The sequence below is a fragment of the Amycolatopsis minnesotensis genome (assembly GCF_039529815.1).
GTDB classification, from domain to species: domain Bacteria; phylum Actinomycetota; class Actinomycetes; order Mycobacteriales; family Pseudonocardiaceae; genus Amycolatopsis; species Amycolatopsis minnesotensis.
Map to the genome: position 1 here is coordinate 113081 of NZ_BAAANN010000005.1, position 57671 is coordinate 170751.

46 protein-coding genes (2 of these 46 running past the window's edge) are annotated in these 57671 nt (G+C 70.4%); 16 read left to right on the forward strand and 30 right to left on the reverse strand.

What is annotated here, in order from left to right:
* A protein-coding gene (locus ABD256_RS07865) for a serine hydrolase domain-containing protein (protein ID WP_344415100.1) crosses the window boundary here: on the forward strand, nucleotides 1–364 show its 3' end. 737 nt of this gene lie to the left of the window's left edge; 364 of the gene's 1101 nt are visible here — the last part of the coding sequence; its start codon lies off the left edge, out of view; its stop codon occupies nucleotides 362–364.
* Nucleotides 365–406: 42 nt separating this feature from the next.
* Here ABD256_RS07865 and ABD256_RS07870 read toward each other — a convergent pair whose 3' ends face one another.
* The 3 genes from ABD256_RS07870 to ABD256_RS07880 are packed head-to-tail and all read right to left on the reverse strand — an operon-like array spanning nucleotide 407 to nucleotide 3991.
* Nucleotides 407–2578, reverse strand: a complete 2172-nt coding sequence (locus ABD256_RS07870) for a xanthine dehydrogenase family protein molybdopterin-binding subunit (protein ID WP_344415102.1) — start codon at nucleotides 2576–2578, stop codon at nucleotides 407–409.
* On the reverse strand, nucleotides 2578–3537 hold the full coding sequence (locus tag ABD256_RS07875) for an FAD binding domain-containing protein (protein ID WP_344415104.1): 960 nt from the start codon (nucleotides 3535–3537) through the stop codon (nucleotides 2578–2580). Before ABD256_RS07875 ends, ABD256_RS07870 begins: the two co-directional genes overlap by 1 nt.
* Nucleotides 3524–3991: a (2Fe-2S)-binding protein gene (locus tag ABD256_RS07880; protein ID WP_344415106.1), complete on the reverse strand. Its 468-nt coding sequence runs from the start codon at nucleotides 3989–3991 to the stop codon at nucleotides 3524–3526. The genes ABD256_RS07875 and ABD256_RS07880 overlap by 14 nt, the downstream gene beginning before the upstream one ends.
* Nucleotides 3992–4229: 238 nt before the next feature.
* Here ABD256_RS07880 and ABD256_RS07885 point away from each other — a divergent pair, with 238 nt between their 5' ends.
* Nucleotides 4230–4814 (forward strand): TetR/AcrR family transcriptional regulator, encoded by a 585-nt coding sequence (locus ABD256_RS07885; RefSeq protein WP_344415108.1) that lies wholly within the window; start codon nucleotides 4230–4232, stop codon nucleotides 4812–4814.
* 902 nt (nucleotides 4815–5716) lie between these two features.
* Here the strand turns inward: ABD256_RS07885 and ABD256_RS07890 are convergent.
* The 5 genes from ABD256_RS07890 to ABD256_RS07910 all read right to left on the reverse strand — a co-directional run bounded on the left by ABD256_RS07890 (nucleotide 5717) and on the right by ABD256_RS07910 (nucleotide 16209).
* Nucleotides 5717–6970: an HNH endonuclease signature motif containing protein gene (locus ABD256_RS07890; RefSeq protein WP_344415110.1), complete on the reverse strand. Its 1254-nt coding sequence runs from the start codon at nucleotides 6968–6970 to the stop codon at nucleotides 5717–5719.
* Nucleotides 6971–7419: 449 nt separating this feature from the next.
* Complete coding sequence (locus ABD256_RS07895; RefSeq protein ID WP_344415112.1) at nucleotides 7420–8292, reverse strand: 3-hydroxyacyl-CoA dehydrogenase family protein; 873 nt, start codon at nucleotides 8290–8292, stop codon at nucleotides 7420–7422.
* Nucleotides 8289–9122: a hypothetical protein gene (locus tag ABD256_RS07900; protein WP_344415115.1), complete on the reverse strand. Its 834-nt coding sequence runs from the start codon at nucleotides 9120–9122 to the stop codon at nucleotides 8289–8291. The genes ABD256_RS07895 and ABD256_RS07900 overlap by 4 nt, the downstream gene beginning before the upstream one ends.
* 322 nt (nucleotides 9123–9444) lie before the next feature.
* Nucleotides 9445–10641 (reverse strand): amidohydrolase family protein, encoded by a 1197-nt coding sequence (locus ABD256_RS07905; RefSeq protein WP_344415117.1) that lies wholly within the window; start codon nucleotides 10639–10641, stop codon nucleotides 9445–9447.
* Nucleotides 10642–10731: 90 nt separating this feature from the next.
* Complete coding sequence (locus tag ABD256_RS07910) at nucleotides 10732–16209, reverse strand: ATP-binding protein (protein ID WP_344415119.1); 5478 nt, start codon at nucleotides 16207–16209, stop codon at nucleotides 10732–10734.
* A gap of 369 nt (nucleotides 16210–16578) precedes the next feature.
* On the opposite strand from ABD256_RS07910, the gene ABD256_RS07915 reads away from it, so the two are divergent.
* Both ABD256_RS07915 and ABD256_RS07920 read left to right on the forward strand, forming a co-directional pair.
* Nucleotides 16579–17640, forward strand: coding sequence for an LLM class flavin-dependent oxidoreductase (locus tag ABD256_RS07915; RefSeq protein WP_344415121.1), 1062 nt, complete (start codon nucleotides 16579–16581; stop codon nucleotides 17638–17640).
* Between the two features lie 172 nt (nucleotides 17641–17812).
* Nucleotides 17813–18664: an SGNH/GDSL hydrolase family protein gene (locus tag ABD256_RS07920; RefSeq protein ID WP_344415123.1), complete on the forward strand. Its 852-nt coding sequence runs from the start codon at nucleotides 17813–17815 to the stop codon at nucleotides 18662–18664.
* 229 nt (nucleotides 18665–18893) lie between these two features.
* Here the strand turns inward: ABD256_RS07920 and ABD256_RS07925 are convergent, their stop codons facing one another.
* A complete protein-coding gene (locus ABD256_RS07925; RefSeq protein ID WP_344415125.1) occupies nucleotides 18894–19229 on the reverse strand; it encodes an ArsR/SmtB family transcription factor in 336 nt (111 codons plus the stop codon).
* Nucleotides 19230–19348: 119 nt separating this feature from the next.
* On the opposite strand from ABD256_RS07925, the gene ABD256_RS07930 reads away from it, so the two are divergent.
* On the forward strand, nucleotides 19349–20500 hold the full coding sequence (locus tag ABD256_RS07930; protein WP_344415127.1) for an FAD-dependent monooxygenase: 1152 nt from the start codon (nucleotides 19349–19351) through the stop codon (nucleotides 20498–20500).
* A gap of 125 nt (nucleotides 20501–20625) precedes the next feature.
* Here the strand turns inward: ABD256_RS07930 and ABD256_RS07935 are convergent, their stop codons facing one another.
* A complete protein-coding gene (locus ABD256_RS07935; RefSeq protein ID WP_344415129.1) occupies nucleotides 20626–21720 on the reverse strand; it encodes a hypothetical protein in 1095 nt (364 codons plus the stop codon).
* 223 nt (nucleotides 21721–21943) lie between these two features.
* Here ABD256_RS07935 and ABD256_RS07940 point away from each other — a divergent pair, with 223 nt between their 5' ends.
* On the forward strand, nucleotides 21944–22585 hold the full coding sequence (locus ABD256_RS07940) for a hypothetical protein (RefSeq protein WP_344415131.1): 642 nt from the start codon (nucleotides 21944–21946) through the stop codon (nucleotides 22583–22585).
* An 8-nt stretch (nucleotides 22586–22593) separates the two neighbouring features.
* Here ABD256_RS07940 and ABD256_RS07945 read toward each other — a convergent pair whose 3' ends face one another.
* Both ABD256_RS07945 and ABD256_RS07950 read right to left on the reverse strand, forming a co-directional pair.
* Entirely contained in the window at nucleotides 22594–22785 is a 192-nt protein-coding gene (locus ABD256_RS07945) for a hypothetical protein (RefSeq protein WP_344415133.1), read from the reverse strand.
* 27 nt (nucleotides 22786–22812) lie between these two features.
* A complete protein-coding gene (locus ABD256_RS07950; protein ID WP_344415135.1) occupies nucleotides 22813–24141 on the reverse strand; it encodes an MFS transporter in 1329 nt (442 codons plus the stop codon).
* A 203-nt stretch (nucleotides 24142–24344) separates the two neighbouring features.
* Between ABD256_RS07950 and ABD256_RS07955 the strand changes: the two genes are divergently transcribed.
* On the forward strand, nucleotides 24345–25037 hold the full coding sequence (locus ABD256_RS07955; RefSeq protein ID WP_344415137.1) for a GntR family transcriptional regulator: 693 nt from the start codon (nucleotides 24345–24347) through the stop codon (nucleotides 25035–25037).
* Here the strand turns inward: ABD256_RS07955 and ABD256_RS07960 are convergent.
* Together ABD256_RS07960 and ABD256_RS07965 are read right to left on the reverse strand one after the other, a co-directional pair.
* On the reverse strand, nucleotides 25013–26608 hold the full coding sequence (locus ABD256_RS07960; RefSeq protein WP_344415139.1) for an FAD-dependent monooxygenase: 1596 nt from the start codon (nucleotides 26606–26608) through the stop codon (nucleotides 25013–25015). The two genes, ABD256_RS07955 and ABD256_RS07960, sit on opposite strands and share 25 nt — an antisense overlap.
* Before the next feature lie 2 nt (nucleotides 26609–26610).
* A complete protein-coding gene (locus tag ABD256_RS07965) occupies nucleotides 26611–27573 on the reverse strand; it encodes an MBL fold metallo-hydrolase (protein WP_344415141.1) in 963 nt (320 codons plus the stop codon).
* A gap of 92 nt (nucleotides 27574–27665) precedes the next feature.
* Here ABD256_RS07965 and ABD256_RS07970 point away from each other — a divergent pair, with 92 nt between their 5' ends.
* Complete coding sequence (locus tag ABD256_RS07970) at nucleotides 27666–28205, forward strand: MarR family winged helix-turn-helix transcriptional regulator (protein WP_344415143.1); 540 nt, start codon at nucleotides 27666–27668, stop codon at nucleotides 28203–28205.
* 9 nt (nucleotides 28206–28214) lie between these two features.
* Here ABD256_RS07970 and ABD256_RS07975 read toward each other — a convergent pair whose 3' ends face one another.
* Both ABD256_RS07975 and ABD256_RS07980 read right to left on the reverse strand, forming a co-directional pair.
* Nucleotides 28215–29027, reverse strand: a complete 813-nt coding sequence (locus ABD256_RS07975; protein WP_344415145.1) for an LLM class flavin-dependent oxidoreductase — start codon at nucleotides 29025–29027, stop codon at nucleotides 28215–28217.
* Nucleotides 29024–29884, reverse strand: a complete 861-nt coding sequence (locus tag ABD256_RS07980) for an alpha/beta fold hydrolase (protein ID WP_344415147.1) — start codon at nucleotides 29882–29884, stop codon at nucleotides 29024–29026. The genes ABD256_RS07975 and ABD256_RS07980 overlap by 4 nt, the downstream gene beginning before the upstream one ends.
* 86 nt (nucleotides 29885–29970) lie before the next feature.
* Here ABD256_RS07980 and ABD256_RS07985 point away from each other — a divergent pair, with 86 nt between their 5' ends.
* Nucleotides 29971–30942, forward strand: a complete 972-nt coding sequence (locus tag ABD256_RS07985; RefSeq protein WP_344415150.1) for a LysR family transcriptional regulator — start codon at nucleotides 29971–29973, stop codon at nucleotides 30940–30942.
* Here ABD256_RS07985 and ABD256_RS07990 read toward each other — a convergent pair.
* Together ABD256_RS07990 and ABD256_RS07995 are read right to left on the reverse strand one after the other, a co-directional pair.
* On the reverse strand, nucleotides 30915–32039 hold the full coding sequence (locus ABD256_RS07990; RefSeq protein WP_344415152.1) for a S1 family peptidase: 1125 nt from the start codon (nucleotides 32037–32039) through the stop codon (nucleotides 30915–30917). The two genes, ABD256_RS07985 and ABD256_RS07990, sit on opposite strands and share 28 nt — an antisense overlap.
* A gap of 193 nt (nucleotides 32040–32232) precedes the next feature.
* Nucleotides 32233–33744: a peptide MFS transporter gene (locus ABD256_RS07995; protein ID WP_344415154.1), complete on the reverse strand. Its 1512-nt coding sequence runs from the start codon at nucleotides 33742–33744 to the stop codon at nucleotides 32233–32235.
* A gap of 629 nt (nucleotides 33745–34373) precedes the next feature.
* Here ABD256_RS07995 and ABD256_RS08000 point away from each other — a divergent pair.
* Nucleotides 34374–36686 (forward strand): penicillin acylase family protein, encoded by a 2313-nt coding sequence (locus ABD256_RS08000; RefSeq protein WP_344415156.1) that lies wholly within the window; start codon nucleotides 34374–34376, stop codon nucleotides 36684–36686.
* A gap of 108 nt (nucleotides 36687–36794) precedes the next feature.
* On the opposite strand, the gene ABD256_RS08005 is transcribed toward ABD256_RS08000, so the two are convergent.
* From ABD256_RS08005 to ABD256_RS08030, 6 genes are read right to left on the reverse strand one after another with little or no spacing between them, the layout of a single operon-like run.
* Nucleotides 36795–38135, reverse strand: coding sequence for an MFS transporter (locus tag ABD256_RS08005; RefSeq protein WP_344415158.1), 1341 nt, complete (start codon nucleotides 38133–38135; stop codon nucleotides 36795–36797).
* Between the two features lie 44 nt (nucleotides 38136–38179).
* Nucleotides 38180–38551, reverse strand: a complete 372-nt coding sequence (locus ABD256_RS08010) for a RidA family protein (RefSeq protein WP_344415160.1) — start codon at nucleotides 38549–38551, stop codon at nucleotides 38180–38182.
* A gap of 8 nt (nucleotides 38552–38559) precedes the next feature.
* On the reverse strand, nucleotides 38560–39192 hold the full coding sequence (locus tag ABD256_RS08015) for a hypothetical protein (RefSeq protein ID WP_344415162.1): 633 nt from the start codon (nucleotides 39190–39192) through the stop codon (nucleotides 38560–38562).
* Nucleotides 39189–40178 (reverse strand): membrane dipeptidase, encoded by a 990-nt coding sequence (locus ABD256_RS08020; protein ID WP_344415164.1) that lies wholly within the window; start codon nucleotides 40176–40178, stop codon nucleotides 39189–39191. Before ABD256_RS08020 ends, ABD256_RS08015 begins: the two co-directional genes overlap by 4 nt.
* Before the next feature lie 11 nt (nucleotides 40179–40189).
* Entirely contained in the window at nucleotides 40190–41890 is a 1701-nt protein-coding gene (locus ABD256_RS08025) for a hypothetical protein (RefSeq protein ID WP_344415166.1), read from the reverse strand.
* Nucleotides 41887–43380, reverse strand: coding sequence for an aldehyde dehydrogenase family protein (locus ABD256_RS08030; RefSeq protein WP_344415168.1), 1494 nt, complete (start codon nucleotides 43378–43380; stop codon nucleotides 41887–41889). The genes ABD256_RS08025 and ABD256_RS08030 overlap by 4 nt, the downstream gene beginning before the upstream one ends.
* Before the next feature lie 107 nt (nucleotides 43381–43487).
* On the opposite strand from ABD256_RS08030, the gene ABD256_RS08035 reads away from it, so the two are divergent.
* Nucleotides 43488–44399, forward strand: coding sequence for a LysR family transcriptional regulator (locus ABD256_RS08035; RefSeq protein WP_344415170.1), 912 nt, complete (start codon nucleotides 43488–43490; stop codon nucleotides 44397–44399).
* Nucleotides 44400–44408: 9 nt separating this feature from the next.
* Here the strand turns inward: ABD256_RS08035 and ABD256_RS08040 are convergent, their stop codons facing one another.
* Nucleotides 44409–44636 carry a hypothetical protein gene (locus tag ABD256_RS08040; protein WP_344415172.1) on the reverse strand — a complete coding sequence of 76 codons (228 nt, stop codon included), beginning with the start codon at nucleotides 44634–44636 and terminating at the stop codon, nucleotides 44409–44411.
* Between the two features lie 16 nt (nucleotides 44637–44652).
* Between ABD256_RS08040 and ABD256_RS08045 the strand changes: the two genes are divergently transcribed.
* The gene (locus ABD256_RS08045; protein ID WP_344415174.1) at nucleotides 44653–44916 is read left to right on the forward strand and encodes a hypothetical protein; all 264 of its coding nucleotides are present in this window, start codon (nucleotides 44653–44655) and stop codon (nucleotides 44914–44916) included.
* A gap of 49 nt (nucleotides 44917–44965) precedes the next feature.
* Here ABD256_RS08045 and ABD256_RS08050 read toward each other — a convergent pair whose 3' ends face one another.
* Together ABD256_RS08050 and ABD256_RS08055 are read right to left on the reverse strand one after the other, a co-directional pair.
* Nucleotides 44966–46087, reverse strand: a complete 1122-nt coding sequence (locus ABD256_RS08050; RefSeq protein WP_344415176.1) for an epoxide hydrolase family protein — start codon at nucleotides 46085–46087, stop codon at nucleotides 44966–44968.
* 76 nt (nucleotides 46088–46163) lie between these two features.
* Complete coding sequence (locus tag ABD256_RS08055) at nucleotides 46164–47564, reverse strand: MFS transporter (RefSeq protein WP_344415178.1); 1401 nt, start codon at nucleotides 47562–47564, stop codon at nucleotides 46164–46166.
* An 83-nt stretch (nucleotides 47565–47647) separates the two neighbouring features.
* Here ABD256_RS08055 and ABD256_RS08060 point away from each other — a divergent pair, with 83 nt between their 5' ends.
* Both ABD256_RS08060 and ABD256_RS08065 read left to right on the forward strand, forming a co-directional pair.
* Complete coding sequence (locus ABD256_RS08060) at nucleotides 47648–48232, forward strand: CGNR zinc finger domain-containing protein (RefSeq protein WP_344415180.1); 585 nt, start codon at nucleotides 47648–47650, stop codon at nucleotides 48230–48232.
* 227 nt (nucleotides 48233–48459) lie between these two features.
* Nucleotides 48460–48888 (forward strand): DUF6292 family protein, encoded by a 429-nt coding sequence (locus ABD256_RS08065; protein WP_344415182.1) that lies wholly within the window; start codon nucleotides 48460–48462, stop codon nucleotides 48886–48888.
* 32 nt (nucleotides 48889–48920) lie between these two features.
* Here ABD256_RS08065 and ABD256_RS08070 read toward each other — a convergent pair whose 3' ends face one another.
* The gene (locus ABD256_RS08070; protein WP_344415184.1) at nucleotides 48921–49310 is read right to left on the reverse strand and encodes an MmpS family transport accessory protein; all 390 of its coding nucleotides are present in this window, start codon (nucleotides 49308–49310) and stop codon (nucleotides 48921–48923) included.
* A gap of 80 nt (nucleotides 49311–49390) precedes the next feature.
* Here ABD256_RS08070 and ABD256_RS08075 point away from each other — a divergent pair, with 80 nt between their 5' ends.
* Nucleotides 49391–50056 (forward strand): TetR/AcrR family transcriptional regulator, encoded by a 666-nt coding sequence (locus ABD256_RS08075; protein ID WP_344415186.1) that lies wholly within the window; start codon nucleotides 49391–49393, stop codon nucleotides 50054–50056.
* A gap of 75 nt (nucleotides 50057–50131) precedes the next feature.
* Here the strand turns inward: ABD256_RS08075 and ABD256_RS08080 are convergent, their stop codons facing one another.
* Both ABD256_RS08080 and ABD256_RS08085 read right to left on the reverse strand, forming a co-directional pair.
* Nucleotides 50132–51517 (reverse strand): hypothetical protein, encoded by a 1386-nt coding sequence (locus ABD256_RS08080; RefSeq protein WP_344415188.1) that lies wholly within the window; start codon nucleotides 51515–51517, stop codon nucleotides 50132–50134.
* Between the two features lie 199 nt (nucleotides 51518–51716).
* A complete protein-coding gene (locus tag ABD256_RS08085) occupies nucleotides 51717–56288 on the reverse strand; it encodes a DUF7927 domain-containing protein (RefSeq protein ID WP_344415190.1) in 4572 nt (1523 codons plus the stop codon).
* A 381-nt stretch (nucleotides 56289–56669) separates the two neighbouring features.
* Here ABD256_RS08085 and ABD256_RS08090 point away from each other — a divergent pair, with 381 nt between their 5' ends.
* Nucleotides 56670–57671, forward strand: partial view of an FAD-dependent oxidoreductase gene (locus ABD256_RS08090; RefSeq protein WP_344415192.1) — the 5' portion only. Its footprint extends 102 nt past the window's final position; 1002 of the gene's 1104 nt are visible here — the first part of the coding sequence; its start codon is at nucleotides 56670–56672; its stop codon lies beyond the right edge, outside the window.

Genomic DNA, 57671 nt, shown 5'->3' on the forward strand with positions numbered 1-57671 from the left:
GGCGGACATCCCGTCGGTCGGCACCTTCACCGCGCGGGGAATCGCCGCCGTGCAGGCCGCGGTCCTCGACGGCCGTCTCCTCGATCAACACCAGCTCGCCGAGGTGACGGCGGTGGCTTTCGAGGGCACCGACCAGGTCTTCGGCAACCCCGCGCGGCTGGCCCTCGGCTATCCGCTCGGCCGCATCGGCACTCGGCCGGACGAGGCATCCGCCACCTTCGGCTGGGTCGGTGGCGGCGGCAGCTACGTCTGCGCCGACGCCGCCACCGGCACTTCCTTCGCCATGACCAAGACCCGCCTCACCCCGCACTTCGCCACCGCCCAACGACTCGCCGACCTGGCCGCGGCCGAAACCAGGGAGTAGCAAGGGAAATAGCGCCCCGAAGGCGACCTTCGGGGCGCTTCGTCAGTCCAGCAGGGCCTCGATCGTGATCGGGATGTCCCGCACCCGGATGCCGGTGGCGTTGTAGACGGCGTTGGCCACGGCCGCCGCCATGCCGACGGTGCCGATCTCGCCGAGCCCCTTGGCGCCGACGGCGTTGTGCAGGGTGTCCGGGTACTGGACGAAGTGGACGTCGACCTCGGGGATGTCCGCGTTCACCGGGAGCAGGTAGCCCGCGAAGTCGCCGTTGGCGAGCCTGCCGTTCGCCTCGATCTCCAGTCCCTCGTGCAGGGCCGCCGAAACGCCCCAGATCATGCCGCCCATGAGCTGGCTGCGGGCGGCCTTCTCGTTGATGACCCGGCCGGCGTCGAACACGCCGAGCATGCGGGAGACGCGGGCTTCGCGCGTCCACCTGTGCACGCGGACCTCGCAGAACTGGGCCCCGAACGAGCTGAACGAATGCTTGGTCAGCTCCTCGCCCGGCGCGGACGAGCCGTTCGCGGAAATCGACGGACGGCCCAGTGCCCGCAGCACCTCGCCGTAGGTCATCGATTCGCGGTCGCCGTGCACGCGGCCGTCGGCGTAGGTGACTTCCTCGCCGTCGAACGGCGCGCCGGGCGCGGACGCCGCGGCCAGCAGGTCGTCGATCACCTTGGCGGCGGCGATCATGATCGCGGTGCCCGCGCTCGCGGTGGCGGTCGAACCGCCCGACATGCCACCTGGCGGGAGCGCCGAGTCACCGAGCTTCGGGGTGATCCGCTCCGGCGAGATGTCCAGCGATTCACCGCCCACCAGCGAAAGCACGGTCAGCAGGCCGGTTCCGGGGTCCGCTCCGCTCGTCGCGACCTCGGCCGTTTCGTCCGCCAGCAGGGTGACGCCAACGGTGGCCGGGAAGCGCAGTGCGGGGAACATCGCGGTGGCCGTGCCGAGACCCACGAGCCAGTCGCCGTCGGTGTGCCCGTCCGGCGAGCGGTGCGCCCAGCCGAACCGTTCCGCGCCGACGCGGAAGCACTCGTCGAGGTGCTTGCTCGACCACTGCAGGTCCTTGCCGGGCGGTGCGGTCGAGTTGTTCCGCAGGCGCAGGTCGATCGGGTCCATGCCCAGCGCCACCGCCAGCTCGTCCATCGCGCTCTCCAGCGCGAACGACCCCGGCGCCTCGCCCGGCGCGCGCATGAACGTGGTCGGCGGGATGTTCAGCGGCACCATCTTCTGGCTGAGCGCCAGGTTCCGGGTGGCGTACCACTCGCGCGAGGTGCCGTGCGAGGTCGGTTCGACGAACGACCGCTCCGTGTCGGTGCTGCACCAGGAATCATGGCGCAGCGCGACGAGCGTGCCGTCCGGTTCGGCCCCGAGCGTCATCTTCTGGACCGTCGCGGCACGCCCCGCGGTCGCGGTGAACACCTGCTCCCTGGTGAGCGCGGCCTTCACCGGCCTGCCGAGCGCCCTCGACGCGGCCGCCGCCAGGAACGCGGGCGCGGAGGTCCTGCCCTTGCCGCCGAACGCGCCGCCGACGAACGGGTTCACCGCGTGCACGGCCTCCGGGGCCAGCTCCAGCGCACCTGCCAGCTCGGCCGCCTGGAGGTTCGCCCCCTGGTTTCCACTGTAGACGGTCATGGTGCCGTCTTCCCACACGGCGACCGCGGAATGCGGCTCCATCGCGGCGTGGTTCTGGGTGGCCGTGGTGTAGGTCGCCTCGACGACGACCGGGCTCGCGGCCAACGCGTCCTCAAAGGACTCGACGTCGTCGGCGAGGATTTCGAGGGTCGACGGTGAGCCGTCCCTCGCCGACGGCGCGTCTTCGGCCGAGGCGAGCCCCTCCTCCAGCGAGGTGAGCGCCGGTAGCTCGCGGTAGGAGACCTCGACGAGCATCGCCGCGTCGCGGGCCTGCTCGAAGGTCTCCGCCACCACGAAGCCGATCGGCTGGCCGTAGTAGGTGACTTCCTTGTCCTGCAAGGGAACCCAGGTCTCACCGAATATCGGCAAGCTCGGCGTGCGCAGTTCCAGCGGGTCGAACGGCGAGTACACGCCGAGCACGCCGGGTGCGCTCGTCGCCGCCCTGGTGTCGACGGCCTCGATCTCGCCGTGGGCGATCGTGCTGAGCACGACGTAGCCGTAGGCCATGCCGGGGAAGTGGTGATCCGCCCCGTACGCGGCCTGGCCGGTGACCTTCTGCGGCGCGTCCAGCCGGGTGATCATCAGCGGCTCCCCTCGGTCAGTTCGAGCAGTGCGCGGACGATGGTCCGCTTGAGCAGTGCGGTCTTGAAACCGTTACCGGACAACGGCTTCGCTCCTTCGACGGCCAGCGCCGCGGCAGACTCGAACGAATCGAGCGTCGCGGGCGCGCCGCGCAGGGCCGTTTCGACCACGGGGAGCCGCCACGGCACGGTGGCCACCCCGCCCACCGCGACCCGCGCGTCGACGACCCGCGAGTCCTGGATGTCGAGCGCGACCGCGGCCGAGCACAGCGCGAACTCGTAGGACTGCCTGTCCCGCACCTTGACGTAGGTCGAGCGCGCCGCGAAGTCCAGCCTCGGGACCACGACCTCGGTGATCAGCTCGCCGGGGCGCAGGTCGTTCTCCACCTCGGGGGTGTCCCCCGGCAGGCGGTAGAAGTCGGCCAGCTTCACGACGCGGCTCCCGTCGTCACCGACCAGCCGGACCTCGGCGTCGAGCGCGACCAGCGCGACGGCGACGTCACTGGCGTGGGTCGCCACGCACGAGCCGCTCGTGCCGAGCACGGCGTGCATCCGGTTGGCGCCCGAAATGGCGGGGCAGCCGCTCCCCGGCTCCCGCTTGTTGCAGGGTGTTGCGACGTCCCGGAAGTAGGTGCACCTGTTGCGCTGCAACAGGTTTCCACCGATGCTGGCCATGTTCCGCAACTGCTGGGACGCGCTCAGGAGCAGGGCGCGGGAGATCGCAGGGTAGACGCCGGGGTGCGCCGCGATGTCGCTCATCCGCTCCAGCGCGCCGAAGCGCAGCCCGTCGGCGGTGTCGATACCGTGCAGCGGCAGCCCGTTGATGTCCTGCACCTGCGACGGCGTAAGCACGTCGAGCTTCATCAGGTCGACGAGGGTGGTCCCGCCGGCCAGGAAGGTGCCGGGCGCGGCGACCGCGGCTTCGACGGTCGTGGGCGCGGTCAGCTCAAAGGGACGCATCGACCCTCCCCGCCTTCTCGGTGGCGGCCTGTTCGATCGCCGCGACGATGTTCGGGTAGGCGGCGCACCGGCAGAGGTTGCCGGACATGAACTCGCGGACGTCCTCGACGCCCTGCTCGACCGCCGCGACGGCGGACATCACCTGGCCCGAGGTGCAGAACCCGCACTGCAGGGCGTCGCAGTCGACGAACGCCTGCTGGACGGGGTGCAGCTCGTCCTCAGTGGACAGTCCTTCGACCGTGGTCACCTCCTGCTTGACGGTCGCGGCGAGCGTGAGGCAGGACAGCACCGGCCTGCCACCGACGTGCACGGTGCAGGCGCCGCACTGGCCACGGTCGCAGCCCTTCTTCGGACCGGTGATGGCGAGGCGCTCTCGCAGCGCGTCGAGCAGCGTCACGCCGGGGTCGACGCTCAGGCGCGCGGGCCTGCCATTGATTTCGAGCGAGATGTCCAACGGGATCTCTTTCCCAGATCGCCCACGAAGGGAGCGTGACGGCATGGCGGTGGTGGTGGCAGTGCGTCGGGGATCGTCACGGCGAGCAACCGGATATTCATCCGCTTCACCGTGTGTCCGAGGCTAGCGGATTACAATCCGGTTCGCAATGAAAGTTCTCACCCCGGAGTTACTCCAGGTTCTGCGGGGTCTTGCACTACATTCCACGATGGACGGGACGCAGGCGTGAGGAGGGACGATGACGACGGGATCGGTCAACCCCCGGCGCGCGGACACGCGGCGTAACCACGAGCGCATCCTCACCGCGGCCGCGGATTCGCTCGCCGAGACGGGCGAAGTCTCGTTCAACGCCGTCGCGAAGACCGCCGAAGTCGGGGTCGGCACGGTGTACCGGCACTTCCCCACCCCGGAAGCGCTCATCCTGGCCGTCTACGACCGCGAGGTGCGGCACCTGGTCGAGGTCGTGCCGCACCTGCTGGAGCGCTACGCCCCGGACCGCGCCTTCCTGGTGTGGACGACCGATCACCTCGCGCACTACATGATGACCAAGCGGGGCCTCGCCAACGCGCTGCGCGTCGCGACGGTGGCGCAGGGCAAGCTACCCGCCGACGCCTACGAATCCATGGTCGGCGCCGTCGCCACCCTGTTGGCAGCCAACGTCGAAGCCGGGACCGTCCGCGCGGGCCTCGCCCCGGAAACCGTCCTGCGCGCCCTGGGCGGCCTGCTGTACCTCGACCCGACCGGCGACTGGCGAAGCGAAACCGAGAAGCTCGCCGACCTGCTGTGGCACGGAATGTGCGCGGGCGGCCGGGAAGCCCGCTGAGCAGGTGCGGGGTTGCCGGATCCGAAAACGGTGGTGCGGACGGTCTCGGTTGACCGATTCGGCCCCTTGGCGCGACGAACGCCGGTATCGCCGGGTTCGTGGTGCTCGCGTGTTCGGTGTGTTTGGTGGGCACGGTGAAGGTTTCAGGCACGCCTTCGGCGCGCCGGGTGAAACTGCCGCTCCTCGGTGCAGGTCGCGTCGTTGGTCACCAGCGACAGTTCCCCACGGAACGGACAAGGTGGTCACCTTCGCTGCCGTACCCGACTGGCGCTGCGACCGGCACGTGATCGGCCGGTCGTGCGGTGGTTCGCGGCTGGCGCAGAGCGGTTCGGCACCGCCGAGTTCGGATGGCGGGCGTGTTCGTGCCGCTCTTCGCCGGGGGAATAGCCAAAGAACCAGGGTCTGTTCAGCGAATCCATCTTGGACACGGACCACCGAGCCGCTAAAGAGCGACGGGATGGTCAGGCAGCCCGGGGTTAAGCGGTGTGGCGGGTGGTTCTGGGGCTCTGCCAGGGATCAGGGTAGTCACCCTCGCTGCCGCACCCGACTGGCTCTGCGGACCGCGCACGACCGACCAGTCTCCACCCTGGACACGGACCACTAAAGAGCGGCGGGATGTCAGGCAACTCGGGATTGAGCGGCGGGATGTGGCAGTTGGTTCTGGGGCTCCGCCACGGATCAAGGTAGTCACCCTCGCTGCCGCACCCGGCTAGTCCTGCGGTCCGCGACCGGCCGGTCGCGTGATGGTTCGCGGCTGGTGGCGGTGCCGCTGGACAATTCGGCATCCGTGGTTCGGATGGTGGGCGTGTTTGTGTTGTCCTTCGCCGGGGGTGGCTGAAGGACCGGGGTTTTGTCGCTCGGTCCGCGGTGGACGTAGTGGCCGCCGGTGGCGGCATCGGCCCTCAGGCGGCGCGGGGTTGAGCGGTGGGACGGTTCGTCCGGGGTCTTCGCCACGGATCGACGAACGCCGGTGGAGTGAACTCGGGTTGACCGTTGACCATGCGGAGTGTCCAGTCACTGGTGTGCAGCAGGCGATGATGCCGGGAACACAGCAGCGTGAGATTACCCAGGTCAGTGGCGCCTCCGGCGTACCAGGGCAGCACGTGATGCGCCTCGCAATGACGCGGCCTGCGCGAACACCCGGGAAAGCAGCACCCGCGATCACGGATGGCAAGCATGAGCCGCATCGCCTCGGTCACCAGGCGCCTCGCCCGCCCCATCTCCAACGGCTGCCCCGCACCATCAAGGATGGCCGGAATGACCTTGCAGTCACACGCCAGGATGCGGGCCTCGCTGGCGGTGATGTCGGTGACCATATCCAGACACGCCGCGCCCAGCTCCCTCTTCAAGTCAGCCAAGGGGATCGTCACGATCAGATCCGCACGCCCACCACTGCGGTTCGGAGACTCCGGGTGACTCGCGGCGAGATTGACCATCTCCATGAACGCGTCCCCATACCGCTCCACCCGCCCCCGCAGCAGCGGATTGTCGGAAGGGTCATCCGGCTGGGTCTGGGCGAGCGGGTCGAGCAGGGCGAGGGTTTTGGCGGCGGAGATCGGGTCGAGGTAGCCGTCGAACTTCGCCGAACCATCCTTGCGCTGATGAATATTCAGGGCACGCTTCGCCTCGGGACTATCACGAGGTTCGGTGCCGTCGGGGTCGAGACGGCCGAGGATTTCCTTGCCCAGTGTGCCGATCTCCCCGATACCCGCATGACGCGCCAACTCCACCAGGGACCGCTCAGCGAACTCCCGATCCTCCACCGAAACCGTGGCCGGGATCTTCTCCAGCACCCGCACGATCCCGTCCACATGCTCCGGCGAGATCTCCCCCTCCCGCACCGCCTCCCCCACCACCGGCGCCGCGGCCGGAATCTCCACACCACCCACACCATGACTCGGATTCGTGACCAGGGCTCGCTTGACCAACTTCTTCACCCCAGGACCGGAACTGCGCGCGATATCGGCCACCAACCCGGTCACACCCGTGTACCCGAGTTCGCGGGCGCCACCGTTGTCCAGGTGCGCGATGATGCGGCAGAGCTGCGACTCCAACCGCCACAAGGCCACGAACTTCTCCTGCAACAGCCCAGCGGCCTCACGCGCGCTGCACTGCCACAGCTCCCGCTGCGCCACAAGAGAAGAAGTCTCCGACACCCCACCATTCTACCGCGACCACACCCCGGAATCGAACACACGATCGAGTGAACCGAACCCATCAAGTCCACAATGGACAGACAAGAAGCGTCGCTATACCAACAAAATAGGCTCCGTTGGTCGTGGCTTGGCGGGGTTGGCATGGGCGGTTGTGGGAAAGATTGAGTACGACGAGGCAGTGGCGGGCGCTGGGCGCGGGAACGGTCCGGGCTCTCGTGGAGGCTGGCGTGCCACGGGTGCGATGCGGCGATCATGGTGCCGTGGTCACCGATCCACCCTGCCAGACCGATAACCACCCACGGACACAGCACAAAAGCCACGAAATCAGCACCCGCGATAGAACCGGACCACAACCCAACCGCCACCCAGCAACGAAAGCCCACACCTCTCTCCCGTCCAAAGCCATCGGTAGACCGCAGCCCAACACGAGAACCAACCACAACAGACCACTAGTAGCGATAGAACCCTTCACCAGTCTTGACACCAAGCTTGCCCGCATCGACGTATTCGTGGAGCAGTTCGCGCGGCCCAGCGGGCAGTGCGGGGTTTTCTTCGGCGTAGTGGTTCTCGATGTCGAGTACGACGTCGAGCCCGACCTGGTCCATCATCCGGAACGGCCCGACCGGCATCTTCCAGTTGATCTTGAACATGCCGTCCACGTCCTCCGGCCGCGCCACGCCTTCGGCGACCACGGCGAGCGATTCCCGTTTGATGGCGGCCCAAACGCGGTTGAAGATGAACCCGACGCTTTCCTTGCGCGCTTCGAACGGGTGAACGTCGAACTCGGGGAGCACGGCCAGCAGGGTGTCGAGCACCTCCCTGCTGGTGGCGCCGTCGGACATCAGGTCGACCGCGTTCGAGCCCGGCGGCATGTAGAAGTGCATGTTGCACAGGCGCGCGGGATCCCGCACGTGCTCGGCCATCACCCGCGACGGGTAGGAGGAGGAATTGGTGGTGAAGAGGGTGTCGGCCGGGGCGGCCCGGTCGATCTCACCCCACAGCGGGATCTTGATGTCCAGCCGCTCCGGCACCGCTTCGACGGCGAGCCAAGCGGATTCGAGGGCCTCGGCGACCGACTCCGCGCCCACCGCATTGCCCGCACCGCCCTCGCCTGCCACCTCCGGAAGCGTCCGCGTCACGTACTCGGTGGCGGCGGCGACCTGCTCGGCGCTCGGGTCGTAGATCCGCACGGTCCCGCCGCGGCTGGCGAACATCAGCGCGATGCGGCGGCCGAGCGTGCCGGCCCCGAACACCGCGACCGGCCGGTCCCGGATGCCCTCGAACGTGTGCGCGTACATCCCGTCTCCGTCCACTGTGGTCATCCTCGGATTCCGGCGATACCCGAAACCGGTTCGTGCAGGTCGGCGAACATCCGGGGTTCGCCGCCGTCGAGGGGCACCGCGCGGATCCGGCCGCCGAGGTCGGACACGTAGACGACGTCGTCGTCCACGGCGAGCCCGATGGCCTCGCGGAAACCGCCCGCGAGGATCTGCGGTGCGGCGCCCTTCTCCCCCGGCGCCGGAACCGGAGCGCGGTTGAGCGTGTTCCCGTCCGGTTCGGCGCCGCGGTCGGTCCAGTACAGCCAGCCGTCGCGGATTTCGAGGTCGATCGGCTCCGGCAAACCGTCCCACAGCAGTTCGACGTCCGAGCGGCGTTCGGCACTCTCCCCTGCGGGAATCTCCAGCCCGGCGCGGAAGATCCGGCCACGCCCGCCCTTCGCGGGTCCCTTCTGCGTCCAGTACAAGTACCCGGCATCAACGGCGACTCCGACGCACTCCCGCAGCCACGATGAGTCGCGGGTGTTCACCACGAGATCGGTCAACCCGCTCCCGTCGACGTGGACGCGGCTCACCCGGCAGCCTTCGCGGTCGCTCCAGTACAGGGTCCCGGAGCCGTCGGAGGCGAGTTGCTTCCCGGTCGTGATCGAACCGGAGGGCACCACGTCGCGCGCGTCCGCGCCATCGAGGCCCACCGCGTGCAACCCGCCGTTGGGGCGCGAGTAGTCCAAACCGGACTCGCCCGTCGTCGCGGCCGCTCTCGTCGGCACGCCCATCGTCGTCCAGCAGACGACGCCGTCGAGCAGGACCACGCCGTCGGGAAAGGCGCCCGCACGGTCGAAAACGGTCGTGATCCGTCCATCTGGGACGCTCACGCGGCGGATCGACCCCGACGTGATGCCCAGCGCTATCACCGCGGTGAACAAACGGCGGCCCTCCTGTCCTGGTTGCGTCGCGCCCAGGAAAGCACAGGAGTGCCACCGCCGCTCGCCGATGATCCCGGAGGGGTTATCGCATCGCGCAACGTGCGGCCCGCACGAACGCCGACCACGCGGCGGGCACCACGATCAGCGCCGACAGCAATGGAAATTCTTCGCTTTTATCCCATAATTGCAGCCCCTCATTTTTGCACAATGAGGATAATGCGATCGATGCACTAGGAGTGCCTTCCTGGGCGAGACGACGGTGCCCGGCGATTCAGATCGCGGTGGGCATCGGCGCCGGTGTCCCGCCCCGCCATACGCGCTGGACGGAGAGTGTGTCACCGATGGCGGTGGTCGGATCACCGGCGATCAGCACGAGATCGGCCCGGAGCCCCGGCTTGATACGGCCGCGGTCATCGAGGCCGAACCTCCGTGCCGGTACGGAGGTCGCTGCGCGCAAGGCCTCCGTCGGCGTGAGGCCGGCCAGCACCAGGAGGCGCAGTTCGTCGTGTAGGCTGGCGCCGTGGGCCGTTCCCGGTGCGCCGAGATGCGCGGCATCCGTGCCCGCGAGAACGTCGACGCCCGCGCGGTGCAGTGCCGCGAGCGCTTCGAGTGCGTGGTCGAAGTTTTCGCGTGGACTCGTCGCCATCGCGCCGGACAGGTTCTCCAGCCAGGCCGGTGCCAGCTTCGAGTGGACGCGCGGATCCTCGGCGAGTTCGGCGCCGGCACCCGCACCGGTGATCGACGCGATCACCGTCAGCGTGGGAATCACGAAGGTACCGGCGGCGATCTTCTCGATCAGCTCGCCGGTGTGCGGCCGGTCGAAGAAGAGATGCGTGAGCCCGTCGACGCCCGCGTCGACGACCTGGTTCGCCGTCTCGACGGTCATCGCGTGCGCCAGCACCATTTTGCCGCGGGCGTGGCCCTCGCGGACGGTCGCGGCGACCAACTCGGGAGCGAGGCTGGGCAAGGACGAGCCGAACAGGTGGCCGTCCTCGACCAGCACCTTGAGGTAGTCGGCGCCCTCGACGATCCTCGCCTCGACGAACGCCGGGATCTCCTCCACCCGCGTGGCCGTCGGCCAGGCGGGGTCCCCCTCCCCCTTCCGGAGCTGGTGCGGGTGCCCGTCCGCGGGAGTGAGCCCGATCGACGGCGAGCGCACGTCCGCGAGGTCGCTCGACTCGGCGGCCGTACGGCGCAGCGGGATCATCCGCTCCGGGATCGAGAGCATGTCGAACTCGGTGGTGATCCCGAACCGCAGCGCATGGCGGAGCGACTCCGCGTCGGTGTGCGTGTGCGCGTCGATCAGGCCGGGCACCAGCGTGGCACCGGTGCCATCGACCAGTTCGACCCCTTCGGGACGGCGGCCCGCGACGCTCGCGATCCGTTCGCCCGCGACCTCGACGTCGACAACCCCGAGCAGGTCCTCACCGTCGAAGACGCGGGCGCCGGTGATGACGAAACGATTCATGGCTGAACCGTAAGCAGCCTTGATCGATCCGCCAAGAAGGCACTTTTTCGACACGTGGTGAGGTCGAGGTGACCACGTCGCGTTGCGGGATCAGTGCTTCATGCCGTGCTCGATCGCCTCGATGATCCGCGGCCGCAGCTCCGCCGCGGAAATGATCGCGTCGACCGAACCGACCTCGACCGCGCGCTGGATGCTGTGCACCTTGTCGAACTCCGCGGCGACCTCGCCGAGCTTCTCCGCGCGGACGCTCGCCTGCGTTTCGGCGAGCTGGGCGTGCAAAGCGGCCCGCTCGGCGCCGCTCGCGGCCGAAGCCAGCGTTTCGAGCTCGGTCACCCTCGGGTCGGTCGCGGTGCGGTTGTTCACGTCACCCGCGAACACCACGGCCGCCGCCGGCGCGCCGCCGAGCACCGAGGCGAACGAGCCTTCGAGCGCCAGCACGGTCATGTTCGGGTTGAGCGCCTTGGAGAACACCACGAACGCGCCGCCGTGGTACCGGGAGATCACGCAGAACACGATGGGGCCGTCGAAGTTGACGATCGCCCTGCCGATTTCGGCGCCGTACTCGAGCTGGAGCTTGCGCAGCGACTCCGGCGAGCCGTCGAACCCGGACAGGTTCGCCAGCACCACCAACGGCCGGTTTCCCGACGCCGAGCTGATCGCCCGCGCGGTCTTCTTGGACGAGCGCGGGAACAGGGTGCCCGCGGTGTAGGTGTCCGGCCCGTCGGTGGGCGGGAAGCCGCGCCGCGGCACCGAACGCGACTCGATCCCGACGAGGCAGACCGGCCACCCTCCGATGTGGACGTCCTGCACCGCCGAAGTGTCCGCGTCGGCCATGCCCGCCCAGCGCTCCAGCACCGGGTAGTCCTGATCGGACAGTGCGCGCATCACCGTGCGGATGTCGAACGGCTTCTTGCGGTCCGGGTTGTGCTCGGCGGAGAAGATCTCGCCGACGGTCGAGAAGTCGCTGCCGACGACGGCGTGCGGGAACGGCGAGACGTCGCGGTCCACCGGGTCGTTCGTGCCGGCCTTCCGCGGCGCCGACTCGCCGGGCACGACGTAGGTGTGGTCGTAGTGCGCCATCAGCACGTCACGGGCGGCGGGCAGGTTCGGCGCCCAGTACTGCGCCTGGCCGTTCGGGCCCATCACGCGGTCGTAGCCGCCGATGCCGAAGTTGTCCTCCGCCGACACACCGCCGGAGAAGTCCAGCGCCTGCTTGCCGGTCAGCACCATCGTCGAATCCGGGGTCATCACCAGGATTCCCTTGGTGTGCATGAGCATTGTGGCCTCGGCGTTCCAGTACGGCTGCGCGCCGACGTTGATGCCGGCGACCACGATGTTGATCTCGCCGCCGTCCTGGGTGAACGTGACGATCCGCTTCAGCGCGGCGGCCACCCAGTCCATGTTCTCGGTGCCGGACGACATCGAGATCCGCGCGCCGGAGGACAGCGCGAACCACTCCAGCGGGACCCGCATCCGCTCGGCCAGGTCGAGCGCGGCGATCACCCGCGAGCATTCCGGCTCCGAGAGCGCGCCGAGCGACTTCGTCGGGTCGCCGAGCAGCACCACGCGCGTGACGCCTTCGGGGTGCCGTTCGGTCGGGGTCGTGACGACCCCGGCCACGATCGCCGCGGAGTTCTTCCCCTTCGGCCGGTCGACCGGCACGAGCACGCCTTGCTCGTCGAGGTCGTGCTCGGCGAAGTCACCGAGCAGGCCGGTCAGCTCGTAGGGGTAGACTGTGTTGCGGCTGCTGGCGCGCAGCACCTTCTGCCGGTAGTCGTCGATCGGCTCGACCGGCTCCGCCGTCGGCTCACCGACCGTCAGCTCCGTGCCGCCGGTGGCGTCGAAGGAGACGCGCACGGCGATCTTGGTCAGCTCACCGGTCTCGGAGTTCCGCTGCCGCGCGATGAACCGGATCTCCTCCAGCCCGGCGCCCGCGGTCGTCGGCAGCACGCGCCCGGCGATCATCTCCAGCTCCTCGCGGGTGATGTCGCTCGGCGGCCAGACGTAGACCACGATCCGGTTGGTGCTGAAGCGCTTCTTCGACGGCCGCCGCGACTGCTCGCGGCGGATCGAGTCGAGGCAGGCGGCGATGGTGTCCTCGGCCGTCGGCAGCGCGACCAGCCTGCCGTCGTGCTCGCGCAGCTCGGTCAGGTCGCGCACCTGCGCGAACGCGACGAGCCGGTCGTCGGCCTGGTTTTCCCTTGCCACGCAGCGGAAGAGGTAGACCTCCTCGTCCGAGGACGGCAGCCGGGTCAGGTCGAACTTGCGCAGCCGTTCGAGCTGCATCCGCTGCGCGATGTAGGGGTGGAGGCCGCGGATCAGCCGGTCCTCTGCCATCTTCGACGTCTCGTCGGGGCGGAACGTGAAGTGGTGGTGCATGACCGCGCCGCCGCGGCCCGCGACGGTGGCTGTCAGCCGCCGGACCTGGCTCGGCAGCGCCCGGGTGCCGATGACCTCGTGGAGCGCGGCGGCCATCGCGGCCGAGTCCTCCGGCTGCTTCTCCCAGGCGAGGTAGATGTCGGCGTCGATGGTGTCGATGCCGTCCTGCCCGCTCAGCTCGGCGAGCCCGTTCAGCGCGCTGCCCAGCGCGTCGAAGCTGACGGCGGCGGAAACCAGGCACGAGCCGCCGCGCTCGGCGACCACGAACCGGCAGCCCGCGACGTCGGCGGTGCGGACGTCGGTGAGCCCCTTGTTCCCGTAGTACCGCCGGGTCAGCACCTCCAGCATGATCGTGTTGTCCAGGTCGGCGCGGACGAGCCGCTGGCCGAGCAGCCGCACCAGCGGTTCGGTGCTGCGCACCATCTCGGCGACGCGCTCGGCGCGGTCCGGCGCCTCCGGGTTCGCGTCGAGGTGGCGGAGGTGCTTGCGGATGTCGGCGTAGACACGGGCGCGGTTGCGGCGCAGCAGCGGCTGGCCGAACCACGCGAACACCACGCCGCGCGCGAGATCGGATACGGCGGGGAAACGCACCTGCGTCGCCGCGACCAGGTGCTCCAGCGTGAGCCCCGCGCGCTCCCGCAGCGACTCCAGCGGCGGCATGCTCGCCAGCCACTCCCGCAGCAGCTCCGAGACCACCGCGACGTCGGCCGACATCCGCTGGTGGGCGAGGAAGATCCGGAAGACCGCGGCCTCCAGCTCCGGCGTGCGGTCGAGATCGGTGACGCCGTAGTGCGCGAGCACCTGCTTCAGCCTGGCCTGGAACCCTTCGGTGACACCGGCGCGCTCGACGTCGAGGCTCTGCAGGTAGCTGTGGAAGTACTCGCGCGGGCTGTGCACCGCGCTGCCCGGCTCGCCCTCGAGCTCGCCGGCCGGCTTGTTGCGGCTCAGCTCCGACAGGTCGGCGAACACCGTCAGCAGGTCCAGCTCGCCCGGCAGCGGCCTGCCGCCCAGTTCGGCGCGCGCGGCGAGGTACCCGGACAGCACGCGCTTGCGGTCCTCCGGGGCGACGTCGAAGCCCAGCAGCAGGCTGCGCAGATCCTGCAGGCACCGCTCGACCCGCTCGGCCGCGGACGCTTCGGACCGTTCGGCGGGCACGGGGAGGTCGATCTCGACGGTCTCCGCGCCAGTCGCGTTCTCGGCCTCGGCGTCCTCGTCGTCGGCGAGGGGCTCCAGGCGCATCAGCGGCGCGGCGGTCTCGACCTGGCTGCCCACCGACACCGGGCACTCGCGCACCTTGGCTCGGAACGGCGCGCGCAGCACCGTTTCCATCTTCATGCTCTCCAGCACCAGGATCGGCGCGCCCGATTCGACCTCGTCACCGACGGCCAGCGGCGTCGCGACCACCAGCGCGGGCGCGGGCGAGCGGACGACGCCGCCTTCGTCGCGGCTGATCCGGTGCGTGACGCCGTCGACCTCGACCAGGTGAGTCGGGCCGTGCGTGGCGGAGATCAGCCGGAAGCGGTGCCCGTTGACCACGATCTGACCGCTGTGCGCGTCGAACCGCTCGACCTCGACCTCGGCGTGGTGCGTGTCCGAGCCGTGCGAAACGCCTACGCGGAACAGCTTCTGCCCGGCGCGCGCCACGCTCACGCGGTAACCGACGCCGCGGAGCTTGAGGTCGAGCGGGCGGCCGCTTTCGTGCTGCACCTGCGGGCGCCCGCCGTGCGCGGTGGCGAGCAGGCGCTGGCGGCTGGCCTCTTCCTCGTCCTGGTAGGCCTCGATCGCGGCCGCGGCCAGCGCGATCGCGGAATGCCGGTGGCTGACCAGGCGGCCCTCGGCGCGCACGCGGTCGATCCAGCCGGTGTCGGCGCTGGCGTCGATCACCTCGGGCTGGTCGAGCAGGTCGAGCACGAAGCTCTTGTTGGTCGCGCCGCCCTCGATGATGACGGTGGTTTCGGCCATCGCGCGGCGCAGCCTGGCCAGCGCCTCGTCGCGGTCGCGGCCGTAGGCGATGATCTTCGCGATCATCGAGTCGAAGTCGGCCGGGATGCGGTCGCCCTCGCTGACGCCGGTGTCGACGCGGATGCCGGGCCCCGCGGGCAGGACGAGCCGCGCGATGCGGCCGGGTGCGGGGGCGAAGTCGCGGTCCGGGTCTTCGGCGTTGAGCCGCGCTTCGACGGCGTGACCGCTCTCGGCCGGTTGCGCGCCTTCGAGCTTGCCGCCCTCTGCCACGTGCAGCTGCAGCTTGACCAGGTCGGTGCCGGTGGTGATCTCGGTGATCGGGTGCTCGACCTGCAGCCGGGTGTTGACTTCGAGGAAGGCGAACAGCTTCTCACCCGGGTGGTACAGGAACTCGACGGTGCAGGCACCGCGGTAGCCGACCGCCACCGCGAGCCGCTCGGCGGATGTCTTCAGCTCGGCGGTCTGCTCGGGGCCGAGCACCGGGGAGGCGGATTCTTCGATGATCTTCTGGTTGCGCCGCTGCACCGAGCAGTCGCGCACACCCAGCGCCCACGCCGTCTCGCCGTCGGAGATCACCTGGACCTCGACGTGCCGGGCGCCGGTGACAAGGCGCTCCAGGAAAACCACGCCGGAGCCGAAGGCGCGCAACGCTTCCTGGCTGGTGCGCTCGTATGCCTCGGTCAGGTCGTCGGCCGAGGCGACCATCCGGATGCCGCGCCCGCCACCGCCCGCGGTCGCCTTGAGCATCAGCGGGTAGCCGATCCGGTCGCCCGCGCTCAACGCGTCTTCGAGCGTGCCGACCTCGCCGCGGCTCCACGGCGCGACCGGCACCCCGACCTCTTCGGCGATCAGCTTCGCGCCGATCTTGTCGCCGAGCTTGCGCATCGCCTCGGCACTCGGCCCGACGAAGGTGACGCCGGTCTTCTCGCACAGCTCGGCGAACGCCGGGTCTTCCGCGACGAAGCCCCAGCCGACCCACGCGGCGTCGGCGCCGGTCTCCACCAGCGCCCGCTCCAGCACGGCGAGGTCGAGGTACGGGCGGGCCGAGGCCGGGCCGAGCAGGTACGCGATGTCCGCTTCACGGACGAAGGTCGCGTCACGGTCCGCGTCGGTGTAGAGGGCGACCGTCTCGATCCGCGTCCCGGTTTCCGCCGAAAGATCCCGGACAGCGTGGATGAGCCGCATCGCGGCCTCTCCGCGGTTCACGATGGCGACACGACTGAACACCGGCTGAGCCTCCCAAATCCCTACGCACAACAGGCGACGTCCGGGTCCCGGAACGTCGCCTGCACCTGACTACACCTTGCTCGATTACCGCTCGGTACACCAATGTCCCGGCCCGCGCATGCCGGGACCGTTGAGTTGTGGAGACCCCACAAAAGGCGACCAGGGCCACGTGTCCTTCAACACGACCCTGCCGCCGCCTGACGCGAGGTCCGCCACAAAGCACGCGAGGAACACTACGGCTTCGACCACTAGGCAAACGCCAAAGCGCGGAAACCCGTCCGAAACGTCGGCTGAACGTCCGGTTCGCCCCGGCGGAATACCCCCGCCGTGACAGGTGTTTGAGCGTTCAACTACCTTGAGGGAGTGGACATGGGCTACGAGATCCTGGGCACGCGGCAGGAGCCGACGTTCGGCCTGGACACCTTCGGCGACGTGGAAAACGGCCCGAACGGGCAACCGGTGAGCCAGGCCGAGGCGATCCGGCAGGTCGTCGCGGAGGGAGTGCTGGCCGACCGGGCCGGCGTGGGCTACTTCGGTGTCGGCGAGCACCACCGCGCGGAGATGGCGGTGTCCTCGCCCGACGTCGTGCTGGCGTCGATCGCGGGGCAGACCGAGCGGATCCGCCTCGGCACCGCGGTGACGGTGCTCAGCTCGGACGACCCGGTGCGGGTGTACGAGCGGTTCGCCACGCTGGACGCCCTGTCCGGCGGCCGCGCGGAGGTCACCCTCGGCCGCGGTTCCTTCACCGAATCGTTCCCGCTGTTCGGCCATTCGCTGGCCGACTACGAAGTGCTGTTCGCCGAGAAGCTGGACCTGTTCACGCACCTGCAGCACGAGAAGCCGGTGAGCTGGAACGGCACCGTGCGCCCCGCGCTCGACGGCGCGCAGGCCTTCCCGCTCACCGAGTCGGGCAGGCTGCCCGCGTGGGTCGGCGTCGGCGGCACACCGCAGTCGGTGGTCAGGGCGGCCGCGTACGGCCTGCCGCTGGTGATGGCCGTGATCGGCGGGTCGCCGGAGCGGTTCGCGCCGCTGGCCGAACTGTACCGGCGCGCGCTGGCGGAATCGGGCCACGAGGAACTGCCGATCTCCATGCACAGCCCCGGGCACATCGCCGCGACCGACGAACTCGCGGTGGCACAGCATTTTCCGCACCACCAGGCGGCGTTCGCGAAGATCGGCGCCGAGCGCGGCTGGGGCCCGATGTCCCGTGCCGACTACGACGCGATGGCGGGGCCGCGCGGCGCGTTGTTCGTCGGCTCGCCGGAAACCGTCGCGCGGAAGATCGCGTGGGCGGTGCGCACGCTCGGCCTGTCCCGGTTCCAGCTCAAGTACGGCGCGGGCGCGCTCCCGCACGAGCAGCGCATGGAGTCGATCCGGCTGTACGGGGAGCAGGTCATCCCGCGGGTCAGGGAACTGCTCGCCGAGTCGTGACTCCGTCCGAAGAGGACGGAGGCGTGCGTTGTTTGGAGTTCGTCACAACGTCCTTGGTGAGATTTCGGTACGGCTTTCCTCTAGCGGTCCGTGTCCGCAGTGCGACAGGATGTGACCACCCTACCGACCGGTAGGTATGGGGCATCGCCGAACACAGCGCCGTGGAGGACACATGCACCGATCAGCACGCCTCGCCTGCATCGCCGGGGTCGCCGCGCTTGCCTGCGCGGCGACCCCGGCCACCGCGGACACCGGGCTCAGCTACGTCAACATGGGCGACAGCTACAGCGCGGGGAGCGGAATCCTGCCGCTGGCGCCCGGCATCAGCCCGCTGTGCGCGCAGTCCAGCAGGAACTGGGGGCACGACCTGGCGGCGAGCGAGGGGTACACCCTCACCGACGTGTCCTGCGGCGGCGCGACCACCAGCCACTTCGAAAACGCGCAGTACCCGTGGACCCCGCCGCAGCTGAACGCGCTGTCCGAGAAAACGGACCTGGTCACCCTGACCATCGGCGGCAACGACGAAAACACCTTCGCCGGCGCCGCCGCGGCCTGCGCGCTGACCGCGATCCCCACCCTCGGCCAGGGCAGCCCCTGCAAGACCCTCTTCGGCGACAATTTCGCCAACACCATCAGGACCAAGGTCTACCCGAACATCACACGCGCGCTGAAGGCGGTGAAAGCCAAGGCTCCCAACGCCCGCGTAGCGATTTCGGGGTACCTGCAAATCCTGCCGCCCACGGGCGGATGCTTCCCCCTGCTCCCGATCGCCACCGGTGACGTGCCCTATCTGCACGGCATCCAGCAGCTGCTCAACGACAGCGTGCAACAGGCGGCCTCGCAGACCGGCGCGCTCTACGTCGACGTCAGCAAGGTGTCCACCGGGCACGACGCGTGCCAGAAGGGCGACACCCGCTGGGTAGAGCCCCTCTTCGGCGCCAACGGCCTCAGCCTGATCCACCCCAACGCCACCGGGGAAGAGGCCATGGCCGACGAAGCCGCGAAAGCGCTTGCCCGGTCCTGAGCCCCGCCCGCGGGTGGCCGATCGGGCCAGCCACCCGCGGGCCTTTGTCCACAACGGACTTTCCGGGTGCTTCGGCTTGGCTTGCTCTGGGATCACTGGGCGTTGTCCCCGAAGGCGCCCTTCGGGGACCAAGCCTCCGGGGCGGCCCCGGCAGCTCGCGAACCACCTGGCGCATCATTCCGCGCGCCGCCATCACCGACGGCACCGGCCGCGAGACGAGGAGCCCTGTTCAGCGAGGAGCGGTACCGTCCTGGTGTTCGGCTTCCAGGAGTGCGAGCAGTCCGGGAAACCTGCTCTCGACGTCCGCGCGTCGTAGGCGGATGCCCTTGCGGTTGCCGTAGTCGATCTCGTCGATGAGGCCCGCTTCGCGCAGGACCCGGAAGTGGTGGGTCTGGGTCTGCTTCGAGATCGGGAGAGCGAACGAGTTACAGCCTCGCTCGCTGTCGGTGCGGTCGGCGGCCAGCTCCGTCATCACCGAACGACGGTGCTCGTCAGCGAGAGCGCGAAGCACCACGCCCAGTTCGAGCGCATCGACCGCTGGACCGACCAGGTTCGTTCCGGCCACGGGCACCTCCTTCAGGTACGTCTTGCATCGTACCTTAGTGGCGTGTTGTACTCAGGTACGAAATCAGTCGTACCTTGACGGCCGGGGGCGTGGCCGTCGATGTTTTGAAAGGTCTGGTCATGAAGAAGCCCGAGGTGCTGATAGTCGGTGCCGGAATCGCCGGGCCCGCGCTCGCGTACTGGCTCGCCCGGAATGGATACCGGCCGACCGTCGTCGAGCATGCCCGGCAGCTACGCTCCGGCGGCAGCGCGATCGTCGTGAAGGGGCCCGCGATACCGGTCGCCGAGCGGATGGGCATCCTTCCGCCGCTGCGCGAGCTCGCCACTCGCAATCGATCGCTGACCCTGCTCGACCCGGCCGGCAAACGAGTCCTGCGGCTCCCCTCCTCCTCGGGAGGGGCGCCGACGGTCGAGGTGACCCGGGCCGACCTGTCCGAGGTACTCCACCGGTCGGCGCGGGACGATGCCGAGTTCGTGTTCGACGACACGGTCACCGCACTCGATCAGGACGAAGGCGGGGTCGACGTCACCTTTCGACGGTCCGCGCCACGGCGTTTCGACCTGGTGGCCGGGACCGATGGGATGCACTCCACCCTGCGGCGTCTGGTGTTCGGGCCCGAGCGGCAGTTCGTGAGCGACCTGGGTCTCTACGGCGCGACCGTCCCGCTGGAACCCGACGCCGTCGGCGACCCGAGCGAGCTGACGATGCTGACCGTGCCGAACCGGATGCTGGTCGTCCACCCCTCGCGTACCACGCCGCTCGCGATCTTCACCTTCCGGGCCGCACGGCCCGCGCTCCACGACCGCGGAAACATCGCTCTCCACAAGCAAACCGTGGCCGACGCGTACGCCGGCGTGCGGTGGCGGGCGCCGGAACTCGTGGCGGCGTACCTCGACCACCCGGCCCCGTTCTTCGACCCGCTGACGACGGTCCGGATGCCCTCGTGGTCCCGCGGACGGGTCGTACTGCTCGGGGACGCGGCGGCGGCCACAGCCCTGCTGGGTGACGGGTCCAGCATGGCGATGGCGGGAGCGCATGCCCTCGCCGAAGAACTCGCCTCCCACCACGGTGATCACGCCCGCGCCTTCGCCACCTACGAGTCGCGGCTCCGCCGCGAAGTGCGACCGCGGCAGCGACGCGTCGGCCCGCTCTCCAGACTCATGGTGCCCAGCACCCGAACCGGCCTCGTGGTGCGCAACGCGGTGGGCCGCGCGGTCGGTCGCGCGAACCGGATCACCTCTCGCGAAACCGCAACCGGGACGACCGTGTAGCGGCTGGAACGCGTGACGGATGACGGCGGTGCATCGCAAGTGGTCAAGCGGCGAGTACCTGGTGAATCCACGGCTCATCGCCCTACTCGTCGAAAGTCGTCACCTCGCAGGCCGGGACCTGATCATTACCGGGCCGGGGTGAACCGGCAGGCGACGTCCTTCGTCCCGTCCTGCGCGCCGGGGATGCCGATGCCGGTGACTTCGAGCGTCCGGTATCCGGTGCCGTCTTCGACGAAGCGCGCTTCGATCGGGGGCACCACGGCGCCGGGGCATCCCGCGGCGCGGGTCAGCATCCGCAGGAGTGCGGCGAGGTCGTCGGGGTGGCACATGTCCTGCAGCCGCCGGTCCGACGGGATGTGGATGCCGAGCCCGTCGAGCTGGCGGTTCGCTTGCCAGATATGGAAGAAGTCGGTGTTCACGACGGCGAGCGCGTCGCGGCTCAGCGAGAACAGGGCCGCCGCGGTCGGTTCCGCGCCGTGCTGGTTGTAGGCGTGCTCGGTGGTGTTGACCTCCATGGTGCAGCCGCGCGCGACGGCGACCGTGGCACCGGCGTAGGGGTCGGCGAGCAGGCGGCGGGCGACCATCCGCATGTTCTTGTCCACGCCGCTCGCGCGGTCGCGGATCCGGTAGTCGCGGAAGAACAGCTTGTCGGTGGTCGCGCTGACGCCTTCGCTGATCGCCTGGTGCACCGTGCTCGACCACGCGTCGTCGACGAGTTCGTGGAAGAAGTACGAACCGGGCAGGCGGTTGCCGTCGGGGTACTCCGCGGCGGCCGCCGGCGGCCGGTCGAGGCCGAACAGGTCGAACACCTCCGGCGACCAGATCGCGGTGACCGACCGGCGGTCGGTGAGATCGACCCGCCACTGCCACGCGCCGACACCAGGGCGCGGCGGCATCGGCTCACCCGATGGCACGTAGCACGCGTGGACCGCGGTCACCGTGCCGTCGGCCGGATCGAGCAGCGGGAGCGCTTCGACGTCGAAGCGGCCGTTCTTGCCGAGGTCGGTCACCAGCTCCTGACCGGCCCTGGTCCGGGCGGCCGTCATGATCTGCGGCAGCAGCACCGTCCGGTCGACCGAGGTCAGCAGGCCCTTCGGCGACTGGCCGGTGTAGAGCAGGTCGCCGATCGAGAGCACCTGCAGGCGGACGTCCATCAGGACCCACTTGCCGGCGACGGTGCCCCGCCGCCGTGCCACCTGACCGCCATCGGCACAACCCATGGCGCCCACCTTAGAACCCGTCGGTAACGCCGTCACGGTTGATCTTGACCCCGGGCCGGGTAGGGCCGAACGGGTCGAAGGTCTCGCAGTTCAGGCCGAAGAGCGGCAACCTCGGACGCGGCCACGACGTATCTCGATAGCCTGGTAGGTCCGCGACGAACGCGGGTACCCCCACCCGTCCGGCGAAGATCACCACCGGGTGCGCCCGGGAAAGGACAACGCGATGCACGGCACAAACGGCTTCGGCCACGCACTCCTCGGTGACGTCGGCGAAGACCCGTTGGTGTGGCTCAGCGGCGAGTTCCCCGAACTTCGCGCGGCCGCGCACTACCTCACCCCGGAAGCGCTCGTCGTCAAGGCGGCGCAGGCCGTCAAGATGCGCGAAGCCCTCACCCCGGAGACCGCGCACGACGGCGTCCGGCCGGTGTGCGCGGTGCTCGACATCCGATCGATCGCGGCCGTGGCGGCCAGGGTGACGGCGTGGGAGCTGTTCGAAACCGTGGTCGCCAAGGGGCCGGCGGTCAACGTGCACCTCGTACTGGCGCGGCCCGGTGCGCTGGAGGAGCGCATCAGCGGGGAACGGCTCGCCATCCTGGTCCGGATCGTCAAGGACCTGCAGCGGGACGTCGACCTGGCAGGGGGCGCCACGGACAAGGCCTTCCCCGCCGACGTCGCCGCCGTCCGGCCGCTGGCCGTGCGCCGCTCCGGCTCACCGTCGGCCGGCCGGAGCCGGACCCGCCCGCGCACGGTGCGCACGGACACCGGGCCGAAGCTCGCGACGGTGCTGTGCGAGGTGGTGTCCGCGGCCGAGGGCCGCTGGCCGAAGAAGGTGCTCGCCCGCGCGCAGGCGCTCGTCGACCCGTAGCGCCGTCGTCACCGTCTCCTTGCCGTGCGGGGCGGCTGCGACGGCGGAACCTGCCGCCGCGTCATCTCGCCCGCGTACCGCTCCGCGGTTCTGACCAGGTCGGCGTAGGCCTCGGCGTGCAGCCTGCCGATCGTGGCGTGCGCTTCGCGGGCGGCCGCCTCCAGCCAGGTCTCGCCGGGGCGTCTGGCGGGTGTGGTCATCGCGGTACCTCCGATCCGTTGCCGTGCTCAGACCGTGCGTGCGTCGTCGGCGCGGACGTCGCTCGTGGCGCTGAGCGGCTGGCCGGGACGGTCTTCGACGAAGTAGCTGGCGACCAGGCCGATCACGGTGACCACCGCGAGGTAGGCGCCGACGGCGTAGACGGTTCCGGTGCTCGTCTGCAGCGCTTCGGCGATGGTCGGGGCGAACGCGCCGCCGAGCACCGCCCCGATCGCGTAGGAGATCGCCGCGCCGCTGTAGCGCACGCTCGTCGGGTACATCTCCGCGTAGAGCGCCGCCTGCGGGCCGTAGGTGAACCCGAGCCCGACGGCGAACAGGATCAGCGCGAGGTGCAGCAGCGCGATGTTCCCGGTGTCGACGAGCGCGAAGAAGGGGAACATCCACAGGAGCTGGACGACGAAGCCGATCCGGTAGACGCGGAGGCGCCCGATCCGGTCGGCGAGCCAGCCGCCCGCCAGGGTGCTGACCAGCCACGCCACCGCGGAGACCATCACCGCGATCAGCACCGTCGAACGGTCCAGGTGCAACGACTTGACCGCGTACGACTGCACGTAGCCGCCGGTGGTCATGTACCCGACGGCGTTGTTCGCCGCGAACACGAGCGCGCCGACGACGACCAGCCGCCAGTGGTGCCGGAACAGCGGGACGAGCGGGATGCTCGACCTCGCCCTGGTACGGCGGACCTCCTCGAACACCGGGCTTTCCGCGACCCTGGTGCGGATCATGAACCCCGCCACGATCAGCACGACGCTGAGCAGGAACGGGATGCGCCACCCCCAGGCGAGGAACTGCTCCGGGGTGGTCAGCGCGGTCACCAGTGCCAGCACGCCGTTGGCCAGCAGCAGTCCGATCGGGACACCGATCTGCGGGAACGCGCCGTAGAGACCACGACGGTCCGCCGGCGCGTGCTCGACGGCGAGCAGCGCCGCGCCACCCCATTCCCCGCCTGCCGAAAGGCCTTGCAGGATGCGGAGCACGACCAGGATGATCGGCGCGGCGATACCGATCGAGCCGGTCGTGGGCACCAGGCCGATCAGCACCGTCGAGATCCCCATCAGCAGCAGGGTGAGGATCAGCATCGCGCGCCTGCCGAGCCGGTCGCCGAGGTGCCCGGCGACGATGGCGCCGATCGGGCGGAAGAAGAAGCTGATCCCGATCGTCGCGAACGAAAGGATCAACGCGTCCTTCCCCAGCGCGGTGAAGAACTGCGTCGCGAAGACCAGCCCGGCGCAGATCGCGTAGATGAAGAAGTCGTACCACTCGATGGTCGTGCCGACCATCGCGGCCAGCACCACCCGGCGATGCTCCCTGTCGATGCTCCCGGTCCACCGCGTCATCGCGACTCCCAAGTCGTGCCATCCGGCCAAGCGAATGAGGATCGTATATAATCAGTGTGCACGCGGCAAGGCCCTGCCATTCATGATCTTGCGGAAATACCTTGCGGCGGCGAATTTCTTGATCGTTTTGCACCACCCGCGAACGGAACCAGTCGACGATACCGTTGATCGTATATGGTTAACCATCCGAACGGAGGCTGACGATGTCCACTGTGGAGGGTGCGGGCGCCGAGGGCCAGAACAAGGTCCAGCGCACCTACGAGGCGATCCGGTCGCGCATCGCCGACGGCACCTACGCCGCGGGACACCGGCTGGTGCTCGGCTCGCTCGCCAAGGAGTTCAAGGTCAGCCCGGTACCGGTCCGCGAAGCCATCCGGCTGCTGCAGGCCGAAGGGTACGTGCACTTCCAGCGGAACGTCGGCGCCACGGTGGCGGCGATCGACCCGGTGGAGTACCAGCAGACGATGCAGATGCTGGCGATCGTCGAAGGCGCCGCCACCGCGCTCGCGGCGCCGTACCTGACCAAGGCCGACCTGGTGGCAGCGGCGAAGCTCAACGACCGGATGCGCGCTTCGCTCGACAAGCTCGATCCACCCGCCTTCACCCTGCTCAACCACGAGTTCCACGAGGTGCTCTACGCCCGGTGCCCGAACCCGCGGCTGGTCGAGGTGGTCCGGCGCGGCTGGTCCTCGCTGGCGGTGATCCGGGACTCGACCTTCTCCTTCGTGCCGGGGCGCGCCAGCTCCTCGGTCGCCGAACACGACCAGCTCCTCGACCTGATCCGGACCGGTGCCGGCGCGGAGTGGATCGAGCACCGCGCCCGTTCGCACCGCACCGCCACCGTCGACGCGTTCCTGGACTGGGAGGCCGATCAAGACAAGGCTCCCGAGGCGTAAGCCCCGCCGAGCGCCCGCCGCAGCGCGCCGGCCAGATCGGCGTGGCAGGGCGCCCGCAGCACGGCGGCGGCGTAGGCGTCGGGGCGGATCACCCACAGCTCCCCCGGTTTCGCCCCCAGTGCCTCCGCGAGCACCCCTGTATCGTCCACTTCGGACAGTTCGAGCGACCGGACCGGCGCCGCGACAGCCTTCGCCGCCGACCTGACGACCTCGAGGTCCGCACCGGGCGCGGCGAGCACCAGCAGGCCCTCGCGGGCGACCTCGCGGAACCGGCCGCACGACACCGGCGCGTCGGGCACCAGGATGCCGGGCCCGGCAACGGGAACCGCGCCGCGCGGTGGGCGCCCGGCGAACGGCCGCTCGGCGTCGGGGGTGGTCAGCGACGAGCCGTCGTACCAGAACGGCTCCGCGAGCCGTCCCGAGTCCACCCGCGCCCGCGCCGCGGGATCGGCCGCCGCGGCGGACAGCACCGAAAGGCGCCGGAGCCGGTGCTCCTCCCGTTGGGGCACCAGGAAGTTCATCGTCTCGGTGGTGACGTCCAGGTTTTCCACGGCGGCCGCGTGCCGCTCTTCGTGGTAGCTCTCCAGCAGGTTCTCCCCCGCCCAGCCTGCCATGACGAAGGCGAGCTTCCACGCCGCGTTCTCCGCGTCGCCGACCCCGGAGTTCAACCCCCGCGCGCCGAACGGCGCCACCAGGTGCGCGCAGTCCCCGGCGAGCAGCACGCGGCCGACCCGCATCCGGTCCGCGATCCGAGCCTGGAACCGGTACACCGATTTCCACACGATCTCGTACGGCCGGTCGCCGATGATCGCGCGGACACGGGCGTCGAGCGCCCCACCCGACTCCTCGGCGGCGAGGTCGTAGTCACCGGGGACCTGCCAGTCGATGCGGAAGGTCGAACCGGGGCACGGGTGGATGAGCACCTGGCGGCCGGGGTTCCACGGCGGGTCGAAGTAGAACCGCCGCTCGTTCGCCCAGCCCGCCAGATCGGCACGGATGTCGCAGATCAGGAACCGGTCGTCGAACGAGTGCCCGCCGAAATCCACCCCGAGCATCCGGCGCACGTCGCCGCCGCGGGCGCCGGTGCACGCGACGGCGTAGCCCGCGCGCACCTCTGGCCTGCCGTCGAACCGCACCGCGACACCACCGGCGTCCTGCTCGATCCCGGTGACGCGGTGGCCCCACCGCACGTCGATCAGCGGTTCGGCGGCGATCCGCTCGTCGAGGATCTCCTCCGTCCTCGCCTGGGAAAGGTTGACGAACGGCGGGAACGCCGAGCGCCCCGGATCGGCGATGCGCTGGGCGAACAGCTCCTCGGCGCGGTGGAACGTGCGGGAGGTGGTCCAGGTGACCCCTTCCTCCGCGATGCGCCTGCCCGCGCCGACGGCCTCCCACACGTCGAGGACGTCGCGCTGCTGGCAGATCGCCTTCGACCCGACGAGATCGCGTCCGGCGCGCTCGTCCACCAGCACCACCGGGACGCCCCGCTTCGCCAGCAGCAGCGCGGTGGTCTGGCCGACCGGCCCGTTGCCCAGCACGGCCACCCCGTGGCCGGATGCGGTCGCGGACATCGTCAGTCCTGCAGCTGGTTCCAGACCTCCCGGTCCCGCTCGGCCGTCCAGATCACCGGCCGCTCGATCCCGGACAGCTCGTCCCACAGCCGGGAAACGTCGAAGGGCAGGCAGTGCTCGAAGATCGGCCAGGAGCCGTACTGGCCGACCAGCGCGGCACGGGTGCGCTCGAACGCGTCCTTGAGCGTGCCACCGGCCTGCCGCGCGGCACCCACCTCGCGGATCATCACCTCGAGGAAGTGGCGGGTCTGCGCGATCGCCGCGTCCACGGCGTCACGGCCCTTGCTCACCGCGCCGCGGCCACCGATCAGCGCCTCCGCGCCGAACTCCCGCACGCGGTCCAAAGTGGACGAAGACCAGTCGCGGTGGAACGCGTCCCCGGTGTAGAGCGCCGCCTCGGCTTCCACCAGGTCGCCCGCGAAGAGGACCTTCTGGCGGGGCAGCCAGGCCACGATGTCGCCTTCGGTGTGCCCCCGGCCGCAGTACCGGAGCACGAGGTCGCCGCGGTCGCCACCGAGGTCGATGGTGAGCCGGTCGGAGAAGGTGAGCGTCGGCCAGGTCAGCCCCGGTACCGAGGCCGCGTTCTTGGCCAGCCGCGGCATCCGGCCGAACTCGCTCTCCCAGTCCTCCTTGCCGCGCTCGGCGACGAGTGCGCGCGTGTTCTCGTGGGCCACGATCACCTCGGCGTCGAACGCGGAGGCTCCCAGCACGCGCACCGCGTGGTAGTGGGACAGCACCAGGTACCGCACCGGCTTGTCGGTGTGCTCCCGCAGCCTCGCCAGCCACTCCCGCGCGGCCACCGGGGTGGCCAGCGCCTCGAAGCAGACCAGGAAGTCCTCGCCCTCGATGGCCCCGACGTTCGGATCGCCTTCCGCGGTGAGCGCGTACACCCCGTCCGCGAGCACTTCGAGGGTCTGTTCCTTCTGACCGAGATCGGCGGAGGACGCGAAGGCCTTCTGTGCCACGATGCACACCCCTTTTGATCAAAGCTTTGATTATCCGGGCACCGCTGAGCGTAACCCGGCTCCCCGCCGGAACGGAAGCTAGTCTTTCGGCCATGAGCGCCGAGCCTGCCGAGTCGAGGGACCTCGAGTACCTGACCTTCGTGGACTACGCGGTCGCCAAGACGACGGCGGAGTTGCCGGAGGTCGACCCGGTCTCGATGCGGCTCGGCCTGACCCTGCACCGGCTGTCGAGCGCACTGGTCTACGACTGGGAGTCCACCGTGCACCGGCCGCGCGGCTGGAGCTGGGGCGGTTTCCGCGTGCTGTTCGTGCTGTGGCTCGCCGGGCCGCTGGAAGCCAAGCGGGTCGCCCAGCTTTCCGGGATGAGCAGGGCGGCCGTGTCGGCCCTGGTCCGCACGCTCGAACGGGACGGCCTGACCTCGCGGCAGCAGGCAGAGCACGACGGCAGGGCGGTGGTTCTCGACCTCACCGAAGCGGGCCACCGGGCGATCGCCGACGCTTACGCCGCGCACAACGCGCGCGAACGGGCGTGGACCAGTGCGTTGACCGAGCGCGAGCAGACCGTCCTCATCGGACTGCTGGAGAAGCTCACCACCAGCCCGGCCGCCACCGAGGCCAAACGCCGGTTCTAGTGCGGTGGCTCAGGAAACCGGGCCGTCGCGGAGCACGCCGCGCACTTCGTCCACAGTGGATTCCGGCGGGAGTTCCGCCAGCCACCAGGTGGCGCCTGCCTCGGCATAGGGCGCCAGGTCGGTGCCGGGCGGGAGTGCGACGGCGATGTCGTACGGCGCCGTGGCATCCCGGCGGAGTTCGGTGACGGTGGCGACGATTTCGGCGAGCTGGTCCGGGTGTCCGAGGTTGACGGGGAAGAAACCGTCGTACCGGGCGGCCCGGCGCAGCGGTTCGAGCTTGCCGGGGAATCCCGCGGCCCACACCGGGACGCCTGGCCGCTGAACCGGCCGGGGAAGGAACTGGACGCCGTCGACGCTGTAGTGCTCGCCCCGGTGGTGCACGGGCTCGCCGGACCAGGCGGCGGTGAGGATCTCCAGCGACTCGTCGAGCATCCGGCCGCGCAGCCGGTCGTCGAGCTGCTCGCCGGTCCTGGACAGCTCGTGGCCGAACCGGTCGCTGCCGAGACCGGCGCCGAGGGTGAGCCTGCCGCCGCTGAGCCGGTCGAGGGTGGCGGTTTCCCTGGCGACCTTGACCGGACGGCGCCGGGCGAGCGGGGTGACCATCGGGCCGAGCCGCAGCCGTTCGGTCGCGGTGGCCATCGCGGCCAGGGTGATCCACGGGTCGGCCACCTGCCGCACCGGTGCCCGCCAGCACACGTGGTCCCAGACGAACACCCCGTCCCAGCCGGCCTCCTCCGCCTCGGCGGCCAGCCGCGCGACCACCGCGGGATCGGCGAGGTGGTCGAAGGGCGGCAGCCAGAGCGCTGAACGCGGTCCGGTCATCGCCGGTCGCCCGCGGTGTGCCCGGCCAGCGCCGGCACGAACACGTCCCACACCGGTTCCGGCAGCACGGCGTGCCCGACCCCGGGCAGGACCAGCAGCTCGGCACCGGGGATCTCGGCGCTGAGAGCCTCGCCGTGGGAGAGCGGGACGAGCGGGTCGCGATCGCCGTGCACCACCAGGGTGGGCACGCCGATGTCGCGGTAGCCGCCGCGGACCGGGCTGGTGAATTCCATGGCGAAGTGGTTGACGAGCGTCGACGCGAAGTTCCTCGCCCGCTCCACGTCCTGCTTGATCAGCGCGCGGATGGCGGCTTCGTCGAAATGGGGCGAGCCGCCCGATTCGGCCTTCGCCGCCGCGACGCTGTAGTCCACGAGCGCGGCCAGCTCGGTGAGATCGGGTCCGGCGGGCGTCTCCCCGACCGGTTCCTCCGACGGCGGGAGAGCACCGATCCCGGCGGAGGCGCTGACGAACGTCAGAGACGCGACCCGGTCCGGATGATCGACGCCGACGATGACCGCCATCCCACCGCCCATCGACCGGCCGACGACATGGGCCCGCTCGATGCCCAAGGCGTCCAGGACGCCGACCGCGTCCTCGGCGAGATCGGTCATCGAGTAGCCGGGGTGCCCCGGCGGGTAGCTGGTGGACCGGCCGGTGTCCCGGTTGTCGTACCGGATCACGAACCGGCCCGCGGCCGCGATCCGCGCGCACAGCCCGGCTTCCCACCACAGCATCGAAGCGGCCGCGCCGTCGATGAGCAGGATCGCCGGGTGGGCGGGGTTTCCGAAGGTTTCCACACCGAGTTCGACGCCGTTGATCCGCGAGAGTCGCTCGCCGTTGCTCAGGTTGTTGGTCATGGCAACAACGCTAGAACCGCAGTGAAATCGCGAAAAGCGATAAATTGTGCTCAAGTCGATCGTGGATGACGATGTACGCTGACGTGGTGGCAGACCTGGAACTACGGCATCTCACCGCCATGGCCGCCGTCGCCGACGAGGGGTCGTTCGGCCGCGCCGCGGCCCGGCTCGGGTACACCCAGTCGACCGTGAGCCAGCAGATCGCGGCGCTGGAGAGAGCGGTCGGCGGCGCGGTCTTCGATCGGCCGGGCGGGCCGAAGCCGGTGCGGATCACCCCGCTCGGCGCGGTGGTGCTGGCGCACGGGCGTCAGTTGCTGGCGAAGGCGGAGGCGGCAGCGGCGGCCGTCGAACGGTTCAAGGCAGGTGACGGGCGGGTCGACATCGGCACCTTCCAGAGCGTGTCCAACGTGATCCTGCCGCGGGTCGTGCGGCAGCTTCGGGACGAGCACCCCGGCTGCGACATCAGGCTGTTCGAGGAAGAGACCGACCAGCCGCAGGTGCGCGATCTCGACCTGATGTTCTTCGACGGCCCCGGCGACGACGACGTGGCGCACCACAAGCTGATCGACGATCCCTACCTGCTGGTGTCCGGACGCGACGCCTTCCCGGACGGCCCGGTGCGGCTGGACCTGCTCGACGGCGCGCCCATGGTGGCGCACCCGCGGATCTGCGATCAGGTCCGGGTGGAGCAGGCGTTCGCCGACGCCGGGGTCCGGCCGCGGATCGTGTTCCGCACGGTGGGCAACGAAGCCGTGCTGTCGATGGTGCGGGCCGGGCTGGGGTCGGCGGTACTGCCCCGGCTCGCGCTCCACGGCGTCACCGATGACGCACTCCGCCTCCACGAACTGCGCCCCGCACTGCCACCACGCGAGATTTTCCTTTTGTGGCAAGCAGGGCGCACGCACTCCCCGCTCGCGACGCGCGCCATCGAGATCGCCGTGGACGTCGCGGAGGAGCTCACCAAGCACTGGTTTTCCCGGCCCGGCGGGAACCCCGGAGCGGATCGCCGGTCCGGGGTCCGCGCCAGGCCTCATGCGGTCACGAGCGACACCCCGTAGACCCCGAGGATCTCGTTGACCGGCTGGAACCAGGTTTCACCGCCGGAGCCGCAGTTGCCCCAGCCACCCGAGGTGACTCCCTGCGCCTGGTCGCCGGTGATGAAGGAGCCACCGGAGTCACCGGGTTCCGCGCACACGTTCGTGCGGGTCGCCTCGTACACCGCGCCCTGCTCGTAGTTGATGGTTTCGTTCAGCCCCAGCACCGTTCCGCAGTGCCAGTGCGTGGTGGAGCCGGATCGGCACACCGAGGTGCCCGCCGGCGCGACCCACGAACCGCGGACGAGCGCGTCGCTGACCGTGCCCCAGCCGAGCACCACCGGCGCCGTCCACCAGCCGTTCTCGATGCGGATGAACGAATAGTCGTTGCCGGGGAAGGAAGATCCGGCGAAGTGGCCCATCGCCGAGCCGTCCCAGCCGACGACGGAGCTGCCCGCGCCCCCGCAGTGCCCGGCGCTGACGAAGCCGCCCTGCACCGAGAACCCGATGGAGCAGCGCGTGTTTCCGTTGATGTAGTAGGGATCCCCGCCGACCGTGCCGGCCGAAACCGTGCGCGGGCGAGGCGCCTCGGCCAGTGTCACCGGGCCCGCACGCCTTGCGGTATCGAGAAAGGCGTCGACGTCGTCGCCGTGCGCTCCCGGCTGGAGCGTGACGACGAGGCTGCCGCTGCGCGGGTCCGTCCGCCAGCCGCTCACCGCGGCCGGTGCGGGTTTCGCCTTCGCAGCGGCGTCGACCGCCGCCTTCGCCGCGTCCAGCGCGGCTGCGCTGATCCCGGCGGGAACGGTCACCGCGCCCGTCTGGCGGACCGGGGCCGCCGCGGCCAGGTCGGTCACGCCGACGACCAGCTTGCCCAGTGCGGGATCGAACCACGCCCCGCCGAACGCCGCGCCCGCCGCTTCCCGCGCGACCGGCATCAGGCGGGATGCCGCGAGTTCTTGGCCGACGCGGGTTTCGGCCTGTTGTGCGGTGAGCCCGAAATCTCGTTGCATCGCCGCGAGCAGGCCAGGTGAGGCAACGGCGGGAGCCGCGGTCACGGCCACGGCCAAGCTCGCGGCGAGCACGGCCGCGCTCCCCAAGCTCAGAGTCATTCTTCGGCGCATCGGAACCCTCCAAATGCCGGAAAAACACCCACTACCGGCATCAGTTTGCGAGCGATGCGCCGAGATGACCCCGATTTGTCCGGTCTTCTGTCGGAAACCTGTCCGACCAGCCACGCCCGGGGGAAGGCGGCTACTCCAAGCGAACGAACGCCAGGCCCGGAACCAGGAGAGTTCCGGGCCTGGCGCGGCGGAATCAGCTCTTCCCGGCCATCCGGCGCTGGATGACCGGCGCGTAGAACCACAGCCCGACGCCGACGAGCATCGCGATCACGCCGAAGATCCCGAAGTACGGTCCCGAGCTGGCCGCGTCGTACCCCTTCGACGCCTGCGCGATGAGCCCCTGGCCCGCGGCGTTGGCGGCGTAGTTCAATCCGACGACCTGCGCCGCGAACGCGGCGGGCGCGAGCTGCGTCGTCGCCGAGAGGCTGACCGGGTTGACGAACAGTTCGCCGACCGCGATCGTGGCGAGGCTCAGCAGCGGCCAGATCGGATCGATCTTGGCGTCGGCACCGTGGAGGAGCCACGGCAGGAACAGGATCGCGAACCCGAGCCCGGTGAGGACCAGCCCGACGGAGAACTTCTGCGGCGTGCTCGGCTGGCGGCGCAGCTTCGTCCACAGCACCGCCACCACCGGGGAGAACACCAGCATCATCACCGGGTTCACCGTCTGCACGAGCGTCGGGTCGATGTGGAAGCCCCAGGCGTCCAGCGCGGTCTGCTGGTCGGCGTACTGCGCCATCACCCCGGCCTGCTGCTCCTCGATGAACCAGAACACGACCATCGCGAGGAACAGCGGGATGTAGGCGACGACCTGCCCGCGTTCCTGCGCGGTGACCTTGCTGCTCTTCAGCATCACGGCGAAGTAGACCAGCGGCAGCACGAGCGACACGATGCTGATCGCGTTGACGACCCCTTCCGCGCTGAGCGTCCCGGTCAGCGCCAGCACGACGACGACCAGCGCCAGCACCGCGAGCCCGCCCAGCGCGGTGCCGAAGACCCGCACCCGGCTCTCCGGTTCGATCGGGTTCGGGATGTGCGTGCCCGCGTCGCCCATCGTCTTCTTCGCCCGCAGCAGGTACTGGGCGAGGCCAAGTGCCATCCCGATCGCCGCGGCGCCGAAACCGAGGTGGAAGTGGTTACCGGTCGGGTCGTCCTGGCTGGGCCTGGCGAGGACGTTGCCGACGATGATCGGGGCGAGGAAGGCGCCGATCTGCACACCCATGACGAACAGGGTGAATCCGGCATCTCGCCGCGTATCCCCCTTTTCGTATAGATCACCCACGCCCTTCGTGATGTTCGGCTTCAACATGCCCGTGCCCAGCACGAGAAGGATCATCGAAAGGTAGAGCGCGGTCGCACCGCCACCGGGCATCGCCAAGGTGATGTGGGCGAACATGATGAGCACCGCGCCGCCCGCGATCGAACGGCGGGCGCCGAGCAGCCGGTCCGAAAGCCAGCCACCCGCGATACCGGACATGTACAGCGCCGCACCGTAAACCGATACCAGGCTCTTCGCCAGCGACTTGTCCAAGCCGAGGCCGCCGTTTACCGCCTCGTAGTACATGTAATAGAGGAGAATCGCCTTCATCCCGTAGTAGGAGAAGCGTTCCCACATCTCGGTCATGAACAGTGTGGACAGTCCCCTGGGGTGACCGAGGAACGTCCGTTCTGCGTGACCGGCGCGGTGGTTCAGCGCCACGATCACTGCCTTTCTGGTGCGGTTACGGACAACCGGTACAGGTTGGCATACGACCTTCCGCGGTGAACCCCTACTTTGGGATGAGGGGCCGAATTCGAGCGGTGTCCCGCATCACATCACCGGAAACCCATTAGCACCGGAACGCGCCTGACCTGCCTTGAATGCATTCAGAATTACACCTCGAGGTCACTCGGTCATGCAGGGTAAAAAGTGCGGATACCTATCTATATGCGCGTGCCTCTACGCCTCACCGCGACTTCACCCGAATCGTCACGAACGCTTGCCGCATCATCCACAGGAAATCAATTCGCCCGGTACCCGGACCCAGCACGTCCAAAACAGGCATTCGACGGCAGGGGTCGCGACGGGCGCGGCCCGGCGCCTGCCCGGCCGCGACGAGGACGGCAAGACATCCGATCAATCCACCCGCCGCGTGCTACGACCAGGCTCGGGGTGGTGTCGTACTTTGCCTGATCGAAACGATTTCGGTGCCGAGAAGACCATTCTTCACCGGCACGGCGGGGATCCGGCCACCGCTGCCCTGGTCGTGGAGCAGACTTCAGGGGTGGGCGGAGGTACCGCCCCGGCCGACGTGCCCGGCGAGACGCTTCGCTGGACGGAGTGAAAGGACGGACATGCGCAGTTTCGCATTGGTTGTGCTGGCGGTGGCGGGGCTGGTGACCGCGCCACCCGCTGCCGGAGCGACGCAGAACGGGCAGTACTCGGCGGTCGTGCGGCGGACCGAGTACGGGATTCCCCACGTGCTCGCAGCCGATTTCGGCGGACTCGGCTACGGCTACGGCCACGCGTTCGCACAGGACAACCTGTGCGCGCTGGAGAACAACGTGCTCACCGCTTCCGGCGGCCGATCGGCGGTCTTCGGCCCGGCCGCCGATTCCGGGGACGCGCTGGCCCCGCGACCGGTTTCGAACCTCGACAGCGACGTGTACTACCGCGCGACCGCGGACGACCGCCGGATCGAACAGCTCGTCGCGCAGCCCGCACCGCTGGGGCCAACGCACGAGGCCAGGCAGCTGGTCAGCGGTTACGTCGCCGGGGTGAACCGCTTCCTGCGCGACACCGGCGTGGCGCACCTGACCGATCCGGCCTGCCGTGCGAAGCCGTGGGTGCGGCCGATCACCGAACTCGACCTGTACCGGCTCCTGTACGGGATCAACCAGTTCGGCGGCACGGACGCGGTGAAGCCGTTGATCGCGAACGCCGCGCCGGGCGGGGCCGCCGCACTGGACGCACCGCCGCCCCCGCCGGCGGGCAGCAACGCGATCGCCGTCGGCCGCGCCGGCACGAAATCCGGCGGCGGCGTACTTCTTGGCAACCCGCACTTCCCCTGGGTCGGCGCGGACCGGTTCTACCACGTGCACCTCACGATTCCGGGCAAAATGGACGTCAGCGGCGCGAGCCTGTACGGCAGCCCGCTCGTCGAGATCGGGCACACGCAGCACCTCGCCTGGTCGCACACCGTCTCCACGGCGCAGCGGTTCACCCTGTTCCAGCTGGCGCTCAAACCCGGTGACCCGACGTCCTACCTCGTGGACGGCAAGCCGGAAGCGATGACGCGCAAGCAGATCACCGTCCCCGTCGGTGGCGGGGCCACGGAGACCCGCACGCTCTACTCGTCGCGGTACGGCCCGCTTCTCGCGTCGAACTGGACCTCCGAGATGGCGCTCGCGATCAAGGGCGTCAACGCGGACAACATGCGCTCGCTCAACGAATGGCTCGCGATGAACCAGGCGGACACCGTGGCGCAGCTCCGCGCCGCGCAGGACCGGTACCAGGGCATCCCGTTCGTGAACACGATCGCGGCCGATTCGACCGGGGTCTCCTACACGACCGATGCTTCCGTGGTGCCGCACGTGACCGACGAACTCGCCGCCCGGTGCGTCGACTCGCCGCTGGGGAAGGCCCAGTACCCGGCCCAGGTCGTGCTCAACGGCTCGAAGTCCAGCTGTGGCTGGGGCTCCGACCCCGACGCGATCGAACCGGGGATCTTCGGCCCGCGCGCGGCACCGGCGCTGACCCGCGACGACTACACCACCAACAGCAATGACAGCGACTGGCTGACGAACCCCGCGCAGCCGTTGCGCTACCCGCGGATCTACGGCGACACCGGCACCCCGCGTTCGCTGAGGACGCGGCTCGGGCTGCAGCAGATCTCCGACCGGCTGACCGGGACAGACGGGCTCGGACCGGCGAAGTTCGACCGGACGAGCATGCAACAGCTCTTCTACGGCGACCGGAACTACAGCGCCGAACAGGCACGGGACGCGGTGGTGGCGCTGTGCCGGGCGAACCCGCGGCTCACCACCGCCGACGGCAAGGCGGTGGACGTCCGCGAGGCCTGCACCGTGCTCGCCGGCTGGGACCTGCGCGGTGATCCGGACAGCCGTGGTGCCGTGCTGTGGCGGGAGTTCTGGACCGGCGCGAGCCGGGCGGCCGACCTGTGGACCGTGCCGTTCGACGCGCGGCACCCGGCGACCACGCCGAACACACTGAACCAGGGCAGCACGGTCGTGCGCCAGGCACTCGCCGCGGCGGTACAGCGGATGACCGGCCTCGGCGTACCGCTCGACGCCCCGCTTTCCGCCGCGCAGCAAACCACGGTCGGCGGCCCCGCGGTGCCGGTTCCGGGCTGCACCGGCGCGGAAGGGTGCTACAACGTCGTCGGCCGCGCGGAACCCCTCGGCGAGAACGGCCGCTACTCGCCGGTGACCTTCGGGTCGAGCTTCGTGCTGGCGACCGAGCTGACCGCGGCCGGCCCGCGGACGGCGACCCTGCTCACGTATTCGCAGTCCACCGATCCCACCTCGCCGCACCACAACGACCAGACACGGCTGTTCGCGCGCAAGCAGTGGGTGGCCGAGCGCTACACCGAGGACCAGATCCGCCGCTCGCCGCAGCTACTCACCACGGCCGTCACGGGAAGCTGACGCCCGGGAGCACGGCATGCTCATGCCCCGAAGGGGGCTTTCGGGGGCGTCCAGGCCCCCGAAAGCCCCCTTCGGGGAGCGCGGAACTCCCGACGATCCGCGGCCAGGTCAGTGTCCCAGCGAGGCGGCTTCGTGCAGGGACTTGCCCTTCGTCTCCGGTGCCATGAACAGGCTGACCACGGCACCGGCGAGCGCGATCCCGGCCGCGATGTACATGGTGGCGGACAGGCCGAGCGTGGTCAGCGCCCAGGGGGTCGCGAAGGTCCCGATCGCGGCGCCGATGCGGCTGATCCCGGTGCACAGCCCGACCGCGGTCGCCCTGATCTCGGTCGGGAACAGCTCGTTCGGGTAGATCCATTCCAGAATGGACGGTCCGCCGTTGAAGACGGCGTACACGGCGAAGGCGAGCGCGATCATCCAGAGCGCCGAATCCGGTTTCAGCGCGAGGTAGAGCAAACCGAGCGCCGAGAACAGGAAGCCGCCGATCAGGATCGGCCGCCGCCCCATCCGGTCGACGAGCAGCAGCGCGACGATGTTGCCGACGAGGAAGAACACGTTGATCAGGCCGTAGCCGAGATTGGCCTGGTCCCCCTTGTCCAGTGAAAACAGGGCGAGGATCTGCGGGCCGAAGGAATAGATGGCGAACAGGGTGACCACGGTCGCGGTCCAGAACGCCGAGATGAACACGACCCGCCGGAGATAACCCCCGCGGAGCACCGCGGAAATCGTGCCCGTCTTCTCCTCCTCCGGCAGGTCGTCCAAGGTCGCGTCCTCGCCGATGGTGGACTTCAGGATGGCGAGCGCCTCTTCGCGGCGTCCCTTGCTCATCAGCCAGCGCGGTGATTCGGGGATGCTGGCGCGGGCGATCACGATCAGCACGGCGGGCACCGCCGAGGACAGCAGCATCCACTTCCACCCGTCGTCCACCTGCAGCAGCGCGTACCCGACGAAGGCGGCGACCGTGGCACCGACGAACCACATCGCGTTGAGCCCGCCGACCAGCCTGGCCCGCCAGGACTTCGGCGCGAACTCGGCGACCAGCGCGGTGGCGATCGGGTAGTCGGCGCCGACCGCGACGCCGATGATCAGCCGCAGCACGAACAGCTCGACCTCGTTGGTGACGAAGAACTGCAGCACCGAGCAGACGATGATCGCGATCAGGTCGATGGTGTACATCAGCTTGCGGCCGATCCGGTCGGTCACCGCCCCGAACACGGCGCCGCCGAGGAAGACGCCGACCAGCGCCGACGCGCCGATGAGGCCGGACCAGAGGGTGCTCATGCCCCACTTCGGCTCGATCTGCACCAGTGCGATGCCGATGATGCTGAGGATGTACCCGTCGAGGAACGGCCCGCCGGAGGAGAAGGCCGCGAGCTTGACGTGGAAGGCGTTCAGCCGTGCGCCGTCCAATGAGGACATAGTGGTGCCCTGAACCGTATCGGCATTCATCTGCTGCCGTCCTTAGTGGAATGGGAAAGCGGGGGAAACGCCGGTCAGTTCGGCCGGATCGCGGCCACGGCGTCGATCTCGATCCGTTTGGCACCGCGGAAGCGCGCCACCTCGACGGTGGTCCTCGGTGGCAGCGGGACCGCGGAAAGCCTTGCCAGATAAGCGCTGTTGTACGCGTCGAACTCGTCGAGATCGGCGAGGTACACGGTGAGCTTGAGCAGGGTCGCCAGTGAGGCGCCTGCGTCGTGCAGGACGCGTTCGAGGTTGTCGAGCGCGACCCGCACCTGGTCGCCGAGATCGGCTGGGGTGCTGCCGTCCGGTTTCACCGGTACCTGGCCGCAGGTCCAGACCACGCCGTCGTGCACCGCGGCGGCGGCGTAGGGCGTGTCGTGCTGGTGGGGAAGCAAAGTCGGCATGGCGGTGGTCACCCTTCGGGAACGAGGAATCGTCTGGACGCGGCGTACGCGGCGGCCCACGGTCCGGCAGCGACCCGCAGCCCGTCCGGCAGCGCGGGGCAGCCGATCTCGGTGCTCCCGGCGGGAATTTCCGGGTCGGCTGGCAACCGGACGGCGAGCAGTCCGGCGGCGCGACCGTCCACACGGAACACGCGGCCGCCGGAGGTGACGAGGGAGCAGCGGTCTTCGGACGTCAGGCGGAGCGCGACGCCGGAGTGCACCGCCGCGGTGCGCGCGAACGACTCCAGCACGGCGGTCAGTGCCAATCGCGGGGCGGACACCGGACGCCCGAGTGCCACGGCGAGATCCACGACGTGCGGCCCGAGCAGCAGGGGCCCGTCACCACTGACGACCACCGGTTCGCCGTCCCGATCCAGGAACGACGGCAGGCGCGGGCGTCCGAGTTCGGCCAGCAGCGCGGCGATTCCGGAGCCGTCGGCGCCTTCCGCCCACAGCACGGCTTCCGCTGCGGCGGCCGCCTCCCCACCGGACACCCCGGTCGCGACCAGCGCGCGGAACGCGACCTCGCGGACCTCGCGCGCGGCACGCCGGACCGCCGTGCGCGCCGGATCGTCCACTTCGGACACTTCAGGCACCGTCATGCCGTCACGCCGTCGAAGACCTCGCCGAACAGCCGCAGCCAGTTCTCGCCGAGCACCAGCTTCATGGCCGCTTCGTCGAGCCCGGCTTCCAGCAGGCCCTCGGTGATCGCGGGGAAGTCGGCCGGGCCGGAGAACCAGGACGGCCACTTCGGCCACTCGGGACGGACCGGGTTCGCCGACGGCGGCCGCCAGCGCCCGTTGCGCAGCCAGCCGACGAAGTCCGGCGACCAGTTGCAGGTGCAGTCGCTGCCGATCGCGACGTGCTCCGGGCCGATCTCGCCTGCCAGCGCGGCGACCATCCGGCAGAATTCCGCGCGCGTCGTCGTTTCGCCACCGAGGACGTTCGGGTAGAGGCAGCAGCCGATCACCCCGCCTCGCGCGGCCAGCGCCCTGATCACCTCGGCGGGCTTGTTGCGCGGGTGGTCGAGGAACCAGGTCGGGTTCGCGTGCGTGATGGCCACCGGGGCCGCCGACTTCTCGATCGCGTCCCGCGAGGTCCGGTTGCCGACGTGGGACAGGTCCACCAGCATCCCGACCCGGTTCATTTCGTCGATCACGTAGCCGCCGAACCTGGTCAGCCCCGAGTCCTCCGGGTCGTAGCAGGCGCCACCGACCAGGTTCTGGATGTTGTAGGTGAGCTGCGCGACCCGCACTCCGAGCCGGTGGAAGACCTCGACCATCCGGTAGTCGTCACCGAACGGCGAGCTGTTCTGGAAGCCCAGCAGCACCGCGACCCGCCCGTCGTCCTTGGCACGGCGGATCTCTTCGACGGTCTCGGCCAGCACGACCAGGTCGGGGTTCTCCCCCGCCAGCGCGTACCAGTCCCCGATCGCGCGGAGGGTTTCGGCCGGCCCCTCCCACACCGCGCAGGTGGCGTTCACACCGTGCACACCGCCGTTGCGTAGCTGTTCCAGCACCGCGCGGTCCCAGTTGTTGATCTGCAGGCCGTCGACCACGATCGGCCGGTCGGAAGCAGGTGCGCCCACGGTATTTCCTTTCATGGCTTGCGGGTGAAGAGCCAGTCGTCGTCGACCCCGGCCGCGACGTCGGCGGCACGCGGCGCCCCGGAAAACAGGGTCACCCGGAGCCAGTCGGTCGACTGCGGGCTGTAGTTCTCCATGCCGTACACGGCGAGCTGGAAGCGCTGCACGTGCAGCGGGACGAAGTCCGCGCCGAGCAGGTTGGCGCGCACCTCGGCGTAGGGCAGCCCGGCGAGGGACTGCACCCGCGCGACGGCGCCACGGTGCCACGGGTGCGCGAACAGGAATTCGGCGACCGTCCACTTCGGATCTGCGGTGCCGAGGCCGGACAGCAACGCCGACACGGCGCGGGCGATGTCGATCGGGTGCTCGACCTCTTCGCCTGGATCGGTACCGCGGCGCCCGCGGCGCGGTTCTTCGTTGTTCTCGGAGGAGAACCAGAAGTACGCGACCGAGGACGGATCGGTGAAGTCGAACCGCCGGACCCAGCCGTAGGACCGCTCCGCGAGTTCGCGCAGCTCGCCGCAGGGCTGAGCCGGGTGCACGAGCGTCGTTTCGTCGCACCGCAACAGGTCCTGCACCTCGTCGTCGAGTTCGTCGTGCACTTCGACGAGAACGGAATCGAGCACGCCGCGGACCTCGCGGCCCGCGCGCCCCGCCGCCTCGTGCAGCGCTCGCCACGCATGCCCGGTTTCCCTGCCCTCGACCGTTCCGGCGCGCGCGTACTCGGCGGCCAGCTCGACGACACCGTCCAGCGCCCCGGCCAGTTCGGGACCGGTGCGATAGGGCTCGGTGCGCAGGGTGTCGCGCTCGGCGAAGTAGCCGCGGGCGCGCGCCAGCAGCTCCCGCACCCGTGCCGTGCGGCCGTCCCCCGGTGCCGTCGGCTGCGCCAGCGCGTGGGCGAGCGGCAGTTCGCGCGCCGCGCACCACGCGTCGAGGACGTCCGGGTGGTTGACCACGTAGGGCACCATGCCGAGCCCGGTGGCGTTGCCGAGCCCGAAGAACCGGCGCCAGCCGCCGGAAAGCGTTGCCGCGGTGGCATTCCTGACCCGGGCGCAGTGCTCGACCAGGTCGTAGCTCAGCTCCCGCAGCAACCAGGCGGCGAGCATCTGCGACCGGTAGGGCACGCGCAGCGGGTGCTCCTCGGCGATCCGGTCGAACTCGGTGAGCCCGAACTTCCCGTTGCTGTAGAAGGCGGTGCTGCGCAACAGGTACGCGGCGTCACCGAGTTCCCGGGTTTCCGGTTGTGCTCCGGCGGCGAGGCGGTCGACCACGTAGTCGAAGAACCGCTGGCTCCGGTTCGCCCTCGTCCACACCAGCGTTTCGGCGTCCGCCCTGCCGTTCTCCTGGCGCGGCACGGCGGCGCGCAGGTCCGCCAGCCGCTCCACGGGAAGCTCGCCGTCCACCAGTGCCGCGGTGATGTCCCACGCCTTCGCGACGACGCGGTCCGTGCGCTCCTCCTCCGGCAGCGTGGTGCTGAACGCGGCGAAGTGCAGCGTCCTGCCGTCGGCGCACACCCGGTACACCGCCTCGCCCCGACCGGCCGGATCCATTTCCCAGCGGTCGAGGGTGACCGTCCAGCGCTGCCCGGCCGCCGCGCGCAGGAAGGACCGCGCGAAGCTGTGCCGGGTGTAGCGGCACGCGCCGAGTTCCTCCGGGGAGAGCACCTCGTCGGCGTGCCTCGCGGACGACCGCGCCTGCTCCAGCAGGGCGGTCATGACCGGCTTCCCGGCCGGAGGTACGCGGTCTTCGACCAGGTGAAGAACTCCGCGCTGGTGTCGCCGTTCTGCTCGCGCGGCGCCGGGAACGACGAGTCCTTCAGCCCGCCGAACGGCGCGTGCAGCTCGGAGCCGGTGGTGGGGGCGTTGACCTTGACCAGCCCGGCGTCGAGTTCGGTCACGCACCGGCGCGCGGCCCGCTCGTCACAGGTGAACACGGCGGCGGTGAGCCCGAAATCGGTGCCGTTGGCCAGTGCGATCGCCGCGTCGAGATCGGGGGCGCGCAGCACCGTGGTGATCGGCCCGAACACCTCCTCGCGGCAGATGGTCAGGTCCGCGGTACCGGCCAGCACGGCCGGCCGCGCGAAATGCCCTTCCGCGGGGAGCGCGCTCCCGGACTGGGCCAGCACCACCGCGCCTTCCCGCGTTGCCGTGGCCAGCGCGGCGTCGACCTCGTCACGGGCACGCGCCGAGACCAGCGGGCCGATATCGACGCCGTCCACAGCGCCGTCACCGAGGACGAGGGACTCGACGCGGGAGGTCAGCTCGGCGACGAGCGGCTCGTAGGCGTCACCGACCGCGATGATCCGCCGGGTCGCGGTGCACTTCTGCCCCGCGCTCGACATGGCGCCCGCGACCAGCGCCGCCGCCGCGTCCGCCGGATCGGCGTCGGGCAGCACGATCGCCGCGTTGTGACCACCGAGTTCGAGCTGGACCTTGGTGCCGCGCGGGACGGCGGCGGCCTGGATGGCGCGGCCGACCGGGACCGACCCGGTGAAGGTGATCCCCGAGACCTCCGGCCTCGCCACGAGCTCCGCCCCCAGCGCACCCGGCCCGAGCACCAGGTTGAGGACGCCGTCGGGGAGCCCCGCCTCGTGCAGTACCTCGGCGAAGGCCACCGCGACCGCCGGGGTGTCGCTCGCCGGCTTCCACACCACCGCGTTCCCGTGCACCAGCGCCGGGGCGAGCTTCCACGCCGGGATCTGGATCGGGAAGTTCCACGGCGTGATCACCCCGACCACGCCGAGCGGGCGGCGCAGCGTGCGGATCAGCTCGTCGGGGTGGCCGGACGGGAAGGTGGCGCCGTCAGCGGACCTGGCGTGCGCGGCGTGGTAGTGCAGGGTTTCGACGCTGAGCCCGACTTCGGCGCGCGCCTCCGGGAGCGTCTTGCCCTCCTCCGCGGTGACCAGCTTCGCGACGTGCTCGGCCCGGCTCGCCAGCAGCTCCGCCGCGGCGCGCAGTACCCGTCCGCGCCCGATCGGGCCGGTCCGGTCCCAGCCGGGCGCCGCGTCGGCCGCCGCACGCACCGCGTGGTCGAGCTGGTCCTCGGTGGCGACGCGGTAGGTGGCGACGGCCCGGTCCGGGTGCGCCGGATCGGTGCTCACGGCCTCCGCACCGCGGCCGGCGCACCACTCGCCGCCGATCAGGTGCCGCAGGTCGAGCGCGCGGCCGTCGGCGGATCCGGCCTGCTCGGGCAGGGTCTGTGTCACGGGGTCTGCTCCTCACGTGGCTGGTCAGTGCAGCCACGGTAAGCACGCCCCGGAACGAACAGAAGTACATATTGGCAACAGACTGATAGGCGTGGGATATTAATCCGGTGGAGCTGAGGCAACTTCGGTACTTCGTCGCCGTGGCCGAGGAGAAGAACTTCCGGCGCGCCGCCGAACGGCTGCACATCGCCCAGCCCGCGCTGAGCCAGCAGATCAGCAAGTTCGAGAACGAACTGCACACCGAGCTGTTCCGGCGCACCACCCGCCGCGTCGAACTGACCGATTCGGGCCGGGTGCTGCTCGCCGAAGGCCGCCGCGTCCTCGCCGAGGCCGAGCACGCGCTGTCGGCGGTCACCCAGGCCGCGCACGGCGAGGTCGGGCTGCTGCGGGTGGGTTTCGTCAGCTCGGCGGCGCTGGGCATCGTGCCCGCGATCGTGCTGGCGCTGCAGGGGTCCTGGCCCGGTCTGCACTGCGAACTCACCGAGTCGACCACCGACCCCCAGCTCGAAGGCATCGCCGAAGGACGGCTCGACGTGGGGATCGTCCGCGAGGTCGACGCCACCCCGGGCCTGGTGATCCGCCCGCTCCTGCGCGAGCGGCTCATCGTGGCGATGCACGAGTCGCACCCGCTCGCGCACCGCCGCTCGGTCCGGCTGGCCGAACTCGCCGGGGAACGGTTCCTGGTGTTCCCGCGCCACCGGGTTTCCCGGCTCTACGACCACATCGCGGGCCTGTGCCACCGCGCCGGGTTCCGGTTGGAACCGGCTCAGGAGGCCGTGCAGTTCCCCACCCTGCTCGGCCTCGCCGCCGCGAACACCGGCATCACCATCGTGCCCGAATCCCTTCGCGCACTCCGGCTCCCCGGGCTGCGCTACGTCCCGATCACCGACCAGGACGCGATCTCGGTCGTCTCGGTCGTCTGCAGGCCAGATCGCGAGAACACCCCGCAGCTCACCAAGTTCCTCGACACCGCCGCGTCGGTTCCCCTCGACCCGGCGCTGATCCGCCTGCCTTCGTGACCGGGCGGATCACCCCTCGGCGTCGCGCTGGAGCACCAGCGCGGGCTTCCCGTCGACCAGTGTCAGGCCGACCCTGATCGACGGGCCGCCCTGGAAACCGAAGGCGCTGCCGCCGAGGCCGACCCCGACGCTGGACGAGGCGCCACCGCCCCCGGGGTAGGCGACGGTGTAGGAAAGGCCGTCCGCGCTGATGGCCGTGACCCGCATGGACGAGTAGTGCAATGCCTTGGCGTCCAAGGGGATCTTCGCCGGTTTGGCCAGCAGCAACGTGCAGTCGCCGTCGAAGCAGTCCTTCACGTTCGAACTGGGCGGGGCGACGGGAAGCGGTTTCGGCGAGCTGGACGTCGCCGCGGAACTGGACGTCGGCGGGGCACTGGGGGTGGTGGACGTCGTGGGCGGAGCAGTGGTCGCGGGCGCCGACGGCGGCTGGGCCACCGGGGCCTCACCGCCGCAACCGGCGAGGAGCAGGGCGAGGGCCGCGAAGGCGATGGCGTGTCGGCGCATGCACGGTTTGTAGCGCCTCGAACCGGGGAGGGGTCCCGCCTTGACCGCTTCCGGCCGCGCGGTCAGCGGACCAGGCGGAAGAACCCGCGCACCTGCTCGACCAGCGACTCCGGCTGCTCCAGCGCGGCGAAGTGGCCACCGTGCGACAGTTCCTCGAACCAGCGCAGGTCGGTGAACCGCAGCTCGGCCTCCCGCCGCGACGGGCGGGTTATGTCGCGCGGGTAGACCGACAGCCCGGACGGCGCGGTCACCTTGTCCCGGAAGCTGGCGAAGCTCTCCCAGTACAGGCGCGCCGATGACGTGGCCGACGCGGTGAACCAGTAGACCGAGATCTCGTCGAGGATCTTCTGCAGTGACAACGCGTCCTCGGGATGGCCGTTGTTGTCCGTCCACGCCCAGAACTTCTCGGCGATCCAGGCGGCCTGGCCCGCCGGGGAGTCGGTGAGGCCGTAGCCGAGGGTCTGCGGCCGGGTCGACTGGATCGCCGAGTACCCCCGGCCGGTGCGCCGCATCGCCTCCTCGGCCTCGAGATTCGCCAGTTCCGCGGGCGTCGGGTCGGCGAACGTGCCCGCCGCCACGGATCCCAGGTTCAGGTGCACGCCGGCGACGCGCCCGGGCGCCACCTCGCCCAGCGCGCCGGACACCGCCGAACCCCAGTCACCACCCTGCGCGCCGTACCGTTCGTAGCCCAGCGAGACCATCAACGTGTCCCAGGCGCGCGCGGTGCGAGTGATGCCCCATCCGGTCGTCGACGGCTTGTCACTCCAGCCGTACCCGGGCAACGACGGGGCGACCACGTGGAACGCGTCCGCCGGGTCACCGCCGTGCGCGAGCGGGTCGGTCAGCGGGCCGAGGACCTCCAGGAACTCGAGCACCGAACCCGGCCACCCGTGCGTGAGCACGAGCGGGAACGCGTCCGGCTCCGGCGATCGGACGTGCAGGAAGTGGATGCCCAGCCCGTCGATCGTGTCGCGGTACTGCGGGAAGGCGTTCAGCCGCTCGGCGAACCCGAAGTCGTAGTCCTCGGCCCAGCTACGGCAAAGCTCCTGCGCATACGCCAGCGGCAACCCCTGTGACCAGTCGTCCACCGGCTCGCGCTCGGGCCACCGCGTCCGTCGCAGTCGTGCACGCAGGTCCGCGATCTCGGCTCCGGTGATGCCGGCCTCGAATGGTTCGGCGGCCATGGCAAAGCTCCTTACTGGTCAAGGCGTTGTGGGATCATTTGTGGGATCATTTGTGGGATCAGATTCAGGTGGGCTGTCATCGCGGACTCCCGCGCGTGGCGCCGGCGCCGGGGCGCCGGGTCAGGCTGAGGACGACTCCGGCCAGGGGAAGTGCCGCGAGCACGGCGAGGGCCACCGGCGCCGGCACGATGCCGGACAGGCCCGCGACCGCGGCCGGACCGATCCCGCCACCCAGGGCGGTCATGAAGTTGAACAGGCCCTGTCCGGTGTCGCGATCGCCCCCGGCGACCAGGTCCGGTGCGAGGCCCACCAGTACGGCCTGGGCGCCGGCGAACCCGCACACGGTCAACGCCGTGCCGGCGACAACCGGGATCGGCCCGTCGAAGACCGCGACCACGAGCACGCCGACGACGGTGAGTGCCGCAAGCCCCGCCGACACCTGCCAGCCGGTGAACCGGTCGGTCAAGGTGCCGACCAGCCGTCCGGCCAGCACCGAGCAGACGGCGGCCGGGACCAGGAGCACACCGGCTTCCAGCGGGCCACCGCCCGTGGCCTGTTCGATCAGGGAAGGGGCGCGGAACAGCACCCCGTAATAGCCGGCGAAGACGGTCCCGCCGATGAGCCCGGCCGCCAGGAAGCCGCGGGACGCGATCACCCGCCGGGGCACGAACCCGTCGGGCGTGCTTCGCACGCGCCACCACAGTCCCACGGCGGCGAGCGCTCCGGCGGCGGCCACGGCGAGCGTGACCGGAGCGGGCAGGCCGACCGAATGCGCCTGCAGCAACGTGATCACCGAACCGGCGAGTACCGACAGCGCGGCCGCGCCGACGATGTCGAGTCGCCCGGTCGAGCCGTTTCGCTCGCCGCCACCGCTCCGCGTCAGCGCGCGCCTGCTCGGCAATGCGGCCAGCAGGAGGGGCAGCGCGAGGACCGGGATCGCGAGCACGGCACGCCACCCGAGCCATGCGGTCACCGCTCCGCCCAGCAGGGTCCCGCACCCCGACGCCATCGCGCTGGCGGCCGCGATGATTCCCAGTGCGCGGATCCGTTCCCGCCGGGGAAGGGCGGTGGCCGCGGCGAAGACGGCGATCACGGTCGCGCCCGCCCCGGCGCCGCCGATCAGCCTGCCGACGATCACGACGGACAGTGCCGGCCCGGCTCCGGCGAGCGCGGAGCCCGCGGCGAGTGCCACGACCCCGGCGACGAGGACCTGGAAGGGGCTCCAGCGGGCCAGCAGCCGGCCCGCGACCGGCATCGCGAGCGCGGAGGTCAGCGACCACGCGGCGAGAATCCACGCGGTGGCCCCGAACGGCACCGCGAGCGCGCGGCCGATGGCGGGCAGGGCCACCGACGGCGCTCCCAGTGCCACGTACATCGGCAGCACCAGCATCCCCAAGGTCAGCCCCAGCCGACGCCCGTCCGGGGCGTGGTTCGATCCCCCGCTGGATGCCCCTACGGCGGGGATCGTCTGCGGCATCGTCGTCCCTCCCCTGGTACGTTTTGTGACACGTGAAAGCTACTATGGATGTCATATTACGGAACGGTGAGGAGACACGTCAAATGCTTGATGCGTGTTACACCACCTCGGCCGTCCAGGCGGCCGTCGACCTGGCCAACACCTTGAAGCCGATCAAGGGAGAGGACGCGCTCGAGACCGTGGAGCAGCTCCGGGACTTCCTCGACGCCCATCCTGCGGCTGAGCCTCCGAGTCCGGCCGCGAACCAGGGGGCCGGTCCGCGGCAGCTCACCCGCGCCGACCTGGCGGAAGTCCGCGCGGTGCGCGAGACGGTGCGCGAGGTGCTCGAACGGGCGAGCGCGGACGCGGACGAAGCGGCGGCTCTGATCAACGAGGGCCTGCGCCGCAGCCGCACCACCCCGGTACTGCGCCACGAGGACGACCGCTGGTGGACCGAGGTGACCTCCGACACCGACCGCTGCTCGGCGCACCTCGCCGCGACCACGCTCAGCGCACTGGCCTCCGTGATCGCCACGCTCGGCCCCGCTCGCCTCGGTGTCTGCGCCGGGCCGACCTGCCGGGCCACTTTCGCGGACCTCTCGCGCAACGGCTCGAAGCAGTACTGCACCCGGACCTGCGCACACCGGGCCAGCGTCGCGGCCTACCGGAGCCGGAACGGCCCACGCTGAGCACCGACACCCCGCCAGGCCGGCTCCGGGGTTTCGTCCGCCTGGCTCAAACAGCGCACCATCCCGTTGCACAACGCCGTTTGGTAACGCTGACATCCGGGTGACACGGAGTGTGGTCTGGACCACTTTCGGGTTTGGCGGTCGACCCGGCTGGGCATTCTGGCGGCGCGTCGCGGTCGCCGAAGACCGCCCTCCCGCCAGAATCCGTCGCGCCAGAACGGAGTGTCGTGCCCTTCACCGCCCGCCCGCAGATCGAGCCAGACCTCGAATTCTCCGTGCGACTTCGCGACTACGTCCACCGCGTCAGCGTCGCGATCGGCGTCGGCTGGGAATCCTGCGCCGTCGACACCAGTTCGCCTGCCACCGGGTACATCGCGGTGGACTGGCGGCTGCCCTGCCACGCCGACCGCGATGTCGCCGTGCTCTGGGACGAGACGCAGGGCTGGTCGGTGGCCATCGAGACGCACTCCGGCGAGGACTTCATCGTGGTCGCGCTTCTCGGCGGCTCCCTCGCACCGGAACCCGAAGCGGTGGCTGGCTTCCTGACCGAGGTCCGGGACGGCGTCGTCACCACGGCCGGGTCACCGGTCGTGCCGCTCCCCCGCACCGATCTCACCGCGCGGCTGGACCAGCACGCGACGGTGCCGAGCCACTGACGCCTCGACCGTCCTGAAAGGACACTCCGGGCTCAGGAGTCCGTGGTCCTGTCGCACTTCACGGCCTGGCCCGGCCCCGGCGCCGTGGCTTTGGCGAGCTCCTTCTTCCCGTCGAGGAGAACGCGGCAGCTCAGCACCGCCTTCCCGGCCGGGGTCGCGGTGACCATGGCGGCGCGGCCCGCGCTGACGACCACATCGAGCTTCCACGGCAGGCCGAGCGGCCCGGTCAGCCGGTGCCCGGACACCTCGTCCTGGTAGCGGTCATTGGATTCGTTGTAGGTCAGCTCCGTGACGGTCGCGCCGGGGGCGTCACCGCTCAGTTCATAGGTGATGGCCCAGGACTTCCCGCTCGGGTTCGAGCACGAGCACAGCCCGGCGACCGCCGCGACGCCGCAGGCCACACCCAGCAGACGGTTGATCATGCGCCGGATCCTATGACCTGGCGGCGAACCCCGCTCGTTGCGGCGAAAAGCGCAGGTGCGCGCCGTATGCTTGGCGATCGATGACGCAGGCACCCGATCACGACGCCGCCGGGCGGCCGCGGCTGAGCCAGGCCGTGGTGCTCTCCGAAGCCGTGGCACTGGCGGACCGCGAAGGTTTGGCAGCGGTGACGATCCGGCGGCTCGCCCAGGATCTCGGTGTCACGCCGATGGCGCTCTACTGGCACTTCCGCAACAAGAGCCTGCTCATGGCGGCACTGGGGGGCCGGATCATCGGCGAGGTGGACCTGGATGTCGACGACGGAGCCCACTGGAGCGCCCAGTTCCACACCGTGCTCCGCGCGCTGGTGACCACCCTGCGGAGGCATCCGTGGGCCGGTCCGCTGATCACCTCCAGTGCCTGCGAATCCCCCGGCTACCTCACCGCGCTGGAGAAGGTGCTGGCGATCCTGCGGGGCGCGGGTTTCTCCACCGAGGAGGCGACCGCCGTTTCCCGTCACGCCCTGAGCACCGCGATGAGCCTGGTCGCCGGCCAGCCGGGCCGCACTTCCCCGGACGGGACCGAGGAGGTCCGGCGGTACTACGAAACCCTTCCCCGCGAGCGGTACCCGCATATCGTCGAGGCCGCCGGGCCGCTGACCACCTGCGACGACCCGGATTCCCACTACGGCTTCGGCCTCGACCTCATGGTCGCGGGCGTGGTGGCGATGGCGGCCCGGAAGCGCTGACCCCGCCGCGGAGGTCGCGGGCGTGCGCCGGGATCTCACTGCCCGCGCCTCCCGGCGCCCGCGGAGCAGTGCTCCTCACTCCGGCACGGCCGCGAACTCGGCGGCGACCGCGGCGAAGATCCGCTCCGGCCGGTCCGGGTGGGCGAGGTCGATCGCGGCGTTGAGCGCGCCGTGGTCGTGGCCGAAGGCCCACGCGCCGCGCCGCTCGAAATCCGGGTCGGCGACCGTGCACCCGATCGTCTCCAGCTCGTCGAAGCCGACGTCCACGCCGAACTCGGCGGCCTCCCGGTGCTGGCTGAGCCGGAAGGTCAGCGTCGCCTCGGTCCTGCCGCGGAGCTGGGCGCCCACGTCGACCGCGCCCTGCCACGAATGCCCGTTGAGCCATTGCCGGGGCGGGTTTTCCGTGACGTCCTCGCTCCACACGACCGCGCCGTCGATCAGCACCTCCTTGAGGTAGCAACCGGCGCCCGGCGTGCCGTCGAGCCAGTCGGCGCGGTGCCAGAAGGACAGTTCGTGGCGGGGCGCGTCCGGGACCACGGTCATCCGCTGGCTGGCCCACGCGGTGCTGCCCACCGGGACCGGCGCGTACCGCGCGGCCGTGATGGACAGCCGCCCGACGCCGTAGAGCGCCCGGTTCTCGCTGGCGGGCGACGGGCTTCCGGCCACGGGGAGGCCGTAGGCGACCACTCCCCCGATCCCGCCCTCGGCACTGAGGCGGAGCCCGGTGCGCACGCACGCGCTGGCGTACTCCTCGCCGGGATCGCGCGCCGTGCCGAGGAACCGTCCACAGTAGACCAGCAGCAGCAGGCCGAGCCCCCTCGGCACGGTCAGCGCCGCGATGTCGGCGCAGCGCGCCGCGACCGCGTCGGCGTTTTCGGTGTTGTGGAACGGATCGTCCAGGTACGGGTAGATGATGCCGTCGATGAACGGCGCGTAGGTGTCGAGGAACGCCCCGTCCGTGGCCGCCTCGTAGTAGGCGCAGAGCCAGAATTCGAGGCCGGGGTTGATCGCCCGGTAGGTCTCGTGCATCTCGGCCACGTACCCGGGGGTGAACTTCTCGCGGTTGGCGCCGATGTGGAAGTCGTCGATTCCCCACCCGGTGAGGCACGGGTACTCGACGGACAGCTTGGCGATCTCCCGTGCCCACGCGACGTAGTCCTGCCGGTAAGGCTGCGAACAGCGGCCACCGGCGAAGCACTCCGAAGGCGGCACGACGTAGACCCACACGTCGATCCCGGCCGCGGTGGCCGCGGGCAGGAACTCCGTGCGCAGGTCGTCCCAGTCGGTCGGCGAGTTCCAGATGCCGTACAGGTAGGTGGTGACGTTCGCGGCGGTGAGCCGGGCGATCAGCCCCGGCGCGTCGATGTGCCGGTAGCCGTCCGCCCGCGGCGCGCGTTCGCGGACCTCACCACCGATCGTGTTCCCGCCGGCCATGGCCGCGCGGACGACTTTCCCCGGCATGCGCTCACCTCCGCCAGCCATCCTCCCGCCCGCACCGGTTTCACGCCAGCCAGCGGGGCGCCCGCCTGTTCATCCACTGTGGACATACAAGGCTTCGACGAGGCAAGGCGGTCCGCCCGTGCGCACAACACCCACTGGCTCGACCGGCCCCGCGTCGCCTCGGCGGTGCGGGGGCTGCTGGCCGCCTCCCGGCGAACGGTCACTTCCCGGAGGTTCGGCGTCGTGCGGCCACGACGAGCGCGAGACCGGCGAGCACCAGGAAGGCGGCGCCGAGGAGCAGTTCGGCGAGCGGGCTGCCGGTCGACGCCAGCGGTGGCGAAGCCGTCGGCTGGCCACCGGCCGTCGGCTGCGGCGGTGCGACCGGGGTGTCGGTGAGCGGGGTGTCGGTGGTGCAGCCCGGTTCGGTGCCGTCGACGCAGTTGGCGCCGGGTGTGGCCGAGACGACGACGTTGCGCAGGTGCCGCTCGCCGGTGAGACCGGGCTTGACCGTGATCGAGTAGGTGATGGTGGCCTGCTGGCGGGGGAGGAGCCGTCCCTGCCAGGTCAGCCGCGACCCGGTCCGGTCGATCGTGCCGCTGGTGGCCGCGGCGTCGTCGTCGTAGGTCGCGGCATCGAGCACGTCGGCCAGGTCGTCGGTGAAGGTGGCGTTCTCGTACGCGGCGGTACCGGTGTTGGTGACGGTGACCGTGTAGGTGATCTTCTCGCCCGGCTGGACGGTGGCAGGCGCCGCGTGCTTGGCGATGGCGAGCGAGCGCACCGGGGTTTCGGTGCCGCAGTCCGGATCGGCAGGCTCCTGCTCGGCGCGGAAGGTGCCCGGGGCGGGGCAGTTGGTGACGTCCGGGCTGGTGACGCGGTTGCCGAGGATCTGGTCGCCCCGCGGCGGGGTACCGACGGTGACCGAGTAGGTGAGCGTCATTTCGGCGCCGGCGGCGAGGTCACCGGTCCAGCGCAGGGACGGTGGCGCGTAGTCGATCGTGCCGCCGGTGGCCTTCGCGTCGTCGTTCCAGGTGGCGTCGTCGAGCACGCCGGACAGGTCGTCGGTGAAGCTCGCGTTCGGGTACGCCGCTTGGCCCGTGTTCCGCACGGTCACCGTGTACGTGACCTTTCCGCCAGGTGCAGCCGTTTCCGGGGCCGCGGTCTTGGTGATCAGCAGGTGGGGCTTGGGCAGCACGACCCGGCAGTCCGGATCGGCCGCTCCCGGCAAGCAGTTGGAACCCGGCGCGGTGACGACGTTCGCGAGCCGGTGGTCACCGGCGTTGGTGACGGTGACGGAGTAGGTGATGGTCGCCGTGGCGCCCTTGGCCAGCGCGCCGGTCCAGGTCAGGCGCGGTGCGGTGAAGGCGGCCGTCCCCGAGTCGGCGGCGGCGTCGTCGTTCCAGGTGGCATCGTCGAGTACCCCGGACAGGTCGTCGGTGAACGAGGCTCCGGGGTGATCCGCCGCGCCGACGTTCTCGACCTGGACCGTGTAGGTGACCCGGTCCCCCGCCTTGACGTCCTCCGGCGTGGCGCGCTTGGTGACCTTCAGCGCGGGCAGCGGTGTTTCCGTTCCGCAGCCGGGGTCGTTCCCACCCGGCCGGCAGTTGGTGTCGCCGGTTCCGGTGACCGCGTTCTTCAGCACTTTGTCGCCGCTGGGCGGATTTCCGACGGTGACGGTGTAGGTGATCGTCACCGCGGTGTCCGCCTCCACGTCACCGGTCCAGGTCAGAACCGGCTCGCGGTAGGAAAGCGCGCCGCCGGTCGCACTGGCGTCATCGTGGTATGCCGCATCGTCCAGGACACCGGAAAGGTCGTCGGTGACGCGCGCGCCGGTGTAGGTGGCGGTGCCGTCGTTGACCACCATGATGTGGTAGGTCACGGTGTCGCCCGGTTTCGGGTCGCCGGGGTAGGCGATCTTGCTGATGTGCAGCGCGGCGATCGGGGTGACCTGGTTGCAGTCCGGGCTGGTGCTGCCCGGCGGGCAGGTCGAACCGTCCGGTCCGGTGACCGCGTTGCGCAGTTCGTGGTCACCGCCGGGCGGCGAGCCGACGGTGACGGAATAGGTGATGGTGACCGTGGCACCGGCGGGCAGGTCGTGGACCCAGCTCAGTGCCGGGCGGCGGTACCGCACGGTGCCCGCGGTCGCCGAGGCGTCGTCGTTGTAGGTCGCGTCGTCCAGCGCGCCGGTCAGGTCGTCGTCGAACCGCGCGTCGCGGTAGGTGCCGGTGCCGGGGTTGTGCGCGGTCACCGTGTAGGTCACCTTTTCGCCCGGCTTGGCTGTCGCGGGCGACGCCGTCTTGGTCAGTTCCAGTGCGCCGACGCGGGTTTCGGTGATGCAGCCGGGATCGGTGCTGCCGGGCGGGCACGTCGAGCCGTCCGGGCCGACGACGGCGTTGCGCAGCCGCTTGTCCCCCGCGGGCGGGGTGCCGACGGTGACCGAGTACGTCACCGTCACCGTGGCGCCCTTCGCGACATCGCCAGTCCAGGTCAGCCGTTGCGCGCCGGCGTCGTAGGTGGCGGCGCCCGAAGTCGCGGCGGCATCGTCGTTGTAGCGCGCGTCGTCGAGCACGCCGGACAGGTCATCGGTGAAGGTCGCACCGGGATAGGCGGCCTCGCCGGGGTTTCGCACGGTCACGGTGTAGGTGACGCGATCGCCGGGTCCGACGTCGGTCTGGTCCGCGACCTTGCTGATCTCGAGCGCGGCGATCGGGGTCTCGGTCGAGCAGTCCGGATCGGAGCCGCCCGGCGCGCACGTCGAACCCTCCGGGCCGGTGACCGCGTTGCGCAGCCGGTGATCGCCGGTGGGCGGCGCGTGCACCTTGACCGTGTAGGTGATCGTCACGGTCCGCCCGGCGGGGACGTCGCCGGTCCACGTCAGCTTCTTCGTCGCGGGGTCGTACCGGGGCTGGGCAGGTGCGTCCGCTTTGGCGTCGTCGTTGTAGGTTGCGTCGTCGACGACCCCGGTGAGGTCGTCGGCGAGCGCGACCCCGGTGGCAGTGATCGCGCCGACGTTCTCGGCGGTGATCGTGTAGGTGACGGTGTCGCCCGGTTCGGCGGTGGCGGGTGCGGCGGACTTCCGGATCACCAGGCCGCTGACCGGTTCGTCCGTGCCGCACGCCGGGTCGGTGCTGCCCGGCTCGCAGTTCGATCCGTCCGGTCCCACCACGCGGTTGACGAGGCGCCTGTCCCCGGCGGGCGGGGTGTGCACGGTCACCGTGTAGGTGATGGTGACCGTGGCGCCCTTGGCCACGTCACCGGTCCAGGAAAGCCGGTTGGCCGCGGCGTCGTAGGCGGTGGTGCCCGCGGTCGCGGTCGCGTCGCCGTTGTAGCGCGCGTCGTCGGCGACGCCGGACAGGTCGTCGGTGAACGTCGCCGCGGTCCAGTCCGCTTCGCCGTCGTTGGTCACGGTGATCGTGTAGGTGACGGTGTCGCCGGGGCCCGGATTGTCCGGCGTGCCGTGTTTGGCGATCTTCAACGAGGCAACCGGAACCTCTGACGAGCACGCCGGGTCGGTCGATCCCTCGGCGCAGTTGCTCTCCGGCACGGTGACCGTGTTCTTCAGCCTCTTGTCCCCGCCGGGAGGCGTGCCCACGGTGACCGAATAGGTCATGGTGACCGTGGCACCGGGCGCGATGTCACCGGTCCAGGTCAGCTTTTTCAAAGCAGGGTCGTAGCTCGGCTGGGTAGGCGTGTCGGTCTTGGCGTCGTCGTTGTAACGCGCGTCGTCGACGACGCCGGTGAGATCGTCGGTGATCGTGGCGCCGGGTGCCGGGCCGTCGCCCTCGTTCCGGACGGTCACCGTGTACCGCACGGTGTCGCCCGGTTTCGCGGTCCGCGTGCTCGCGGTCTTGCGCGCGACCAGGTGCGAGGTCAGGTTCGGCGCGATCGAGCAGCTTGCCAGGTCGGTGATCGCCCACGAGCCACCGGACTCGGACTTGACCCGGCCCACCTGGTTGTTCTGGGCGTTGCCCCCTGGCACCTGGACCGATGCGCCGGTCCGGGGGTCCACTTTGTACAGTGCGCCGCCGTAGTGGCCGAGGTAGATCGAGCCGTGGAAGTAGGCCATCCCGTAGTTGTTGAAGCCGTTGGCGGAACCGGGCCCGGTCACGCGGACCGCGCGGGTCGTGGTGCCGGTGGCCGGGTCCAGCCGGTAGACGTAGGTCGATCCGCCGTAGGTGATGCCGTAGTAGGCGCCGCCGTCGGAGTCGACGAACAGGTCCGGCACCAGCGACCCGCCGGCGAACACCGGGTCGTTCGCCGGTTCCGGCTTCAGGTTCGCGCCCCTCGTCCACACCGTGGTGGCACCGGTCGCCAGGTTCATCCCGAACAGCTTCGGCGCGCCGCCGTTCTGCGCCCCGTAGAGCATCCCCGTGTTCGGGTCGGCGGCAAGACCACCCCAGTTCACCCCCGGCGGGAGGTTCCGCCCCTCCCCGCCCGCGATCTGGTCGGTCGCCGTGCCGGTCCCGGACACGTGCTTGTAGAGCTTGAGATTCCCCGTGGTGTAACTGGAGTAGAAGGCGGCCACCGCGCCGGTGTCCGGATCCCTGCCCAGCGCGCTATTGGTCGACCAGTAATCCGGCGGCCCGCTGCCCTGCCGTTTGCTGATCACCGTGTTCTCGATGCGCGCATCCCCTGCGGCGTCATTTCCGAACTGCATTCCGGACCGGATGTTGCTGTAGTAGAGATGGTCGCAGTCGAAAACCGACGGGCTTTGCTCGCCCTCCACCGGCCACGACGCCGCCGTGGCTGAGCCGGTTCCGGTCACCGCCAGCGCGGACGCCGCGACGGCGACCACGAGCGCATGGACCAGGAATCGGCTGCGGGGAAATCGCGCACGACGGCGATCCGCGTTCACCACGACGGAATCGACCAGTTTGACGCCATGGGGACATGCAACCAATCCCGATTACGGACAACAACTCGAACCGATCCGCGCCGGTGAAGTTCACCCTCCCGAGGTATGACCACCGGGAATGGCCGCCGTCACCGATTCCGGATGGGCCCCTGCCGCCCCGAAAGGTGACCTTGGGGCGGCTATGTCCCCGAAGGGCGCCTCCAGGGCATGCGGAAGCCGTCCCGCGAGCCAGGCAAGATCATCCGGTGCCGTACCGTGGCGGGGTAAGGACTTCCGCCGATACGGAAGCCAGTGGATGCCGAACGGGGTGGGGGCGAAGCGATGGTGCGCAACGCAATCGTGGTCGGCGGCGGGATCGCCGGGCATGCCGCCGCGCTCGCGCTGCTGCGGGCGGGGATCGCGGTCACCGTGCTGGAGCAGCGCCCCGACGAGAGCGGTCTTGGCTCGTTCCTGCGGCTGAACCCCAACGGCATGGACGCGGTGGCCGCGCTCGACCTGCTCGATCGCGTGACCGAGGTGTCGTTCCCCGTGCACCACGTCGAGCGGCTGGAGCTGGACGGCGAAGTGCTCGTGCGGCGCCCGCTCGCCGATCCGGTGCCCGGCCGCGGTCTCGGCGCCCGCTTCATCACCTGGGCCGATCTGGCGGGCGCCCTGCGTGACGAAGCCGCGCGCCGGGGCGCCATCGTCCGCCACGAGGCGCGCGTCGTCGACGCCGTCGCCACCGACGACGGTGTGCGGGCGCTGCTGGCCGACGGCGGCGGAGTCGATGCCGACGTGCTGATCGGCGCCGACGGTATGCGCTCCGCCATCCGCACCGTCATCGATCCCGCCGCCCCGGCACCGGAGTACCGCGGCTCCCGCACCGTCTACGGGTACGCGCCCGCCGCGGACGTTCCCCCGGCGCCCGCACAGCTGCGGAGCTACCGCGGCCCCGCGCACTGGCTCGCCCAGCTCGACGATCCGGACACCGGCGAGATCTGGTTCTTCACCAGCGTCAAGACACCGGAGCCGCTCCCCTCCCCCGGCCCCACGACCGACCAGTGGCGCGCCGACCTGCTCCGGAACTGGGACCACGACGACATTCCCGCGCGCATCATCCGGGCGGCCACCCGGATCAGGGCGTCGGACGACCACGCGCTGCACCACCTGCCGCACTGGCACACCGACCGCATGGTCGTCATCGGCGACGCCGCCCACGCCGCGCCGCCGGGCTCGGAACAGGGCGGCTGCCTCGCGCTCGAAGACGCGGTCGTGCTCGGGCAGTGCCTCCGCGATCTCGACCTGCCGTCCGCGCTGAGCCGGTTCGAGCAGGAACGCCGCGAA

Coding starts and splice junctions, on each gene's coding strand:
- ABD256_RS07870 (WP_344415102.1), bottom strand. CDS start 2,578: ATGATCACCCGGCTGGACGCGCCGCAGAAGGTCACCGGCCAGGCCGCG.
- ABD256_RS07875 (WP_344415104.1), bottom strand. CDS start 3,537: ATGCGTCCCTTTGAGCTGACCGCGCCCACGACCGTCGAAGCCGCGGTC.
- ABD256_RS07885 (WP_344415108.1), top strand. CDS start 4,230: ATGACGACGGGATCGGTCAACCCCCGGCGCGCGGACACGCGGCGTAAC.
- ABD256_RS07895 (WP_344415112.1), bottom strand. CDS start 8,292: ATGACCACAGTGGACGGAGACGGGATGTACGCGCACACGTTCGAGGGC.
- ABD256_RS07905 (WP_344415117.1), bottom strand. CDS start 10,641: ATGAATCGTTTCGTCATCACCGGCGCCCGCGTCTTCGACGGTGAGGAC.
- ABD256_RS07915 (WP_344415121.1), top strand. CDS start 16,579: ATGGGCTACGAGATCCTGGGCACGCGGCAGGAGCCGACGTTCGGCCTG.
- ABD256_RS07920 (WP_344415123.1), top strand. CDS start 17,813: ATGCACCGATCAGCACGCCTCGCCTGCATCGCCGGGGTCGCCGCGCTT.
- ABD256_RS07930 (WP_344415127.1), top strand. CDS start 19,349: ATGAAGAAGCCCGAGGTGCTGATAGTCGGTGCCGGAATCGCCGGGCCC.
- ABD256_RS07935 (WP_344415129.1), bottom strand. CDS start 21,720: ATGGGTTGTGCCGATGGCGGTCAGGTGGCACGGCGGCGGGGCACCGTC.
- ABD256_RS07940 (WP_344415131.1), top strand. CDS start 21,944: ATGCACGGCACAAACGGCTTCGGCCACGCACTCCTCGGTGACGTCGGC.
- ABD256_RS07945 (WP_344415133.1), bottom strand. CDS start 22,785: ATGACCACACCCGCCAGACGCCCCGGCGAGACCTGGCTGGAGGCGGCC.
- ABD256_RS07950 (WP_344415135.1), bottom strand. CDS start 24,141: ATGACGCGGTGGACCGGGAGCATCGACAGGGAGCATCGCCGGGTGGTG.
- ABD256_RS07955 (WP_344415137.1), top strand. CDS start 24,345: ATGTCCACTGTGGAGGGTGCGGGCGCCGAGGGCCAGAACAAGGTCCAG.
- ABD256_RS07960 (WP_344415139.1), bottom strand. CDS start 26,608: ATGTCCGCGACCGCATCCGGCCACGGGGTGGCCGTGCTGGGCAACGGG.
- ABD256_RS07970 (WP_344415143.1), top strand. CDS start 27,666: ATGAGCGCCGAGCCTGCCGAGTCGAGGGACCTCGAGTACCTGACCTTC.
- ABD256_RS07975 (WP_344415145.1), bottom strand. CDS start 29,027: ATGACCGGACCGCGTTCAGCGCTCTGGCTGCCGCCCTTCGACCACCTC.
- ABD256_RS07980 (WP_344415147.1), bottom strand. CDS start 29,884: ATGACCAACAACCTGAGCAACGGCGAGCGACTCTCGCGGATCAACGGC.
- ABD256_RS07990 (WP_344415152.1), bottom strand. CDS start 32,039: ATGCGCCGAAGAATGACTCTGAGCTTGGGGAGCGCGGCCGTGCTCGCC.
- ABD256_RS08000 (WP_344415156.1), top strand. CDS start 34,374: ATGCGCAGTTTCGCATTGGTTGTGCTGGCGGTGGCGGGGCTGGTGACC.
- ABD256_RS08005 (WP_344415158.1), bottom strand. CDS start 38,135: ATGAATGCCGATACGGTTCAGGGCACCACTATGTCCTCATTGGACGGC.
- ABD256_RS08010 (WP_344415160.1), bottom strand. CDS start 38,551: ATGCCGACTTTGCTTCCCCACCAGCACGACACGCCCTACGCCGCCGCC.
- ABD256_RS08015 (WP_344415162.1), bottom strand. CDS start 39,192: ATGACGGTGCCTGAAGTGTCCGAAGTGGACGATCCGGCGCGCACGGCG.
- ABD256_RS08025 (WP_344415166.1), bottom strand. CDS start 41,890: ATGACCGCCCTGCTGGAGCAGGCGCGGTCGTCCGCGAGGCACGCCGAC.
- ABD256_RS08050 (WP_344415176.1), bottom strand. CDS start 46,087: ATGGCCGCCGAACCATTCGAGGCCGGCATCACCGGAGCCGAGATCGCG.
- ABD256_RS08055 (WP_344415178.1), bottom strand. CDS start 47,564: ATGCCGCAGACGATCCCCGCCGTAGGGGCATCCAGCGGGGGATCGAAC.
- ABD256_RS08060 (WP_344415180.1), top strand. CDS start 47,648: ATGCTTGATGCGTGTTACACCACCTCGGCCGTCCAGGCGGCCGTCGAC.
- ABD256_RS08070 (WP_344415184.1), bottom strand. CDS start 49,310: ATGATCAACCGTCTGCTGGGTGTGGCCTGCGGCGTCGCGGCGGTCGCC.
- ABD256_RS08075 (WP_344415186.1), top strand. CDS start 49,391: ATGACGCAGGCACCCGATCACGACGCCGCCGGGCGGCCGCGGCTGAGC.
- ABD256_RS08080 (WP_344415188.1), bottom strand. CDS start 51,517: ATGCCGGGGAAAGTCGTCCGCGCGGCCATGGCCGGCGGGAACACGATC.